Source organism: Curtobacterium sp. 260, from assembly GCF_030803485.1.
Lineage (GTDB): Bacteria > Actinomycetota > Actinomycetes > Actinomycetales > Microbacteriaceae > Curtobacterium.
Genome location: NZ_JAURUY010000006.1, coordinates 57,672 through 114,116, shown reverse-complemented (window position 1 = coordinate 114,116; position 56,445 = coordinate 57,672). Strand labels below are relative to the sequence as shown.

55 protein-coding genes (1 of these 55 cut by a window edge) are annotated in these 56,445 nt (G+C 72.7%); 29 read left to right on the top strand and 26 right to left on the bottom strand.

The genetic code is table 11. The annotated features are described in order from the left end of the window. Positions 1 to 158 precede the first annotated feature (158 nt). Entirely contained in the window at positions 159 to 587 is a 429-nt protein-coding gene (locus J2X59_RS09485) for a hypothetical protein (protein ID WP_209684023.1), read from the top strand. An 87-nt stretch (positions 588 to 674) separates the two neighbouring features. Here J2X59_RS09485 and purF read toward each other — a convergent pair whose 3' ends face one another. Further along, positions 675 to 2,132 carry an amidophosphoribosyltransferase gene (purF, locus tag J2X59_RS09480; protein WP_066652154.1) on the bottom strand — a complete coding sequence of 486 codons (1,458 nt, stop codon included), beginning with the start codon at positions 2,130 to 2,132 and terminating at the stop codon, positions 675 to 677. A 71-nt stretch (positions 2,133 to 2,203) separates the two neighbouring features. Between purF and purM the strand changes: the two genes are divergently transcribed. Beyond that, positions 2,204 to 3,304, top strand: a complete 1,101-nt coding sequence (gene purM, locus J2X59_RS09475; RefSeq protein ID WP_326496501.1) for a phosphoribosylformylglycinamidine cyclo-ligase — start codon at positions 2,204 to 2,206, stop codon at positions 3,302 to 3,304. Between the two features lie 424 nt (positions 3,305 to 3,728). Here purM and J2X59_RS09470 read toward each other — a convergent pair whose 3' ends face one another. The 10 genes from J2X59_RS09470 to J2X59_RS09425 form a co-directional block, all read right to left on the bottom strand. Beyond that, positions 3,729 to 3,950: a DUF3073 domain-containing protein gene (locus tag J2X59_RS09470; protein ID WP_066652157.1), complete on the bottom strand. Its 222-nt coding sequence runs from the start codon at positions 3,948 to 3,950 to the stop codon at positions 3,729 to 3,731. Positions 3,951 to 4,119: 169 nt separating this feature from the next. Then, a complete protein-coding gene (locus J2X59_RS09465; RefSeq protein WP_066652159.1) occupies positions 4,120 to 4,560 on the bottom strand; it encodes a DoxX family protein in 441 nt (146 codons plus the stop codon). 171 nt (positions 4,561 to 4,731) lie between these two features. Beyond that, complete coding sequence (locus tag J2X59_RS09460) at positions 4,732 to 4,998, bottom strand: DUF3072 domain-containing protein (protein WP_066652161.1); 267 nt, start codon at positions 4,996 to 4,998, stop codon at positions 4,732 to 4,734. Positions 4,999 to 5,105: 107 nt separating this feature from the next. Beyond that, the gene (locus J2X59_RS09455; protein WP_326496500.1) at positions 5,106 to 5,861 is read right to left on the bottom strand and encodes a hypothetical protein; all 756 of its coding nucleotides are present in this window, start codon (positions 5,859 to 5,861) and stop codon (positions 5,106 to 5,108) included. A gap of 13 nt (positions 5,862 to 5,874) precedes the next feature. Further along, positions 5,875 to 8,124, bottom strand: a complete 2,250-nt coding sequence (locus J2X59_RS09450; protein ID WP_326496499.1) for an APC family permease — start codon at positions 8,122 to 8,124, stop codon at positions 5,875 to 5,877. Between the two features lie 128 nt (positions 8,125 to 8,252). Next, positions 8,253 to 8,834: a PadR family transcriptional regulator gene (locus J2X59_RS09445; protein ID WP_066652167.1), complete on the bottom strand. Its 582-nt coding sequence runs from the start codon at positions 8,832 to 8,834 to the stop codon at positions 8,253 to 8,255. Beyond that, on the bottom strand, positions 8,831 to 9,676 hold the full coding sequence (locus J2X59_RS09440) for a DUF4097 family beta strand repeat-containing protein (RefSeq protein ID WP_066652169.1): 846 nt from the start codon (positions 9,674 to 9,676) through the stop codon (positions 8,831 to 8,833). The genes J2X59_RS09445 and J2X59_RS09440 overlap by 4 nt, the downstream gene beginning before the upstream one ends. A gap of 132 nt (positions 9,677 to 9,808) precedes the next feature. Then, a complete protein-coding gene (locus J2X59_RS09435) occupies positions 9,809 to 11,116 on the bottom strand; it encodes an ABC transporter substrate-binding protein (protein ID WP_209684011.1) in 1,308 nt (435 codons plus the stop codon). 94 nt (positions 11,117 to 11,210) lie between these two features. Then, complete coding sequence (locus J2X59_RS09430) at positions 11,211 to 12,113, bottom strand: carbohydrate ABC transporter permease (protein ID WP_066652173.1); 903 nt, start codon at positions 12,111 to 12,113, stop codon at positions 11,211 to 11,213. Positions 12,114 to 12,123: 10 nt separating this feature from the next. Then, on the bottom strand, positions 12,124 to 13,080 hold the full coding sequence (locus J2X59_RS09425; RefSeq protein ID WP_326496498.1) for a carbohydrate ABC transporter permease: 957 nt from the start codon (positions 13,078 to 13,080) through the stop codon (positions 12,124 to 12,126). A 139-nt stretch (positions 13,081 to 13,219) separates the two neighbouring features. Between J2X59_RS09425 and J2X59_RS09420 the strand changes: the two genes are divergently transcribed. The 4 genes from J2X59_RS09420 to J2X59_RS09405 are packed head-to-tail and all read left to right on the top strand — an operon-like array spanning position 13,220 to position 17,575. Next, positions 13,220 to 14,440, top strand: a complete 1,221-nt coding sequence (locus J2X59_RS09420; RefSeq protein ID WP_326496497.1) for an ROK family transcriptional regulator — start codon at positions 13,220 to 13,222, stop codon at positions 14,438 to 14,440. Beyond that, positions 14,437 to 15,534, top strand: coding sequence for an ROK family protein (locus J2X59_RS09415; RefSeq protein ID WP_326496496.1), 1,098 nt, complete (start codon positions 14,437 to 14,439; stop codon positions 15,532 to 15,534). The genes J2X59_RS09420 and J2X59_RS09415 overlap by 4 nt, the downstream gene beginning before the upstream one ends. Further along, positions 15,531 to 16,547 carry a Gfo/Idh/MocA family protein gene (locus tag J2X59_RS09410; protein WP_271826259.1) on the top strand — a complete coding sequence of 339 codons (1,017 nt, stop codon included), beginning with the start codon at positions 15,531 to 15,533 and terminating at the stop codon, positions 16,545 to 16,547. The genes J2X59_RS09415 and J2X59_RS09410 overlap by 4 nt, the downstream gene beginning before the upstream one ends. Continuing rightward, entirely contained in the window at positions 16,544 to 17,575 is a 1,032-nt protein-coding gene (locus tag J2X59_RS09405) for a Gfo/Idh/MocA family protein (RefSeq protein ID WP_326496495.1), read from the top strand. The genes J2X59_RS09410 and J2X59_RS09405 overlap by 4 nt, the downstream gene beginning before the upstream one ends. A gap of 91 nt (positions 17,576 to 17,666) precedes the next feature. Here the strand turns inward: J2X59_RS09405 and J2X59_RS09400 are convergent, their stop codons facing one another. Together J2X59_RS09400 and yczE are read right to left on the bottom strand one after the other, a co-directional pair. Further along, positions 17,667 to 18,536: a sugar phosphate isomerase/epimerase family protein gene (locus J2X59_RS09400; RefSeq protein ID WP_326496494.1), complete on the bottom strand. Its 870-nt coding sequence runs from the start codon at positions 18,534 to 18,536 to the stop codon at positions 17,667 to 17,669. Next, the gene (gene yczE / locus J2X59_RS09395) at positions 18,479 to 19,192 is read right to left on the bottom strand and encodes a membrane protein YczE (protein ID WP_326496493.1); all 714 of its coding nucleotides are present in this window, start codon (positions 19,190 to 19,192) and stop codon (positions 18,479 to 18,481) included. Before yczE ends, J2X59_RS09400 begins: the two co-directional genes overlap by 58 nt. Before the next feature lie 61 nt (positions 19,193 to 19,253). Here yczE and yczR point away from each other — a divergent pair, with 61 nt between their 5' ends. Together yczR and J2X59_RS09385 are read left to right on the top strand one after the other, a co-directional pair. After that, positions 19,254 to 20,705, top strand: a complete 1,452-nt coding sequence (yczR, locus tag J2X59_RS09390) for a MocR-like transcription factor YczR (protein ID WP_326496492.1) — start codon at positions 19,254 to 19,256, stop codon at positions 20,703 to 20,705. 85 nt (positions 20,706 to 20,790) lie between these two features. Further along, positions 20,791 to 24,213: an efflux RND transporter permease subunit gene (locus J2X59_RS09385; protein WP_326496491.1), complete on the top strand. Its 3,423-nt coding sequence runs from the start codon at positions 20,791 to 20,793 to the stop codon at positions 24,211 to 24,213. 113 nt (positions 24,214 to 24,326) lie between these two features. Here J2X59_RS09385 and J2X59_RS09380 read toward each other — a convergent pair whose 3' ends face one another. Further along, a complete protein-coding gene (locus J2X59_RS09380) occupies positions 24,327 to 24,581 on the bottom strand; it encodes a hypothetical protein (RefSeq protein ID WP_066652192.1) in 255 nt (84 codons plus the stop codon). An 84-nt stretch (positions 24,582 to 24,665) separates the two neighbouring features. Then, the gene (locus J2X59_RS09375) at positions 24,666 to 25,697 is read right to left on the bottom strand and encodes an alpha/beta hydrolase (protein ID WP_066652193.1); all 1,032 of its coding nucleotides are present in this window, start codon (positions 25,695 to 25,697) and stop codon (positions 24,666 to 24,668) included. Between the two features lie 171 nt (positions 25,698 to 25,868). On the opposite strand from J2X59_RS09375, the gene J2X59_RS09370 reads away from it, so the two are divergent. Together J2X59_RS09370 and J2X59_RS09365 are read left to right on the top strand one after the other, a co-directional pair. Continuing rightward, positions 25,869 to 26,750, top strand: coding sequence for a PPK2 family polyphosphate kinase (locus J2X59_RS09370; protein WP_442781425.1), 882 nt, complete (start codon positions 25,869 to 25,871; stop codon positions 26,748 to 26,750). A gap of 287 nt (positions 26,751 to 27,037) precedes the next feature. Further along, positions 27,038 to 29,206, top strand: a complete 2,169-nt coding sequence (locus tag J2X59_RS09365) for a DEAD/DEAH box helicase (RefSeq protein WP_326496489.1) — start codon at positions 27,038 to 27,040, stop codon at positions 29,204 to 29,206. 145 nt (positions 29,207 to 29,351) lie between these two features. Here J2X59_RS09365 and J2X59_RS09360 read toward each other — a convergent pair whose 3' ends face one another. After that, entirely contained in the window at positions 29,352 to 29,861 is a 510-nt protein-coding gene (locus J2X59_RS09360; RefSeq protein ID WP_326496488.1) for a mycothiol transferase, read from the bottom strand. A gap of 54 nt (positions 29,862 to 29,915) precedes the next feature. Continuing rightward, entirely contained in the window at positions 29,916 to 30,509 is a 594-nt protein-coding gene (locus J2X59_RS09355; RefSeq protein WP_326496487.1) for a MarR family transcriptional regulator, read from the bottom strand. A gap of 247 nt (positions 30,510 to 30,756) precedes the next feature. Between J2X59_RS09355 and J2X59_RS09350 the strand changes: the two genes are divergently transcribed. From J2X59_RS09350 to J2X59_RS09335, 4 genes are all read left to right on the top strand, one after another. After that, positions 30,757 to 31,356: a hypothetical protein gene (locus tag J2X59_RS09350; RefSeq protein WP_326496486.1), complete on the top strand. Its 600-nt coding sequence runs from the start codon at positions 30,757 to 30,759 to the stop codon at positions 31,354 to 31,356. A 43-nt stretch (positions 31,357 to 31,399) separates the two neighbouring features. Next, positions 31,400 to 32,545: a S24/S26 family peptidase gene (locus J2X59_RS09345; RefSeq protein ID WP_326496485.1), complete on the top strand. Its 1,146-nt coding sequence runs from the start codon at positions 31,400 to 31,402 to the stop codon at positions 32,543 to 32,545. Between the two features lie 96 nt (positions 32,546 to 32,641). Beyond that, a complete protein-coding gene (locus tag J2X59_RS09340) occupies positions 32,642 to 33,805 on the top strand; it encodes a metallophosphoesterase family protein (RefSeq protein ID WP_326496484.1) in 1,164 nt (387 codons plus the stop codon). Continuing rightward, positions 33,805 to 36,846 (top strand): SMC family ATPase, encoded by a 3,042-nt coding sequence (locus J2X59_RS09335; RefSeq protein WP_326496483.1) that lies wholly within the window; start codon positions 33,805 to 33,807, stop codon positions 36,844 to 36,846. Before J2X59_RS09340 ends, J2X59_RS09335 begins: the two co-directional genes overlap by 1 nt. Before the next feature lie 83 nt (positions 36,847 to 36,929). On the opposite strand, the gene J2X59_RS09330 is transcribed toward J2X59_RS09335, so the two are convergent. Then, entirely contained in the window at positions 36,930 to 37,106 is a 177-nt protein-coding gene (locus J2X59_RS09330) for a hypothetical protein (protein ID WP_158407726.1), read from the bottom strand. Next, positions 37,103 to 37,909, bottom strand: a complete 807-nt coding sequence (locus J2X59_RS09325; RefSeq protein ID WP_235426468.1) for a class E sortase — start codon at positions 37,907 to 37,909, stop codon at positions 37,103 to 37,105. The genes J2X59_RS09330 and J2X59_RS09325 overlap by 4 nt, the downstream gene beginning before the upstream one ends. 111 nt (positions 37,910 to 38,020) lie before the next feature. Here J2X59_RS09325 and J2X59_RS09320 point away from each other — a divergent pair, with 111 nt between their 5' ends. Then, complete coding sequence (locus tag J2X59_RS09320; RefSeq protein ID WP_326496482.1) at positions 38,021 to 38,479, top strand: GNAT family acetyltransferase; 459 nt, start codon at positions 38,021 to 38,023, stop codon at positions 38,477 to 38,479. 81 nt (positions 38,480 to 38,560) lie between these two features. Here the strand turns inward: J2X59_RS09320 and J2X59_RS09315 are convergent, their stop codons facing one another. After that, entirely contained in the window at positions 38,561 to 39,445 is an 885-nt protein-coding gene (locus tag J2X59_RS09315; protein ID WP_326496481.1) for an EamA family transporter, read from the bottom strand. 35 nt (positions 39,446 to 39,480) lie between these two features. Between J2X59_RS09315 and J2X59_RS09310 the strand changes: the two genes are divergently transcribed. From J2X59_RS09310 to J2X59_RS09285, 6 genes are all read left to right on the top strand, one after another. Beyond that, positions 39,481 to 40,611, top strand: a complete 1,131-nt coding sequence (locus J2X59_RS09310) for a CPBP family intramembrane glutamic endopeptidase (RefSeq protein ID WP_326496480.1) — start codon at positions 39,481 to 39,483, stop codon at positions 40,609 to 40,611. A 9-nt stretch (positions 40,612 to 40,620) separates the two neighbouring features. Beyond that, positions 40,621 to 42,462, top strand: a complete 1,842-nt coding sequence (gene recQ / locus J2X59_RS09305) for a DNA helicase RecQ (RefSeq protein ID WP_326496479.1) — start codon at positions 40,621 to 40,623, stop codon at positions 42,460 to 42,462. A 126-nt stretch (positions 42,463 to 42,588) separates the two neighbouring features. Further along, the gene (locus J2X59_RS09300; protein WP_081985203.1) at positions 42,589 to 43,302 is read left to right on the top strand and encodes a lysophospholipid acyltransferase family protein; all 714 of its coding nucleotides are present in this window, start codon (positions 42,589 to 42,591) and stop codon (positions 43,300 to 43,302) included. 121 nt (positions 43,303 to 43,423) lie between these two features. Beyond that, positions 43,424 to 43,858, top strand: coding sequence for a hypothetical protein (locus J2X59_RS09295; protein WP_326496478.1), 435 nt, complete (start codon positions 43,424 to 43,426; stop codon positions 43,856 to 43,858). A gap of 109 nt (positions 43,859 to 43,967) precedes the next feature. Further along, the gene (locus J2X59_RS09290) at positions 43,968 to 45,074 is read left to right on the top strand and encodes a M23 family metallopeptidase (protein ID WP_326496477.1); all 1,107 of its coding nucleotides are present in this window, start codon (positions 43,968 to 43,970) and stop codon (positions 45,072 to 45,074) included. A gap of 133 nt (positions 45,075 to 45,207) precedes the next feature. Next, positions 45,208 to 46,074 (top strand): NAD(P)-dependent oxidoreductase, encoded by an 867-nt coding sequence (locus J2X59_RS09285; protein WP_326496476.1) that lies wholly within the window; start codon positions 45,208 to 45,210, stop codon positions 46,072 to 46,074. A 13-nt stretch (positions 46,075 to 46,087) separates the two neighbouring features. Here J2X59_RS09285 and J2X59_RS09280 read toward each other — a convergent pair whose 3' ends face one another. Next, entirely contained in the window at positions 46,088 to 46,369 is a 282-nt protein-coding gene (locus J2X59_RS09280) for a hypothetical protein (RefSeq protein WP_326496475.1), read from the bottom strand. Positions 46,370 to 46,378: 9 nt separating this feature from the next. Further along, positions 46,379 to 46,900, bottom strand: a complete 522-nt coding sequence (locus J2X59_RS09275) for a MarR family winged helix-turn-helix transcriptional regulator (RefSeq protein WP_326496474.1) — start codon at positions 46,898 to 46,900, stop codon at positions 46,379 to 46,381. A gap of 146 nt (positions 46,901 to 47,046) precedes the next feature. Here J2X59_RS09275 and J2X59_RS09270 point away from each other — a divergent pair, with 146 nt between their 5' ends. Then, positions 47,047 to 47,940, top strand: a complete 894-nt coding sequence (locus J2X59_RS09270) for an alpha-E domain-containing protein (protein WP_326496473.1) — start codon at positions 47,047 to 47,049, stop codon at positions 47,938 to 47,940. 139 nt (positions 47,941 to 48,079) lie between these two features. On the opposite strand, the gene J2X59_RS09265 is transcribed toward J2X59_RS09270, so the two are convergent. Together J2X59_RS09265 and J2X59_RS09260 are read right to left on the bottom strand one after the other, a co-directional pair. Continuing rightward, positions 48,080 to 49,426: an MFS transporter gene (locus J2X59_RS09265; protein ID WP_066652228.1), complete on the bottom strand. Its 1,347-nt coding sequence runs from the start codon at positions 49,424 to 49,426 to the stop codon at positions 48,080 to 48,082. Beyond that, the gene (locus tag J2X59_RS09260; protein WP_066652230.1) at positions 49,423 to 49,842 is read right to left on the bottom strand and encodes a MarR family winged helix-turn-helix transcriptional regulator; all 420 of its coding nucleotides are present in this window, start codon (positions 49,840 to 49,842) and stop codon (positions 49,423 to 49,425) included. The genes J2X59_RS09265 and J2X59_RS09260 overlap by 4 nt, the downstream gene beginning before the upstream one ends. Before the next feature lie 118 nt (positions 49,843 to 49,960). On the opposite strand from J2X59_RS09260, the gene J2X59_RS09255 reads away from it, so the two are divergent. Then, positions 49,961 to 50,713 carry an SDR family NAD(P)-dependent oxidoreductase gene (locus tag J2X59_RS09255; protein ID WP_326496472.1) on the top strand — a complete coding sequence of 251 codons (753 nt, stop codon included), beginning with the start codon at positions 49,961 to 49,963 and terminating at the stop codon, positions 50,711 to 50,713. 214 nt (positions 50,714 to 50,927) lie between these two features. Here J2X59_RS09255 and J2X59_RS09250 read toward each other — a convergent pair whose 3' ends face one another. Further along, a complete protein-coding gene (locus J2X59_RS09250) occupies positions 50,928 to 51,869 on the bottom strand; it encodes an acetamidase/formamidase family protein (RefSeq protein ID WP_326496471.1) in 942 nt (313 codons plus the stop codon). A gap of 126 nt (positions 51,870 to 51,995) precedes the next feature. Here J2X59_RS09250 and J2X59_RS09245 point away from each other — a divergent pair, with 126 nt between their 5' ends. The 4 genes from J2X59_RS09245 to J2X59_RS09230 all read left to right on the top strand — a co-directional run bounded on the left by J2X59_RS09245 (position 51,996) and on the right by J2X59_RS09230 (position 55,011). After that, the gene (locus J2X59_RS09245; protein WP_326496470.1) at positions 51,996 to 52,865 is read left to right on the top strand and encodes an alpha/beta hydrolase; all 870 of its coding nucleotides are present in this window, start codon (positions 51,996 to 51,998) and stop codon (positions 52,863 to 52,865) included. Positions 52,866 to 52,948: 83 nt separating this feature from the next. Beyond that, on the top strand, positions 52,949 to 53,998 hold the full coding sequence (locus tag J2X59_RS09240) for a lipoate--protein ligase family protein (protein WP_326496469.1): 1,050 nt from the start codon (positions 52,949 to 52,951) through the stop codon (positions 53,996 to 53,998). A 42-nt stretch (positions 53,999 to 54,040) separates the two neighbouring features. Then, the gene (locus tag J2X59_RS09235) at positions 54,041 to 54,562 is read left to right on the top strand and encodes a hypothetical protein (RefSeq protein WP_326496468.1); all 522 of its coding nucleotides are present in this window, start codon (positions 54,041 to 54,043) and stop codon (positions 54,560 to 54,562) included. Between the two features lie 119 nt (positions 54,563 to 54,681). Further along, the gene (locus J2X59_RS09230) at positions 54,682 to 55,011 is read left to right on the top strand and encodes a hypothetical protein (RefSeq protein ID WP_326496467.1); all 330 of its coding nucleotides are present in this window, start codon (positions 54,682 to 54,684) and stop codon (positions 55,009 to 55,011) included. An 18-nt stretch (positions 55,012 to 55,029) separates the two neighbouring features. On the opposite strand, the gene J2X59_RS09225 is transcribed toward J2X59_RS09230, so the two are convergent. Beyond that, complete coding sequence (locus J2X59_RS09225) at positions 55,030 to 55,314, bottom strand: GNAT family N-acetyltransferase (protein WP_209679875.1); 285 nt, start codon at positions 55,312 to 55,314, stop codon at positions 55,030 to 55,032. A gap of 79 nt (positions 55,315 to 55,393) precedes the next feature. Between J2X59_RS09225 and J2X59_RS09220 the strand changes: the two genes are divergently transcribed. Continuing rightward, the gene (locus J2X59_RS09220; protein ID WP_442781424.1) at positions 55,394 to 56,290 is read left to right on the top strand and encodes a DNA-methyltransferase; all 897 of its coding nucleotides are present in this window, start codon (positions 55,394 to 55,396) and stop codon (positions 56,288 to 56,290) included. A 67-nt stretch (positions 56,291 to 56,357) separates the two neighbouring features. Then, positions 56,358 to 56,445, top strand: partial view of a hypothetical protein gene (locus J2X59_RS09215; protein WP_326496466.1) — the 5' end (the start) only. 419 nt of this gene lie beyond the right edge of the window; the window shows 88 of its 507 coding nt (coding positions 1–88); it begins with the start codon at positions 56,358 to 56,360; the stop codon falls past the right edge of the window.

Sequence of the window (56,445 nt, the reverse complement as noted above, 5' to 3'; positions counted from 1 at the left end):
CACGGATCCCGTTCCCGGGCTCCGACATCGTCCTCGACCGGGTGGTCGGTGTCCGACGGACTGCGTTCCGTGGATACCGACCGGTAGGGACATCATGCCCTGGATCGGTCGACGCGCAACAGGCCGACGGACGTCCCACAGTGGGGGACAATGGTCTGGTGAGCGACACCGACCGACCCGAAGACCGCCCGGCAGCGCCGGCCGCGACGCCGGCTCCGAGCGCCGTCAGCTCGGCGGACGAGGTCACCATCCGCCGCGCGCCGAAGTTCGGCGTGTTCATCGTCGGCGGCGCGGTGCTCGGCTTCCTCGCGACCCTGCTGGTCGTGACGCTCACCATGGACATCGACCGCGGCGACCAGCAGGACGCCGACTTCGGCACGCTGGTCGGCTACTTCTCGCTCTGGGGTGTCACGATCGGCGCCTTCGTCGGGGCCGTCGTGGCGATCGTCCTCGACCGCGTGTTCGCCCGCCGCGCCGCCCGCCTGACGGCGGAGCGCGTCGAGGTCGAGCCGGCCGAGGAGACCGTCGACGGCGAGGTCGAGGAGCACGGTGACGCGGGCGGACCCGCGGGACGTACCGACCGCTGACGGTCTGCACCGCACGACGGACGGGAGGCTCCCCACCAGCTGGTGGGGAGCCTCCCGTCCGTTCCGTGGTCGCCGTGGCGACGCGACTCAGCTGAGCTGGTTCGCCTCCACCCACGACAGGTACTCCGGGCTCACCGTGCCGGTGACGTACTCACCGGTGAAGCAGCTCATCTCGAGGTCGGTGACGTCCGAGCCCTCGATGATCGCGTCACGCATGTCCGCGACCTCCTGGTAGATGAGGTGGTCGCTGCCGAGCACGCGGTTGATCTCCGGGATCTTCCGGTCGTGCGCGATCAGCTCGGCGCGGGTCGGCATGTTGATGCCGTACACGTGCGGGTACCGGACCGGGGGAGCGGCGCTCGTGAACGTGACCTCGTTCGCACCGGCTGCTCGTGCCATCTCGACGATCTCGCGGCTCGTGGTGCCGCGGACGATCGAGTCGTCGACGATCAGGATGTTCTTGCCCTTGAACTCGGACGACATCGCGTTGAGCTTCTGGCGCACCGAACGCTTGCGCTCCGCCTGCCCGGGCATGATGAACGTGCGGCCGACGTAGCGGTTCTTGAAGAAGCCCTCGCGGTAGTCGATGCCGAGCTTCTGCGCGACCTGCATGGCCGCGGGTCGGGACGAGTCCGGGATCGGCATGACCACGTCGATGTCCCCGGTCGGGGCGTACTGCGCGATCGTGTCGGCCAGGCGGTTGCCGAGGCGGAGGCGGGCGTCGTACACCGAGATGCCGTTCATGACGGAGTCGGGACGCGCGAGGTAGACGTACTCGAACGAGCACGGCACCAGGCGCGGGTCCTTCGCGCACTGGCGGGCGTGCATCTGGCCGTTCATCTCGATGAACACGGCCTCGCCCGGAGCGATGTCGCGGACGACCTCGTAGCCGCCGGACTCGAGCACGAGGGACTCGCTCGCGACGACCCACTCCGGCTGCCCGGCCTCGTCGAACTTGTGGCCGAGGATCAGCGGTCGGATGCCGTACGGGTCGCGGAACGCCAGCAGGCCGTGCCCGGCGATCGTGGCGATCGTGGCGTAGGAGCCCTCGACGCGCTCGTGCACCCGCTCGACCGCGTCGAACACCTGGCCGGCGTCGAGCTCGCTGCCGCGGACCTGGCCCTGGAGCTCGTGCGCCAGGACGTTGACCAGCAGCTCGGTGTCGCTCGTCGTGTTGAGGTGACGGCGGTCGATGTCGAACAGCTCGCGGGTGAGCTCGCGGGTGTTCGTCAGGTTGCCGTTGTGCACGAGCACGATGCCGTAGGGCGCGTTCACGTAGAACGGCTGGGCCTCTTCCTCGTTGCTCGCGACGCCCTTCGTGGCGTACCGGACGTGTCCGAGCCCCATCGTGCCGAGCAGGGCACGCATGTCGCGGGTGCGGAATGCTTCACGGACGTGCCCACGCGTCTTGTGCATGTGGTGGACGCGACCCTCGACCGTGGCGATGCCCGTCGAGTCCTGGCCCCGGTGCTGCAGGAGCAGCAGGGCGTCGTAGATGGATTGGTTGACGGGCCCCTGCGCAACGAGGCCGACGATGCCGCACATTCGCGGAGTGCTCCAGACCGTAGGATCGGGTGGTACCGAACAAGTCTGCCATGCTCCGCGGAGGACCACGCATGCCGAACCCGTACGCTGCCGCCGGTGTCGACACCGCCGCCGGTGACCTGGCCGTCGAACTCATGAAGTCCGCCGTCTCGGCGACCCACAACCCATCGGTGCTCGGTGGTGTCGGCGGGTTCGCCGGGCTCTACGACGTCTCGTTCCTCAAGGACTACGAGCGTCCGCTGCTCGCGACCTCGACCGACGGCGTCGGCACCAAGGTCGCCATCGCGCAGGCGATCGACAAGCACGACACGATCGGCCAGGACCTCGTCGGCATGGTCGTCGACGACATCGTCGTGGTCGGCGCGAAGCCGCTCTTCATGACGGACTACATCGCCTGCGGCCGGGTCGTGCCGAACCGCATCGCCGACATCGTCGCCGGCATCGCCCGCGGCTGCTCGGCGACCGGGACCGCCCTGGTCGGCGGCGAGACGGCGGAGCACCCGGGGCTGCTCGGGCCGGACGACTACGACGTGGCGGGTGCCGCGACCGGCGTCGTCGAGGCCGGACGTCAGCTCGGCGCGCACCTCGTCGAGGACGGCGACGTCGTCGTGGCGATCGAGTCCTCCGGGCTGCACTCGAACGGGTACTCGCTCGTCCGGCACATCCTCTCCGGCAAGGGCATCGGCTACACCGACCAGCTGCCGGAGTTCGGCGCGGGCGTCTCGGTGGGCGAGGCCCTGCTCGAGCCCACCCGGCTGTACACCGCGCCGCTGCTCGACCTGCTCGACGCCCGACCCGGTGTCGTCCACTCGCTGTCCCACGTCACCGGTGGTGGCATCGCCGCGAACCTGGCGCGCGTGCTGCCCGTCGGCACCTGGGTCGAGGTCGACCGTTCGACGTGGACGCCCCCGGCGGTGTTCCGGGTGCTCGCGGACATGGCGGGGACGCCGGTCGAGGACACCGAGGGCACGTGGAACCTCGGCATCGGGATGTTCGCCGTGGTCGCTGCGGCCTCGGCGTCGGCGGTGCTCGAGGACCTGCGTGCCGCCGGGCTGCCCGCGTGGACGGTCGGCACGGTGTCGACCTCGGCCCGCGAGCTGGACGGGTTCGAGCAGGGCGCCAAGGGCGTCGACGGCGGCGCGGTCCGGCTCGTCGGTTCCTACGCGGGCTGAGCCGCGTCGGCCGCACCCGTCGGCCGCGCGGCGCAGACGCCGTCGGCGGTCGCGCGGCGGTGTGCGGCCGGCCTGGTCGCACGACATGCCGCGCGCGGATCTTCGGGTCGCACGACCTGCCGCTCAAGTTGAAGGTGAGCGGCAAGTCCTGCGACCGGAGCTCACCGCCGCGTCCGGCGGTGCGGTGAGGTCGACCCGTCCGTGCCGGCGCCGACGATGCTGCTCCGGTGCCGGCGTGGCCGTTCCGGTCGCACGACATGCCGGGCGCGGCCGTTCCGGTCGCGCGAACTGCCGCTCAGGTCGAAGGTGAGCGGCAAGTCTTGCGACTAGGCCCGGAGCCCGGAGCCCGGAGCCCGGAGCCCGACGCCCGCGCACACGACGACGCCGCGCGACCCCGGAGGGTGCGCGGCGTCGACGGTCCGGGTCAGGCGGACTTGTCCTGGTCCTGCTGGGGCTCGAACTCGTCCTCGTCGTCGCCCGGTTCCTCACCGTACTGGTCAGCCCAGCGGTCGACGTAGGAGTTCTCGTCCGAGTGTTGCCCGGCGGAGAGCTCTCGCTCGAGCGCACCGTAGTTCGTGTCCGGACTGAAGTACTTCAGCTCCCGGGCGACCTTGGTGTGCTTTGCCTTCTGACGGCCGCGCCCCATGCGTGACCCCCTCGTGATCGGCTCTGGTCCGGTCCTGGCGGGTGCATGGTTGCCACCCGGGGAACCGAACGGTTCGTGGTTTGAAATCTGCCGATCACTCTACCATGTACCCCGTTCCCCACCTGCCCATCGGCGTCCCCCGTCGGCCGGTCGCAGAGGTGACCAGGGCTCACGCCGCGAGCGGCTCCGGCACGCCCCGCTTCCGCCGTGCCGAGCGCAGGACGAGGGCGTCGAGCGAGAACCGCCCGGGCCCGGTCAGGGCGATCGCGAGCGAGGCGACGGCGAGCACGAGCACGTACTCGAAGCCGCCGTCCTGGGCGAAGAACCCCGCGGTCGCGTGGGCGAGCAGGCCCGCGACGACCATGTCGACCGCGAGCAGCAGTCCGACGACCCGTGTCGCGACGCCGACCACGAGCAGGATCCCGCCGACGAGCTCGAGGCCGGCGACGAGGGGCGCCGCGACCTCGGCGAGCGGGACGCCCATGCCCGAGAAGCCCTGCGCGACGCCGGGGATCCCCTGCGCGAACTTCTGGGCGCCGTGCGCGGTGAACACCACGCCGAGGACGATGCGGAGCGCGGTCAGGCCGATGGAGGTCGATGTCGTTCGCATGGCGACGACGCTATGCGGTGACGTGTCATCGACCCGAGGCCCTCGGGGGATTGTCCGCACTCGGCCAGGGGTCACCCAGACGTCGGTCCGCCGAATCGGGGACCGACGCTCAGGAACGACCGACGCCGGTCCACCACAGTGGGGACCGGCGTCGGGCGACAGGGTGTCGCGTCAGGAGTCCGCGCCGCGCCCGGTCTGCTGCTGCAGGCGGTCGATGTGCTCGGACGCCTCGGCCTTGCTGAGGTCCGCGGGGAGCTCCTCGCCGGCCTCGCGGGCGAGGGTGTCGAGGTAGCTGCGCTGCGGTCCGGTCATGGGCTCGTCGCCGGTCACCCACTGCTCCGGGTCCTTGCTCGCGGTCGTCGAGGGGTCGGGACGCTCGCCGCCCAGGGTCTCGCCCTGGTGCGACTCGTCGGGGGTCTGGTCTGCTGCGTCGGTCATGGCGCTGAACCTACGCGCGACGCCGGACACGACACGCAGCGAAGACGTCCCCCAGGGGACGTGCGCCGGCACGCGGACAGGGCTCCCGACCAGGCGGACGGCGGCGCTCAGACCGGCGTCGCCGTGTAGCGCACCAGGTCCGGTCCGACGCCGCTCGTCGCGATCGGCACCTCGGCGCCGCCCTGCTCGATCCAGATCGTCGCCGCCCGCTCGTCGATCCGGACGACCTCGTGCAACGAGCCGTCGATGAGCACCGCCGCCCGCACGGACACCTGCCCGGTGGACGCCCGGGGCGGGAGCCCGACCACGTCGGCGTCGTACGCGGCGTACCGACCGGGGGAGAGGAACGGCGAGACCGGGGTGGTCACGACCTCGAGACCACCCTCGATGGCACGCACGGCGACCAGGCGCACCGCCTGCTCGGTGGGCAGGGGGACGTCGACGACCGGGGCGTCGACCGGGCCGGCCAGTGCACGGAAGGCGGGCCGACCGTCGGGGGCGAGCAGTCCCTCCAGGCCGTCGATCCGCACGCGACCGCGGCCACGCGAGTCGGCGTAGAGCCCCGGCTCGAGCCCGGAGCGGCGTGCCTCGAGCCGCGTGACCACGACGCGGTCCGGTCGGTACCAGTCGCGGAGCGTGGCCGGGTCGACCCAGCCGATGCTGGCGACCCCGCGGGCGAGGTCGGCGCGGTCGTCGGCGGGGCGTTCGTCGAGGGCTCCGAGCGGGTGCTCACCGCGCACGGCGACGAGTCCGGCGTACGGTCCGGCCACCGGTGGTTCGTGGTCGAGCACCTCGACGCGCTTCGACACCTTGCCGCCGTGGCCGTCGAAGGTCGCGAAGGTGCGCAGGTCGGAGATCGTCATGTCGCCGACGATGCTACGACCGGCCGCCGTCACGGCGTGCAGGTGTGGGGACGAGGAGGTGCACCTCGCCCGTGCACTGGGTCGGGTCGACGCCCTCCGCGGGACCGGCGGGACGCGACGCCCGCCGCGGCTGCAGGCCGTCGCGCTGCGCCGGCGACCCCACCGGCTGCAGGCTGTTCCGCTGGACGGACCGGAGCAGACGGTCCTCCTGCGCGTCGTGGTGGGACACGCCCTGCGGCGAGCGGCGGAGGGCCGGCCGGACCGGCTCACCGCGGCGTTCCTGCCCCGGCAGCGGACGGGAGCGTCGGCCGTAGAGCAGTTCCGACGAGTCGAGCAGCCACGGCACCAGGGCTACGGTCACCCCGTGCACCAGCAGGAGCTTCTTGCGGATCCGGCGCCCGCGGTGGTTGTGCAGCAGGGTCTCCCACCAGTGCCCGACGACGAAGACCGGCGTGTAGACGGTGACGACCTCGGACCCGTGCTCGGCCCGGTGCGCCTTGATGTACCGGATGAGCGGCATCGAGATGTCGCGGTAGGGACTCGGCACGACGGTGAGCGGGACCTCGATCCCGTGCTCGACCCACTGCTCCTGCAGCCGGCGGGCCTCGGCGTCGTCGATCGCGACGTGCACCGCCTCGAGTCCGGCGTGCTGTGCAGCGATGGCGTAGTCGATCGCCTTGAGCACCGGCTTCTGGAGTGTGTTGACGAGGACGATCGCGTGGTCGCCGGTCGCGCCGAACTGCGTGTCGACGTCCGCCTCGACCTCGTGCGAGACGTCGCGGTAGTACCGGTTCACGCCGAGCATGAGGACGAACAGCACGGGCATGATCACGAACACGAGCCAGGCGCCGTGCGTGAACTTCGTGATGGTGACGACGACGAGCACGACGAAGGTGGAGGTCGCGCCGATCGCGTTGATCGTCAGCGAGCGCCACACCTGTCCGCGGTCGACGGGCTCGACCGCGCTGCCGTCGCGGTCCGAGCGCAGCAGGCGCAGCCAGTGCCGGACCATGCCGGTCTGGCCGAGCGTGAACGACACGAAGACGCCGATGATGTACAGCTGGATGAGACTCGTGACGTTCGCGCGGTAGACCACGAGCAGCGCGACCGCGACGAGCGCGAGCACGATGACGCCGTTCGAGTAGATGAGGCGGTCGCCGCGGGTCGACAGGGCCTTCGGCGCGTAGGAGTCCCGCGCCAGGATCGAGCCGAGCAGCGGGAAGCCGTTGAAGGCCGTGTTCGCGGCGAGGAGCAGGACCGCGGCCGTCGTCGCCTGGACGACGAAGAACAGCACGCTGCCGCCCCCGAAGGTCGCGGCGGCGATCTGCGCGATGAGCGAGCGCTGCGGTGTGGTCGCGCACGCGGTGAAGCCCTGCAGGTCGCACGCGCGCTCGGCGTAGTGCACGTGCGAGACGAGCGCGAGCGTGATGAGCCCGACGAACAGCGCGATCGCGATCGAGCCCATGAGCACCAGCGTCGTCTGGGCGTTGCGGATCTTCGGTCGGCGGAAGGCCTGCACGCCGTTCGCGATCGCCTCGACACCGGTCAGGGCCGAGCAGCCGGACGCGAACGCGCGCAGGAGGAGCAGCACGAAGGCCGCCTGCGTCGTGTGCTCGACGTTGTCGATCGTGTACGCGGCGGACTCGGCGACGGGGGCGTTGCCGAGGGCGGTGCGGACCAGGCCGGTGACGACCATGACGAACACCGAGCCGACGAACAGGTAGGTCGGCACCGCGAACGCCTTGCTCGACTCGCGGACGCCGCGCAGGTTCACCCCGGCGAGCAGCACGACGAAGGCGACCGCGAGCTCGACGCGGAACGGGTCGAGTCCCGGCAGGGCCGAGATGATGTTGTCCACGCCCGAGGCCACCGACACGGCGACCGTCATGACGTAGTCGACGAGCAGCGCGCTCGCCACGACGAGGCCGGCCTTCTCGCCGAGGTTCCGGTGGGCGACCTCGTAGTCGCCACCGCCGGACGGGTAGGCCTTGACGAGCTGCCGGTAGGACGCGACCACCACGACGAGCAGCAGCACCACCACGGCCGCGACCCACGGGGCGAAGGTCAGGAACGCCATCCCGCCGAGCAGCAGGATCATGAGGAGCTCCTGCGGGGCGTACGCCACGCTCGACAGCGGGTCGCTCGCGAAGATCGGCAGCGCCAGGTGCTTCGGGAGGAGCTGTCCCTCGAGCTTCTCGGAGGGCAGGGGATCGCCGATCAGTCGCGCCTTGAGCGACCGGATCTCGTTCGTCACGAGCGGCAAACCTACTCAGTTGCGCGCCCGAGTCAACACTGTGGGAACGGACAGGCGGCGACGGCCGTGCGCCGGACGCACGCCGACGGGCAGCGGACGGGAGGCGCGGCTCGCCACCACCCGTCCGCCCGCGGCCGTCAGACGGAGCGGCGCAGGGCCTCCAGGCCGTCCCGCAGGCGCGTCACCGTGTCCTCGGTGAGCGTCCCGCGCGTCGCGCGGCGACGCAGGTCCGCCCGGACCTGCTGCCGGAACGCGGCGATCGCCATCTCGACCTCGCGCAGGGCGCGGGCGCCCTCCGTCGGGACGTCGACGGGCTCGTCGGCGGTCTGACCGCGCGGAGCCTGGGCGCTCGCGGCGAGGTCCGCTCGGAGCGAGCGCATGGCCTCGCCGACCGAGGCGCGGACGCCGTCGGCCAGGGACCGCACCGAGTCGGCGACCCCGGACTCGACCGCGGCGAGCTCCTCGGCGCGGGCGTCGAGCTCGGCACGGCCGGCGTCGGTGATCGCGTACACGGTCTTGCGGCCGTCGACGGTCTTGGTGACGAGCCCCTCGGACTCGAGCTTGGCGAGTCGCGGGTACACGGTGCCGGCGCTCGGGACGTACGCGCCGCCGAAGCGCTCGCCGAGGGCCTGGATGAGCTCGTAGCCGTGCATGGGGCGGTCGGCGAGCATGGCGAGCAGTGACAGGCGCAGGTGACCGTGCGCGAAGACGGGGCTCATTCGGACGCCTCCGCGCCGGTCGGGGCGTCCGTCGGAGCGGCCGGGGCGGGCGGGGCGTGCAGGACCGCGACGTCGCCCGAGACCGAGTTGACCTTGAGGTCGAGCCACTGCCCGCTCAGCTCGCCGCCCTGCTTGACGTACGAGCCGCGGACGCCGCGGATCTCGGAGTCGTCGAACTGCAGCTTGCCGGACGCGGTGCTGACGGTGCAGCGGTAGGGGACGCCGTCCTCGAGCCGGACGCTCACCGAACCGGACACGGTGTTGATGCGTGCGGCGTCCGGGGTGCCCTGCAGGTCGAGCACCACGTCGGCGTTCACCCCGTCGGCCGTGAGGCGCGGGATCGCGCCCGTCGCCACGACGTCGCCCGACACGGTGCGGACCGTGAGTGCGCCGTCGAGGTCGCGGACCGTGGTCGCCCCGGAGACGGCGTGCACGGCGAGGTCGCCCGCGAGCCCGTCGACGACGACGTCGCCCGAGACGGTGTTCACCGAGGCGCCGCGGTTCGTGCCGGAGAGCAGCGCCCCCGCGGAGACGACGCCGACCGTGACCCGTGCGTCGCGGGGGACCAGCACGCTGACGTCGGCGGTGGCGCGACCGCGGAACGACCTGAGGAAGCCGAGCGGGTCGTCCCACCGGACCTGCGGGTGGTCGATGGTGAGCGTGTCGCCGTCCAGCTCGATCTTGAGCGGCTTGCCGGACACGCCGTGCACCTCCACCCGGGCGGTCGGTTCGTCGTGGGCCACGACGTCGACCTGCCCACCGGCGAGGCCGACGCGCAGGGCGCGGACGATGCCGGTGTCGATCACCTTGGGCTCCTCGACGAGCCACTTCTCCTGGGCCATGTTGCCTCCTCGAACTCGCGATGTATCGCGTGTATGGAATCACGGTACATCGCGAGTGACCGGTTGTCACCAGGCCAGGATGCAGGACGGCCCCGCTCCCGGTGGGGAGCGGGGCCGTCCTGCGGAGCGGGTCTACTTCGCTGCGTCGTCCAGCGCCGCCTGTGCCTTCTCCGCCGCCGCGTCGAGGGCCTCCTTCGGGCTGGTCTTCAGCAGCATCGCGGACTGCAGCTGCGTCGACAGCGCCGCGCTCACCTCGCCGTACGCGGTGATCGACGGACGCGCCTTGGCGTACTCGAGCTCGTCGGCGAAGGCCTTGAGGCGCGGGTTCTCGTCCAGGTACTGCTTCCACGTCGCGTTGTCCGCCGTGGCCTGGTTCGCGGGGAGCAGGCCGGTCGCGATGTCCCACTTCGCCTGGGTGTCCGGGCTGAGCCACCACTGCAGGAACTTCCACGAGGCGTCCTGCTTCGCGGTCGTCGTCTCGATGATGTACGAGTTGTTCGTGCCGAGGTTCATCGCCGGCTCCTCGATGCCCGGGAGCGGGAAGACGCCGACGTTCTCCTTGCCGAGCGTGCTGTCGATGGTCGACAGGTCGTACGCGCCGGTGATCGCCATCGCGGCCTTCTTCGACGTGAGCGCGGGGACGGCGCCGTTCGTCGAGGTGGTCAGGAGCGACTGCGGGTAGGCCGAGCCGTCCTGCAGCATGTCCGTCCACGCGGTGAGGGCCTTCACGCCCGCGTCGCTGTTGAACTCGACCTTGGTGTTGTCCTCGTTGAGGAAGTCGCCGCCGGCACCCCAGAGCATCGACTGCCAGGTGAAGACCGGCCACTCACCGGTACCGATCGGCAGGTAGGCGCCGTACTGGGTCGTGCCCTTGGTGAGCTTCTTCGCGTCGTCCTGGAACTCCGACCACGTCGTCGGGGTGTCGGTGATGCCCGCGGCCTTGAACATCTCCTTGTTGTAGACGACGGCGTAGTCGCCGATGTCGGTCGGCAGCGTGTACTGCTTGCCGTCGAACTCGCCGGTCGAGAGCATGCCCTCGGTGAAGCTGTCCTTCGTGACGTCACCGCTCGACAGGTGGTCCTCGAGCGGCAGGACCTTGCCGGTCTGGATCACCTCGCCGGTCTGCTGCGGGGTGCTGTCGCCGAGCACCATGTCGGGTCCGGTGTCGTTCTTCAGCGCGTTGATGAGCTTCGCGTCGAACTGGTCGGACGAGGCCGCGTACTGGGGCTGGACGTCGATCTCGTCCTGCGAGGAGTTGTACTCGTCGATGAGCTTCTTCACCTCGGTGGCCTGCGGCCCCGTGTAGTTGTGCCAGACCGTGATCGTGGTCTTGCCGCCGCTGCCGCCGGAGTTGCCGGTGACGGAGCCGCCGGAACACCCGGACAGGGCCAGTGCAGCACCCACGGCGAGGGCCGTGGCGCCGAGCAGTCGCTTGCGCATGAGTCGTCCTTTCTCGGACTTCGGGTGGAGCGAAGGGTGCCCCCGCCTGGGGCGGAGGGTGATGAGGAGGAGTGGAGCGAGGGGCGGTGCGGGATCAGCGGAGTCCGCCGGCCATGGCCGACACGATCTGCTTCTGGAAGATGATGAAGACGATGAAGACCGGCAGGATCGCCAGCGTGGAGCCGGCCATCAGCAGGTTGAAGCTCTGGCTCGCGTTCGCGGACTGCAGCTGCGTGAGGCCGACGGAGACGGTGAAGAACTCCGTCCGCGACGCGACGAGGAACTGGAAGAAGAAGTTGTTCCAGTTGTAGACGAACGACAGGACCGCGAAGGACCCGATCATCGGCGTCGCCATCGGCGTCACGACGGACCACATCCGCCGCCACACCCCGGCACCGTCCACCCGGCTGGCGTCCTCGATCTCGCTCGGGAACGACGTGAAGAACTGCCGGAAGAGGAAGGTGCCGAGGATCGACGGGATGTTCGGGACGATGAGGCCCTGGTAGCTGTTCAGCCAGTGCAGCGACGACAGCAGGGTGATGAGCGGCGTGAACACGACCTCGAACGGCACGAGGAGCGCGGCGAGCAGGACGACGAAGACGATGTTCTTGCCGGGGAACTTCAGGCGCGAGAACGCGAAGCCCGCAGCCAGGCTCGTCACGATCTGCCCGAGGGTGGTCGCGATCGCCACGACCGTCGAGTTGAAGAAGTACAGCCCGAAGGGGGCGACGGTGAAGATGTCGGTGTAGTTCGACAGCTCCCACTGCCGCGGCAGGAAGGTCGGCGGGAAGGCGAGTGCCTCCTCCGAGGACTTGAAGCTCGTCAGCAGCATCCAGAGGAACGGGCCGAAGAACAGCACGACCGCGACGAGCAGGATGACGTGCCGCAGGACGGCGGGTGAGTGCTTGCGGAACAGCACGCCGAACGGGCGGCTGCGGTGCGGACGGGAGGCGCGGTGTGCGTCCGCCGGGAGGGTGCGGGAGGCGATCTGGGTCACGGTGGCGGTCCTAGTTCAGCTCGACGGGATCGCGGCGGTTGATGACCCGCAGCTGGACGACCGCGACGAGGATGCCGACGATGAGCAGGAGCACGGCGGCAGCGCTGGCCGAGCCACCGTGGAAGAACACGAAGCCCTGGTTGTAGATGTAGTAGAGGATCGTCTCGCTCGAGTTGATCGGGCCGCCCTGGGTCAGGACGTAGACCTGCGTGAAGACCTGCAGCGCGCCGATCACGCCGGTGATCGCGAGGAAGCCCGTGGTCGGGGCGACCAGGGGGAGCGAGATCCGGAAGAAGCGGCGGATCGGCCCGGCGCCGTCGAGCGTCGCGGCCTCCATGTAGGACGCCGGGATGTTCGTGAGCGCGGCCGAGTAGATGATCATCGTGTAGCCGACGCCCTGCCAGATCGAGAACACGATCACCGAGACCAGGGCCCACGGCTCGGAGGTCAGGAAGCCGATCGGGGGAGCACCGAGCGCGGTGACCACGCCGTTCACCAGACCACCGAGCGGCGACAGGATGAAGCTGAAGATCAGTGCGCTGCCGACGATCGGGGCGATGTACGGCACGAACAGCAGTGCCCGGTAGACGCCGCGACCGCGGAACGGCTGCGCCAGCAGTGCCGCGAAGAACAGCCCGAGGGCCATCGTGATCGGCACCACGACCACCACGTACAGCGCCGTGTTGCCGGCCGCCCGGACGAACTCGCCGTCCTGGAACAGCCCGGTGAAGTTCGACAGGCCGACGAAGCCGTTCGTCTCGCCGGACGCGGGGTTCCAGTCGGTGAACGAGTAGAAGACGGTCTGCGCCAGTGGGTACAGGTAGAACACCGCCAGCAGCACCGTCGTCGGGGCGATGAGCACGTAGCCCGCTCGGCCCTCGCGTCGTTCCATCCGGCTCGCGTCCGCAGTGGACGACCGTCGACCGGGGACACGCACCCGGGCCGGGTTCTCAACCGCACTCGTCATGCGGACCTCCTCTTGGCTCGTCGTTGAACGCTAGGAATCGGCTGTTTCGAGCAGATTACCGTTCGATCACCAAAAGTAAACAGTCGAATCTGCAACGACTTCGTTCGATAATCGACCGTTTCGTCGCTACAGTGTCGGCATGCACGAGCAGCACTTCCAGGACATGGACCGGAACCCCGGGTCCGTCGGGGACGTCCTCCGACTGATCCGCGTCTCGGACACGACCTCGCGCTCGAGCATCGCCAGGAGCACCGGACTCGCACCGTCCACGGCCTCGGCCCGGGTCGACGCACTGACCGCGCTCGGGCTCGTGCGCGAGAGCGGCGCCGAGGGGTCCCGCGGCGGCCGGCGTGCCCGGCGGCTCGAACTCGTGGCGGACGCCGGCTTCGTCGCCGCGGCCGACCTCGGCGCCCACCACGTGCGCATCGTGCTCACCGACCTGGCTGGCCGGATCGTCGCCGACACCGACGCCCTCGAGCACGGCGCCGCAACGGTGCCCGTCGCCGCCGGCCCGCGGGCGTCGGTCGCCGCGCTGTGGGACCGGTTCGTCGAGCTCGCCCGCGACGCCGGCCTCGACACGACCCGCTTCCGCGGCGCCGCGATCAGCGTCCCCGCGCCCGTGTCGTACCCGGGCGGCAGCATCGCGACCCCGTCGTTCGAGCCGTCGTGGCACGGTGCCGTGCTGCCCGAGCTCTTCGCCGAGCACACCGACGCCCCCGTCCTCGTGGAGAACGACGCGAACCTCATCGCCCTGGCCGAGCGTCCGGGCCCCGACCGCACGGGCACGCTCGTCGCGGTGAAGCTCGGCACCCGCATCGGCTCGGGGGTGCTGCTCGACGGGCGCCTGCACCGCGGGGTGAGCGGTGCCGCCGGCGAGATCAGCCACACCCCGGTCGACGGCGAGGCCGCGATCGGCTGCACCTGCGGCGTGCCGGACTGCCTCGAGTCGGTGGCGTCCGGGGGAGCGATCGTGGCGCGGCTGCGCGCGGGCGGACGGCAGGTCGGCGGGACGAGCGACGTGCTCGCGCTCGCGGCGCAGGGCGACGCGGTCGTCCTCGACGAGCTCCGCCGGGCGGGGGAGCACATCGGCCGCGTGCTCTCCGGCATCGTGAACTTCTGCAACCCGAGCGAGGTCGTGCTGGCGGGGGCGATGTCGGCGTCGTCCGTCCTGGTCGCGACGATCCGCGGGGAGCTCTACCGGTCGTGCCTGCCGATGGTCGCGGACGCCCTCGACGTCCGGGCGAGCTCGTCCCCGCGCGACGCCGGCATCCGCGGGGCGACGGTGCTCGCGATCGACGAGGTGCTCGCACCGGCACGCGTCGACGAACTCGCCCGCGCGGCGACGGAGCGGACGGCATGAGCGCCGCGGGCACGGGCTCGCACGGCGGCCGGGAGGCATCGGGCGCGGTCGTCGCCGTCGACGTCGGCGGCACCACCGTCAAGGGGATGGTCCGGGTCGGTGACGTCGTCCTCGACCGCGCGGTCGTCCCCACCCTGGCGCCGGTCGCGGCGACCGACGCGCACGCGGCGGCCACGGACGCCACCGTGGGCGGTCCGGCGCTCGCCGCCGTCACCGCCGTCGTCGACCGGCTCGCCGCCGCCGCGGCCACCGCCGGGCACCCGCTCGCCGCCATCGGTCTCTGCACGCCCGGGGTCGTCGACGCCGAGACCGGGACGGTGGTCGTCGCGGTCAACCTCGACTGGCACGACCTGCCCCTCGCCGGACTCCTGCGCGACCGGTACGGCGTCCCCGTCGCCGTCGCGCACGACGCCCGCGCTGCCGCGACGGCCGAGATCGCAGCACGCACCGCGGCGGGCCGGGACGTCGCCGAGCTGGTCTTCATCCCGATCGGGACCGGCGTCTCCGCGAGCCTGGTCGTCGACGGGCGCCTGGTGGTCGGAGCAGCCGGAGGTGCCGGCGAGGTCGGACACGTGTGCGTCCGCCCGGGGGGCGAGCCCTGCACGTGCGGGCAGCGCGGGTGCGTCGAGGTGTACGCCTCCGCACGGAACATCCGACGGCGCTACCGCGCGGCCGGCGGCACGATCGACGGCGCGACCGAGGAGATCGTCGCCGCCGTGGACACCGACCCCGTGGCCGCCGCGGTCTGGGCCGACGCGGTCGACGCGCTCGCCGCCGGGATCGCGATCCTGTCCGCCGTGCTCGACCCGGCGGTGGTCGTCGTCGGCGGCGGACTCGGCGAGTCCGGGGAACGCCTGCTCGCCCCGCTGCGCACCGCGGTGGACGCGCGGCTCGGCTGGCGTCCCGCGCCCCGCATCGAGCAGTCCCTCGCGGGCGCCGGTGCCGGCCTGGCGGGAGCAGCCCTGCTCGCCCGCACCGCAGCGCAGTCGACCGCAGCGCAGTCGGCCCCTGCGCCGCCTGCCGCCACCACCGCTGCCCACGGCGCCGAACCCACCACGGACACCGCACCACCACGAACCAGGAGGACCCCATGACCGCTCAGCGACTCCGGATCGGCCTCGTCGGCGCGGGGGTGATCGCCCACGCGCACCTGCCGAACCTGCTCCGGATCGGGGACGTCGTCGTCTTCTCCGAGGTCGGCGCCGAGGACCTCGTCGCAGCACACGGCGGCGAGGTGGTCGACTCGCTCGACGAACTCCTCGCCCGCGTCGACGTGGTGGACGTCGTCGTCCCCACGTACGCCCACGCCGAGGTCGTGCGCGCGGCGCTCGCCGCCGGCAAGGACGTCATCAGCGAGAAGCCGCTCGCCCGCACCGACGCGGACGCCGACGACCTGGTCCGGCTCGCGCACGAGGCCGGTCGCCAGCTCTACCCGGCACACGTGGTCCGCTACTTCCCCGAGTACGTCCGTCTCAAGGCCGCGGTCGAGGCCGGGCAGCTCGGCGAACTGGCCGTCCTGCGGTTCGTCCGCTCGGGTGCGTTCCCGACCCGCTCCGCCTGGTTCGCCGACCCCGAGCTCTCGGGCGGCATCATCATGGACCAGATGATCCACGACCTGGACATCGCACGGTGGATCGCCGGCGACGTCGTCCGGGTCAGCGCGGTGCACGTCCGCAAGGGCACCGTCGACCACCCGGTCGAGGCGGCGCACGTGCTGCTCACCCACGCGTCCGGGGCGATCAGCCACGTCGCGGGCATCTGGGGGCCGGCGCACCTGCCGTTCGTCACCGAGTTCTCGGCGACCGGCACCCTCGGGTCCCTGTCGCACGACTCCCGCGCCGAGCGGAACTACACGGCGGAGCTCCTCGACGAAGCCGGGGTCGGCGGCGACCTGCCCGAGCTCGACCCCGCCGAGGACCCGTACTTCCTCGAGATCCGCGAGTACCTCGGGGCCTTCCGTGGCGGCGCGGTGCCCCGCGTGTCCGCCGAGGACGGCGCCACCGCGGTCCGCATCGTCAACGCCGCGCTGCGGTCGGTCGCGACGGGGCAGCCCGTCGACCTCGAGCCCGCGCCGGCGGCCGGGACGCACGAGGGGGCGACGGCGTGACCGCCCTGCGCATCGGCGTGCTGTCCTTCGCGCACACGCACGCCCTGTCCTACCTGTCCGCGCTGCAGGCGATGCCGGACGTCGAGGTCGTCGGCACCGACCCGGACGGCACCTCGACGGGCACCGACCTGGTCGACCTGCGCGGTCGTGCACTCGCGGATGCCCTCGGGGTCGCGTACGTCGACACCGTCGAGGAGCTGCTGGCGAGCGGGGTCGACGCCGTGGTGGTCACGAGCGAGAACGCCCGGCACCGTGCCCTGGTCGAACAGGCCGCCGCCGCCGGGGCCCACGTGCTGTGCGAGAAGCCGCTCGCCACGACCTGGGAGGACGGGCTCGCGATGGGCGCCGCCGCGGAGGCCGCCGGCGTGCTGCTCATGGTCGCCTTCCCGGTCCGCTTCGCGAGCACCTTCGCCCGGCTCGCCGCGACGAAGCGGTCCGGCCGCCTCGGCGAGGTGTTCTCGGTCCGCGGTGCCAACAACGGCATGCTGCCGCTGACCCGCTCGTGGTTCACGGAACCCGGACTGTCCGGCGGCGGCGCGATCGTCGACCACGTCGTGCACATCGCGGACCTGCTCGACGAGCTCCTGGACGGCACGCCGGCCGAGACCGTCACGGCGGTCACGAACCGGGTGCTGCACGCGTCGCGCGCGCAGGCCGAGACCGCCGGTCTGGTCACCATCACCTACGCCGACGGCACGATCGCGGCGATCGACTGCTCGTGGAGCCGTCCGGACACCTCGCCGACGTGGGGTGGGCTGGCCCTCACCGTCGTCGGGACCGAGGGATCGGTGGACGTCGACTTCTTCCGGCCCAGCGTCCGCGGGCTCGACGCCGCGAGCGGCCGGTCGGTCGTCCTGCCCTACGGGCCGGACTTCGACGCCGCGATGCTCGACACGTTCGTCGCCGCGGTGCGCTCCGGCGAGCAGCCCCAGCCCGACGCGGCCGTGGGACTGCGGACCCTGGCGATCGTGCTGGCAGCGCAGGAGTCGGCCGCGAGCGGCGAGACGGTGCGGGTGCGGTCCGTCTGACCCGACCCGCCGACGGCCTGGAGGCGCGGTGCCGGCCGGTGCCGCGCCTCCAGGCCGTCAGCGGGTGCGGCCCGACCGCCGGGCGGTCGCGTCAGGAGCCACCGGCCGCCGCCCACAGGCGGCGTGCGTTCGCGAGTCCGCGCTCGACCGCGTCGACGTCGTCCTCGAGTCCCTCGAACTCGATCGACACCGGCCCGTCGAACCCGCTGGCGACGATCCGCTCGACGATCCGTCCGAGCGGCAGGTCGCCGTGCCCGACCACCGTGCCGAGGACGGCGCGACCGGCCAGCGTGGTGAGCCACCCGTCCGCCGCCGGCGGGGTCTCGCGCACCAGGAAGTCCTTGAGGTGCACGACCGCTGCGACCGGCAGCACCCGCTGCACCGCGCGCAGCGGGTCGTCGTCGAGGCAGACGAAGTTGCCGACGTCGAGCAGCGCGCGGAAGCCCGGGTGGTCGACCTCGTGCACCAGTCGCAGGATCCGCTCGCTGTCGTTGAAGGCGAAGCCGTGGTTCTCGACCATCGTCGTGATGCCGAGCGTCGCGGCGTGCTCGGCGACCGCGCGGCAGACCGGCACCACCTGCGCGAGCACCCGCTCGAACTCCGCGTGGTCGGCGTCCCGCCAGGCCCAGGGGACGACGTCGTGGCGGAGGTGCGTGATGCCGAGCCGGTGTGCGACGTCGAGGTGCTCGTGGACGCGGGCGACCTCGGCGTCGACGGTCGCCGGGTCCGAGAAGTCCGCACCGATCACGTGGTTCGCGAGCTCGATCCCGCGGGCGGCGGCGTGCTCGCGCAACCGGTCGACGAGCTCGGGCTGCCGGGGGAGGTCGTCGCCGAACCCACCCGCGGCGATCTCGAGGTGCTCGCCACCGGCGTCCGCGACCCGGTCGACGACGTCGAGGATCGTCAGTGCACCGCGCTGGAGCGAGCGGGCGTAGCTGTAGGAGGACACTCCGAGTCGCATGGCGCGACCCTAGCCGCAGTCGGTGCGCCGCCACCAGGGGTGCTGCCCTGGCGTTGCGGGGACCACGGCAGGCGGCGGAAGAGCGGCATGAGCGGCTGCACCATCGGGCCGATCGCGAACGCCGCGACCACCGTGCCGACCCCGACGTCGCCGCCGAGGAGCCACCCCACCACGACGACGGTGACCTCGATGAGCGTGCGGGCGAGCCACAGCGGCCAACCGAACCGCTCGTGCACGCCGACCATCAGGCCGTCCCGGGCGCCGGTGCCGAGCCCGGCGCCGATGTAGCAGGCCGTCGCGACGGCGAGCAGCGCGAGCCCCGCGGCGAACAGCAGGATCCGGGGGACCATCCCGTCGGGCTCCGGCACGAGCCAGAGCACCAGGTCTGCCGACGGACCGATCGCCAGCACGTTGCAGAGCGTGCCGATGCCGGGCTTCTGGCGGAGCGGGATCCAGAGCAGCAGGATGACGACGCTCGACGCCACGGTGATGACGCCGAACGACCAGGGCAGCACGTTCTCCAGGCCCTGCGTCAGGACCGTCCACGATCCGACGCCGACCACGGCGCGGACCTGCAGTGCGGTCGAGGCGCCGTAGAGGAAGAGCCCGACGGCGAGCTGGACGGAGCGGAGCACGAGGGCGGTGGAGCGGCGCATGCACCGATGCTCCCGCCGGATTGGCCTGGCCGTCGAGAGCCAATCGGGCTAGCGTGGCCCCGTGCCCCCGGTCTCCCTCAGTGCCCGCGCCGCCGCCCTCCTGCTGGCCGACTGGCGCGACGGCACCGACGCCCCCGCCTACGAGGCCCTGTCCGACGCCGTCCGCGTGCTCGTCATCGACGGCCGGGTGCCGCTGGGCGTCCGGTTGCCCGCCGAACGCGGGCTCGCCGAGGCCCTCGGCGTCTCCCGGACGACCGTCGCGAACGCCTACGCCCGGCTGCGGGACGACGGGTTCGTGGTGTCGCTGCGCGGGTCCGGCAGCGTCGTGCACCTGCCGCGCGACCTGGCCGGTCGGCCCGACCCCGAGCGACTCGGCGGCGTGGTGCCCGGGGACCTGCTCGACCTGCGGAAGGCCGCCCTGCACGCCGCACCCGAGGTCGCCGACGCCGTCGAGCGGGCGGTCCGGTCCGTGCCCGCCGCGCTCGCCGGCATCGGCTACGACACCGTCGGTGACCCCGGGCTCCGCGCAGCGATCGCGGACCGGTACACCGAGCGCGGGTTGCCCACCGACCCCTCGCAGGTGGTCGTCACGATCGGTGCCCAGCACGCGATCGCACTGCTCGCCCGCGTGCTCGTGCGCCGCGGCGACACCGTGCTCGTCGAGTCGCCGACGTACCCGCACGCGCACGAGGCCTTCCGCGAGGCCGGTGCCCGACTCGTCGGCGTGCCCGTCGACGCCCGCGCCGGCTGGGACGCGGCAGCGCTCGAGACGACCCTGCGCCGGACGGCCCCGGCGGTCGCCTACGTCATGCCCGAGCTCCACAACCCGACCGGGGCGACCATGACGGCCGACACCCGGCGGCTGCTGCTCGACGTCGCCGCGACGACCGGCACGACCGTGGTCGCCGACGAGACGATGGGGGAGCTCCGCATCGACGGGGACCCCGCGCCGCCGCTCGCCGCGGCCGACCCGTCGGGCGCCTCGGTCGTGATGATCGGCTCCGCCGCCAAGGTCTTCTGGGGCGGCCTGCGCATCGGTTGGGTCCGGGCCGCACCGGAGCTCCTCCAGCGCCTGCTGCTCGCCCGCCCGACGGGCGACCTCGGCACGCCGGTCCTCGACCAGCTCGTCGCGCGCGAGCTCGTGCCGCGCACGGCGGCCGTCCTGGAGGGGCGGCGCACCTTCCTGCGCGCCGGTCGCGACGAGCTCGTGGCCGGCCTGCGCGCCCGGCTGCCCGAGTGGGACGTCCCGTCGCCGGCAGGCGGGTTGACGACGTGGGTCGGGCTCGGCCGTCCGGTGTCGAGCGCACTCGTCCTGGCCGCGCGGGCCGAGGGGGTGCTCCTGGCGTCGGGTGGGGTGTTCGGCCCCGACGGCGGGTTCGAGCGGTTCCTCCGGGTGCCCTGGACGATGGCCGCCGCGGACCGGGAGCGCCTGGTCGACGTGCTCGGGGGCGCGTGGTCGCGGATCGGTGGCGAGGCAGCAGGCGCCCGGGGATCGCTCGCCGCGGTGGTCTGAACGCCCGGTCGTCCACTGGTGCACGTTCGTCCACGGACCTGCGCCGGGCGGTCTGGTTCGCAGGTGGAACTGCGAGGATCGGCACGTGCACCTCCTCTCGGTCTTCAGCCTCCGGAACCGCGCCCTCATCGCGCTCGTCACGATCGTCGTCGCGGTGTTCGGCGGCGTCGCGCTGACGAACCTCAAGCAGGAGCTCATCCCGAGCGTCCAGTTCCCCCAGGTGGCGATCGTCAGCGCCTACCCCGGTGCGACGCCGGAGGTCGTGTCGAACGACGTCTCGACGAAGATCGAGCAGGCCATCCAGGTCGTGCCGAACCTCGAGTCGACGAGTGCGACCTCCTCGACCGGGCAGAGCGTGGTGTCCGCCTCGTTCGACTACGGGTCGAACCTGGCCAGCGCCGAGGACAAGATCCAGACCGCGGTGAACGCCCTGTCGCTACCGGACACCGTGCAGACCCAGATCGTCACCGGGTCCTTCGACGACCTGCCCGTCCTGCAGCTCGCCGTCACGGCCTCGGGCAACCAGGAGCAACTCGTCGACCGGCTGAACGCCACGGCGGTGCCCGACCTCGAGAAGCTCGACGGCGTGCGGCAGGCCGACGTCTTCGGCAACCCCGGCCGCCGCATCGTGATCACCCCGGACGAGGACGAGCTCGCGGCACGGGGGCTCACGACGCAGTCGATCTCGGACGCCCTCGACGACAACGGCACGCTGATCCCCGGTGGCACGATCACGCAGGACGGCACGACCCTCTCGGTGCAGACCGGGCAGCGCATCGCGTCGCTCGACGACATCCGCGGGCTGCCCCTGACGGCCTCGAGCGGGTCCGGGTCGTCCGGCTCGTCGACCGGTGGATCGTCCACGGGCGGTGCTGCGACGGACTCCGGCAGTGCCGTGGGCGCTCCCGGCAGCACCGGCACGGCCACCGGCTCCGCGGGTTCTGGGGACGGCACCGCGGGCGGGACGGCCGCGGGCCAGGGCCAGACCGGTGCGACCGGCACCGGGACGACCGCGACCGGCGGTGCGGGCGGGAGCACCGCCTCCACGCCGACCTCGCTCGGTGACGTCGCGACGGTGCAGATCGAGGAATCGCCGCGCACCTCGATCAGCCGCGTCGACGGCAAGACCGCGCTGACCATCGCGATCACGAAGACGCAGGAGGCGAACACCGTCGACGTCTCCGAGACGGTGAAGGCCGCACTGCCCGGCATCGAGGCGAAGGTCACCGGCGACCCGCAGTTCACCGTGGTGTTCGATCAGGCGCCCTACATCCAGCAGTCCATCGACTCCCTGGCGGAGGAGGGCCTGCTCGGCCTCGGGTTCGCGGTCGTCGTCATCCTGGTGTTCCTGCTGTCGTGGCGGTCGACGCTGGTGACCGCGATCTCGATCCCGACCTCGGTGCTGCTCGCCGCGATCGGCATGCAGGCCGCCGGCTACACCCTCAACATCATCACGCTCGCCGCGCTCACCATCGCGATCGGCCGCGTGGTCGACGACTCGATCGTCGTCATCGAGAACATCAAGCGGCACCTGCAACCCGGCGTCGACCGCGGGCGGGCGGTGCTCGACGCCGTGCGCGAGGTCGCCGGGGCGGTCACCGCCTCGACGCTCACGACCGTCGCGGTCTTCCTGCCGGTCGCGTTCGTCGCCGAGCTCGTCGGCGAGCTGTTCCGGCCCTTCGCGCTCACGGTCACGATGGCGTTGCTCGCGTCGCTGTTCGTGTCGCTGACGATCGTGCCCGTGCTCGCGTACTGGTGGCTCCGGGCGCCGAAGACGCACCGGCACGCAGCGGTGCCGACCACCGGATCGACCGAGACCGGGTCGACCGAGACCGTGGCGACGGGCTCGTCGGCACCGGTGTCGGCTGCGTCCGGGGCGGCTGGACCGACGTCGACCGGGACGCTGACCTCGGCCGACGACCTGCACGATGCCGGGACGTCCGACCGGCTGCGTCGCGGGTACCTGCCCGTCCTCCGCTGGGCGGTCGGCCGCCCGGCGCTCGTCCTCGTGCTCGCCCTGGTCGTCCTCGGCGGCACCGCAGCGGCCGTGCCCTTCGTCAAGACGAACTACCTCGGCGACTCCGGGCAGAACACCTTCACCGTGACGCAGGACCTCGAGCCGGGCACCAGTCTCGACGAGCAGTCGGACGCCGCGCGCAAGGTCGAGCGGGTGCTGCAGGACGTCTCCGGCGTCGAGACCGTGCAGACCACGATCGGGTCGAGCGGCCAGTCCATCCAGGCCGCCTTCGGCGGCGGTGCATCTGCCTCCGTGCAGTACAACGTCACGACCGACGCCGGGGTGGACCAGACGACGATCCAGTCCGAGGCCCGCGACCGCATCGAGCGGATCGACGGCGTCGGCGAGGTCAGCCTGTCGAGCGCCGGTGGCGGCTTCGGCGGGTCGAGCGACATCGAGGTGGACGTCACCGCGCCGACCCAGGCCGAGCTGCAGACCGCGGCGGAGAAGGTCCTCACCGAGATGCGCGGCGTCGACGGCACCACCGCGGCGTCGAGCAACCTGTCCGCCGCCGAGCCGTACCTGGCCGTCCGGGTCGACCGGACGAAGGCCGCCGAGCGCGGGCTCACCGAGACCCAGGTCGGCGGGATCGTCGCCGCTGCGGTCTCGCCGCGGGACACCGGCAGCGTCGAGATCGACGACGCCACCCTCGACGTGTACATCGCCGACCCGGAGCCGCCGACCACCATCGACGCGCTGAAGTCGCTCTCGATCCCGACCGCGAGCGGCGAGGTCCCGCTGACCGACGTCGCGACGGTCGAGCAGTCCGACGGTCCGACCACCATCACCACGTCGAACGCCGTCCGCACGGCGACCATCACGGTCACACCGGACTCGACGAACCTCGGACAGGCGGTGCAGAACGTCACGACGGCCGTCGATGCCCTCGACCTGCCGAAGGGTGCGTCGGCGACGATCGGCGGTGTGGCGTCGAGCCAGTCGTCGGCGTTCAGCCAGCTGCTGCTCGCCGTGCTCGTCGCGATCCTGATCGTCTACGTGATCATGGTCGCGACCTTCCGGAGCCTGCTGCAGCCGATCCTCCTGCTGCTCTCGGTGCCGTTCGCCGCGACCGGTGCGCTGCTCCTGCAGATCGTCACGGGCATCCCGCTCGGGGTCGCGTCGCTCATCGGCCTGCTCATGCTCGTCGGCATCGTCGTCACGAACGCGATCGTGCTCATCGACCTCGTCAACCAGTACCGCCGCCGGGGGCTCCGCGTCCGCGAGGCACTGATCGAGGGAGCGACCCGCCGCCTCCGGCCGATCCTCATGACGGCGCTCGCGACGATCTTCGCGCTGCTGCCGATGGCGGTCGGGCTCACGGGGAAGTCGGGCTTCATCTCGCAGCCGCTCGCCCTGGTGGTGATCGGCGGTCTGGTGTCCTCGACGCTGTTGACCCTCGTCGTGCTGCCGGCGCTGTACTCGGTGGTGGAGGGCTTCCGGGAACGCCGGGCCGACCGGCGGGCGGACCGGGAGGCGGCAGCAGAGCACTGACACCGGGCGCCGGGCGCCGGGCGCGGGACCGCGGGTGCCGGACCGCGGGCGCCGGGCCCCGACGACGGACGCCGGGGACGGGACGCCCGAGGTCCGGGTGCTCGAGACCTGCGTCAGTCGCGGGTGCCGGACTCCTCGGCGTCGACCTGCCGGAACCACGACACGAGCACGCAGGTCAGGGTCACGAGGAACACGACGGCGGCACCCTGGGCGGCGATCGCCATGTGCCCGGTGGCCGCCGAGTATCCGCCGAAGGCCACGGCGGCGGCGAACGACAGCCCGAGCAGCAGCTCCGCGTACGTCCGGACGGAGGTCCGGGTGGGCCACTCGGTGACGGGGCGCGCGGGACGGCTCGTGGTGTCGGTCACCCCTCGAGTGTGCGCGGACGCCCCATCCCCCCGCACACCCGAGTCCGGGTGCCACCCGCACGGGGCACGGCCCGGCCGGACCCGTCAGCGGAGGCGGTCGCGGAGGAACGCCACCACCCGCTCGCTCATCGCCCGGTCGAGCTGGGCGATCGAGTGCGCCGTCCCCTCGACCGCGACGAACGTCACGGGGACGTCGTGCTCGCGCAGGGTGGCGACGAACTCCTGCGACTCCCACAGCGGGATGAACTCGTCGGTGGAGTGCCCCACGAAGAACGGAGCGGTCTCGTCGGTGACGTGGTACCCCGGCGAGGCCGCCCGTGCCGCCGGGCACGTCGTGTAGTCCCGGCAACCGAGGTAGAGCAGCTGCTTCCGCTGGAACGACGCCGACACCCCGTCCGGCTCGGTCGACCGCGTCGTGAGGTCGGTCGGACCGCTGAGGTCGACGACAGCGCGGATGCGGTCCCCGGCGGCCCACGCGGCCGACTCGTGGTCGGTCACCGCGAGCATCGCCACGAGGTTGCCTCCCGCGCTGCCGCCGAAGAGCCCGACGCGGTCCGGGTCGATGTCGTAGGTCCCCAGCGTCGCGGGTCGGAACACCCAGTCGAGCGCTCGGCGGACGTCGTCGAGCCCCGCCGGGAACGGGTCCGTCGGTGCGAGGCGGTAGTCCACGTTCACGGTGACGAAGCCCTCGGACGCCAGGTACTGGCACACCGCCCGGTAGGCGGCGGTCGCCTTGTCACCGTGCGACCAGCTGCCCCCGTGGACGAGCATCACGGCCGGTCGGCCGCCGGCAGCACGGGTGTCCCGTGCGTCCGCGCGCGCAGTGGCGTCACCGGCCGGCGTCGCTGGCGTCGACGTCGGGGCCGTCGGGGTCGCCGTGGTGTCCGGTGCGCTGTCGGGCGGCAGGCACACGTCGAGGCGCTGCAGCGGTTCCCGACCGTAGGGCACGTCGGCGACGACCTCGATCCCGGGGTAGCGCAGCGACAGCGGGTAGATCACGGGGTCGGCTGTGACGACGTCGTCCCGGTCGCCGGCCGGTGTGCCGCTGCACGACCCGAGCACGGCCGTCGCCACGAGCGCGGTGAGGAGCGCGAGCAGGGTGCGGCCGGTCTTCATCGACGTCCACGCTAATCCCGCCCGCTCGGCACTGCGTCCGCCGTCCGGACGAGCAGACTCCTCCCCGCGGCCGAGCCGGGCACACCTGGTCGGACCGGGCATACCTGGTCGGACAGATCGACCAGGTACGCCCGATCTCGCCAGGTACGCCGGGATCCGCCGGGTGCCAGGATGGGCACGAGACCCGCAGGAGGACCCGTGAGCCGTCGCAAGGCCTGGAACACCGACCCCGAACCGCTGCTCCGCGTCGAGGAGGGCTTCCGCCTCGACCGCGTCGACCCCGACGGCACACCGGGCTTCCCCGGCCGCAAGATCGACGGGCTCGAGGCCCTCGCCGCCGGTGCCGACCGCCTCGCCGCCCTGCAGGAACGCCTGCACGCCGCGAGCACCGCCGGCGACCAGCGTCGTGTGCTCCTCGTGCTGCAGGCGATGGACACCGCGGGCAAGGGCGGCATCGTCTCGCACGTCGTCGGCGCGGTCGATCCGAACGGCGTCCACTACGCGGGCTTCGGGGTGCCCACCGCCGAGGAGCGCGAACACGACTTCCTCTGGCGCATCGAACGGCAGCTCCCCGCGGCCGGGCAGCTCGGTGTGTTCGACCGATCCCACTACGAGGACGTCCTCGTCCAGAAGGTGCGCGCGTTCGCTCCGCCCGAGGAGATCGAGCGTCGGTACGGCGCGATCGTCGACTTCGAGGACCGTCTGGTCGAGCAGGGCACGACGATCGTCAAGGTCATGCTGCACATCTCGAAGGACGAGCAGCGCGAGCGCCTCGGCGACCGGCTGGACCGCCCCGACAAGCACTGGAAGTTCAACCCGGGCGACATCGACGAGCGTCTGCTGTGGGACGAGTACCAGCAGGCGTACCAGACGGTGTTCGAGCGCACCTCGACGGCCCGGGCGCCCTGGTACGTCGTCCCCGCGAACCGCAAGTGGTACGCCCGACTCGCCGTGCAGCAGCTCCTGCTCCGCGCGCTCGAGGACCTCCAGCTCACCTGGCCCGCCGCCGACTTCGACGTGGCCGAGCAGCGACGGCGGCTCGCGGAGTCCTGATCCCGCTCACGGTCTGGAGGCCCGGAACCCCTCCGCCCCGCGGCCGACGGCCCGCGCGCGGCCGGTAGCCGGTCGATCGGGGCTGGCCAGGCGGGCTCGTGTCACGTAGACTCGCTCGGTCGGCCTTCGGCACCGCGGCATGTGACCGCGGGTCTCGTTTGGGTGTGTGTGCGCTCGAGGGCTGGATTCACGTCGATCCGCGACGGGAAGAACCCCCTCCCCGCTGAAGAGCCCCCGCCGATGTCGCTGCCGGGCGCTGTGGGACGTCTGCACCCCGGAAAGTAGCAATGGCCCCGTACGACAAGGGCGCGCGTCAGCGTGCCGACGACCGAGTCCGCCACGCGAACGGCACGCCCGCCGCTCGCAGCAGCAAGCACCGCGGGTACCGCGCCGCCGACCCGGCCCAGCCGCGGCAGAAGCAGCGCTGGGACGCCGAGGAGCGTCGCGGCCGCGCATCGCAGGGCGAGCGCCCGGCTCGCCCGAACTGGGAGCCGCGCGACGGCGGCCAGCGCCGTGACGACCGCGGCGGACGCGGGTTCGACCGTGACCGTGGTGGTCGCGGTCACGATCGCGACGACCGTGCTCCGCGTCGGTTCGACCGTGACGACCGTGCCCCTCGTCGTGACGACGACCGTGGTGCTCGTCGGTTCGACCGCGACGACCGTGCTCCGCGCCGGTTCGACCGCGACGACCGCGCTCCCCGTCGTGATGACGACCGTGCCCCGCGTCGGTTCGACCGTGACGACCGTGCCCCGCGCCGGTTCGACCGCGACGACCGCGCTCCCCGTCGCGATGACGACCGTGGTGCTCGTCGGTTCGACCGTGACGACCGTGCCCCGCGTCGGTTCGATCGTGACGACCGTGCGCCCCGTCGTGATGACGACCGTGCCCCGCGTCGGTTCGATCGTGACGACCGTGCCCCCCGTCGCGATGACGACCGTGGTGCTCGTCGGTTCGACCGTGACGACCGTGCCCCGCGCCGGTTCGACCGCGACGACCGCGCTCCCCATCGTGACGACGACCGTGGTGCCCGACGCCCCGACCGCGACGACCGTCCGCAGCGCCGGTCGTTCGACCGTGCCCCGCGTCGCTTCGACCGTGACGACCGTGCCCCGCGTCGGTTCGACCGCGACGACCGCCCGCAGCGCCGCTCCTCCGACGACGACCGCGCGCCCCGCCGCGACCGCGACGACTCGCGCCCGGCCTACGTCCCCGCGGACGACGTCAAGCTCGAGAAGCTCCAGGCCGAGGCGACCGTCGCGGCCGACGTCGAGGGCGTGACCTTCGCCGACCTCGGCATCGGCGGCAACATCTCCCGCGCCCTGGCCGAGATGGGCGCCACGGCCCCGTTCCCGATCCAGGCGGCGACGATCCCCGACGTGCTGTCCGGCAAGGACGTCCTCGGCCGTGGCCGCACCGGTTCCGGCAAGACGATCGCGTTCGGTGCACCCCTGGTCGAGAAGCTCATGGAGCACGGCGGCGGGACGAAGCGCAAGATGGGCCGCGCCCCGCGTGCGCTCATCCTCGCCCCGACGCGCGAGCTCGCCCTGCAGATCGACCGCACGGTGCAGCCGATCGCCCGTTCGGTGGGCCTCTTCACGACGCAGATCTACGGCGGTGTGCCCTACGGCCGCCAGGAGGGTGCCCTCGAGCGCGGCGTCGACATCATCGTCGGCACGCCCGGCCGGGTGCAGGACCTCATGAACAAGGGGAAGCTCGACCTCAGCGAGGTCGTCGTCTCCGTGCTCGACGAGGCCGACCACATGTGCGACCTCGGGTTCCTCGAGCCGGTGCGCGAGATCCTCTCCGCGACCGCCGAGGTCACCCCGCAGGGCAACCGCGCCCAGAAGCTCCTGTTCAGCGCCACGCTCGACGCCCAGGTGGCGTCGCTCGTGTCCGAGTTCCTGCACGAGCCGAGCGTCCACGAGGTCGCCGGCGAGGACCAGGCGTCCTCGACCATCGACCACCGCGTGCTGGTCGTCGAGCAGCGCCAGAAGGACCAGGTGCTCGAGGAGCTCGTCGCCGGCGACGGCAAGACGATCGTCTTCGCCCGCACCCGGGCCTACGCCGAGCGCCTGGCCGACCAGTTCGAGGACGCCGGCATCCGGGCGACCTCGCTCCACGGTGACCTCAACCAGTCGCGCCGCACGCGCAACCTGCAGCTGCTCACGAGCGGCCGGGTGAACGTCCTCGTCGCGACGGACGTCGCGGCGCGCGGCATCCACGTCGACGACGTGTCGCTCGTCGTGCAGGCGGACGCCCCGGACGACTACAAGGCGTACATGCACCGCTCCGGCCGCACCGGCCGTGCCGGCAAGGAGGGCACCGTCGTCACGCTCGTCCCGCGTGGCCGCGTCCGGAAGATCGAGGGCATCCTCGAGAACGCCGAGATCGAGGCGGACCTCGTGCAGGCCGCCCCCGGCGACGGCATCGTCGCGGAGCTCGCGGCGCGCTAGACGCGACCACCTCCACGGACGGGAGGCACGGAGCCAGCTGGCACCGTGCCTCCCGTCCGTCCGTCCCGCAGGACGCAACGTCGGCGGTCCCGCGCAGCGCGACGACGCTGCGAGCGACCGCCGACGTTGCGTTCCGCGGAAGGGGTCAGCGGCTGAAGAAGAGCAGGCCGCGCACGTAGCCGGCCTGGCCGGCGTGCTGCGTGCAGTCGTCGAGGATGCTGACGAGCCGTGCGCCGCGGGTCACCGGCGGGTCCCAGGCGTCGTCGACGACGGCGTCGAGGTCCTCCGGCGCCAGCGTCGCGACGTACGCGACCGTCCGCTCGTGGACCGCGCGGAGGTAGCCGTTCAACAGGTCCGCCGAGGCGCGCACGCGACCGACGTCGTCGCGCGACATCCCGTACCCGAGCGCGTCGGCCGGGAACGGCAGGTCGAACCGCTCGACCCACCCGTCCGCGGTCCAGACCTGCTCGGAGCCGGCGAGGTCGGCGACCTGCGCGTCCTGCCCGCGAGCGATGTGCCAGGCGAGCCACGCGAGGGTGTTCGCGCCGGCGGCCGGGCGAGCGGCGAGCTGGTCCGCGGACAGACCGTCGAGCGCACGCTCGACCGTCTCGGGGACGCGGGAGAACGCTTCGGTGAGGAGTTCGGCAGGGGTCATGCGGCCGACGCTACGCGGGGGGTGCGGGCCCTGCTCCAGGGCTCCGGTCCGCGCTCAGCGGACGGTGGCCGCGCGGTGCCGCCGGTCGAGCGCTGCGCCGATGTCCTCGAGGGCAGCGGCGACGCCGTTCCGCTCGGTGGCGGGGACGGCCTCGCTGAAGGCCGAGGCGTACGCGGCGCTGACGGCCCGTGCGACGGCTGCGCCCGACGGCGTCAGGTGCACGAGGATGCTCCGCCGGTCGCCCGGGTTCGGGCGTCGTTCGAGGTGCCCGTGGCGCTCGAGCCGGTCGAGCAGTGAGGTCATCGCACCGGTGCTCAGCTCGAGGACGTCGCCGGCCTGCTTCGGTGTCGTCGCCTGCCCTTCCGACGCCGCGAGGTGCACCAGGAACCGCGTGTCGGTGATGCCGAGGCCCTGCGCGGCGCTCTCGTGCGCGAGGACCCGAGCGTGCCGGACCTGCAAGACCCGGAAGGCCGCGATCATCCGTGCGAGCCCGGCGTCGTCCGCGGCCGTGCCGACACGGTGTGCCGGTGCCGGGTCGCCGATCGCGAGGTCGCTCTCGAGGTCGATCTCGACGTCGGGGGAGACCGGGGCCGGGGGGAGGCCGGTCGTGACGGTCAGGGGAGGCAGGGCGGGGGAGGTGTCCGTCACGGGGTGGCTCTTCTCGGGTGGTGATCGCGGCGGCGATCGACGGGACGCGGGCGGACCCGGGTCAGAGGTCCATGCAACAAGTATCTCAACGATTGAGGCACCCCCCAACAATGGGGTCATTGCTTCTCTTGTCATCAACACGTTCGACAAGTAGCTTGATCGTCGTAGTACACAGGCACCGTAGCGCGACCAACCACCGCGGGTCCGGAGCCACCACCGATCAGAATCTCTCCTCCGGAGGACAACCATGTCCCGTGTGTCCCCTCGCGCCGCCCGTCTCGCCGCCTGGATCGCCGTGCCCGCCGCCCTCGTCGCCTCGGGCGTCGTCGTGTCGACCGCCTCGTACTCGGCCTTCTCGGCCACCACCACGAACCCCACCAGCAACTGGACCGCCGGCACCGTCGCGCTGTCGGACGACGACGCGAACACCGCGCTCTTCACCGCTGCGAACCTCAAGCCCGGCTCGACCGACAGCAAGTGCATCACCGTGACCTCCACCGGGTCGCTGCCGTCGACCGTGAAGCTCTACGCGACCTCGCCGTCGACCTCGAGCGTGCTCGCGCAGAACACCACGATCAAGATCGAGCAGGGCACCGGCGGCGGCTTCTCGTCGTGCTCGGGCTTCACCCCCGCGGCGACCGGCGGGACCCTCTTCGAGAACACGCTCCCGACTCTCGGGACGCAGGCGACGAACTTCGCCTCGGGCCTCGGCGCGTGGACCACGACCGGTGCTGCCAGCGAGACCCGGGTCTACAGGGTCACGTACACCGTCTCCGCGAACACCCCGAACGCGGCGCAGGGCACCAACGCCCAGATCGGTCTCACCTGGGAGGCCCAGAACAACTAGCAGGGCACCTCGCCCGTCACCACGCCCCCGGTCGAAGGCAGTCATGGTCAGCATCGCAGTGCACGGTGGTCACACCCCGCACGACGTGCTCCACGACGTCGTCGACTGGGGGCGTGTCGTCGTCGCGACCGCGGCCCGGGCCGTCGTCGCGACGCTCCTCGGGCTCGCGCTGTGGTCGGCCGCCCCGGCGCTCCTCGGCTGGCACCCCACCACCGTGATGACCGGGTCGATGGCACCGCGCCTCGCGCCGGGCGACGTCGTGGTGTCGCGACCGGTCGCCCCGGCGGAGATCCGGCCCGGGCAGATCCTGCTCGCGGACGACCCCGACCAGCCGGGACACCTGCGGATGCACCGGTTCGTCGAACCCGGCCCGGACGGCACCGTCGTCACGAAGGGCGACGCGAACCCGCAGGCGGACTCGACGCCGATCGAGCGTTCCGCCGTGCACGGGGTCGGCTTCCTGCGGGTGCCGTCCGTCGCCACCCCGGTGCTCTGGGTCCGCGAGGGCCGCTGGGTCGAGGTCGGCACCGTCGCCCTCGCGCTCGTCGCGGTGCTCCTGCTCTGCACGGTCGACGCTCCGCTCCGTCGACGCGGTCCGCGGCACCGCGGCGACGGTGGGCACGCGGGTGACGGCGGGACCGCGGGCCACGGCCGGCAGGCACGGCTCGCCTCCGCCGGGCAGGTCCCCCGCGGTGCCCACGCACCGGCGCACCGGACCCGACGGACGAGCCGCAGCAGCGGGGTGGTGCGCCGCGGCGTCGTCGCTGGGCTCGCCGTCATCGTCACCGGTGCGGCTGCCGTGACAGCCGGGCCCGCGCAGGCCGCGCCCTTCGGCCGGACCACCGGCACCCTGGTCGGACTGACCGCCGGCGCCACCGCGAAGGCGACCGCCCTGACGTGCCGGAACGCCAACGGTTCGGTGGTGATCGGGTGGTCGTACAGCGGGGACGTGCCCCGGTCCTTCTCCGTCCTCGACACGACCGACGGCACGGTGCTCGCGACGACGACCAGCGGGACGGCCTCCGCCCAGACGGTGCAGCTCAGCGGACTGCTCGGACTCGGGGTGAACCACGTCGTGAAGGTGCAGACGAACGACCTGGGCTCGTGGACGGCGACCTCCACCGAATCGGTGCCGGTCAAGTTGGTGACGATCGCGGGCATCGGGACCGGGACGAGCTGCGGGCCCTGAGCCCGCGACTCCTGCACACCACCGCGCGGTGTTCCCCACGCCACAGCCGGAGCGCGGTGCCCCGGTGATGTCCCCGGCCGCCGCTACCGTGGCGGCATGCGGATCCTCCACACCGGCGACTGGCACCTCGGCCGCACGCTGCTCGGTGCGGACCTGCTCGGACACCAGTCGACGTTCGCGGACTTCCTCGTCGAGACCGTCCGCGACCGCGCGGTCGACCTGGTCGTCATCGCCGGCGACGTCTACGACCGTGCGATCCCACCGGTCGACGCCGTCCGGCTGCTCTCGCGGACGCTCGAACGTCTGGCCGAGACGGCGACGGTCGTGCTGACCCCGGGCAACCACGACTCCGCCGCTCGGCTCGGCTTCGGCGCGGGGGTCATGCACCACCGCGTGCGGATCCTGGCGGAGCCGACGGGCATCGGCACGCCGGTGCTGCTCGACGACGAGCACGGCCCGGTCGCCGTGTACGGGATCCCGTACCTGCACCCCGACCTGACGCGCTACGCCCTCGCGGGCGTGCCGGACGAGCCCCTCGCCCGGTCCCACCAGGCGGTCGTCGGCGCAGCCACCGCACGGATCCGAGCAGACCTCGCCGAGCGCCCGGGCACCCGCAGCGTCGTCGTCGCGCACGCCTTCGTCGGCGGGGCTGCTCCGAGCGACAGCGAGCAGGACATCCGGGTCGGCGGGGTCGACCAGGTCGCTGCCTCGGTGTTCGACGGCATCGACTACGTCGCGCTCGGACACCTGCACGGACCGCAGCGCGTGGGCGCGGAGGACCGCATCCGGTACGCCGGGTCGCCGCTCGCGTTCTCGTTCGGGGAACGGCAGCAGCGCAAGAGCGTCACCCTCGTCGAACTGGCGGCCGACGGTGGGGTCTCGGCGGAGCTGGTACCCGCTCCCGTGCCCCGGCGCCTGGTCGACGTCCGGACGAGCATGGAGGCGATCGAGTCCGGCGCGTACCGCGGGGACGCCGACGCCTGGGTCCGCGTGGCGGTCACCGACAGCGTCCACCCCGAGCGGCTGTACGCCCGGGTGAAGGATCACTTCCCGCACGCGCTGGCGATCACGCACGAGCCCGCCGACCGCCCCGACCGGCAGGCGGCGCGGGCGGTCACGGCGACCTCCGACCCGGTCGAGGTCGCGGCCGACTTCGTCGCGTTCGCCACCGGCGCGACGCCGGGCGACGACGACCGCGCGGTCCTGACCGAGGCGTACGAGGCAGCGGTCCTCGCGATGCACGACGACCGGGGGCGCTGATGTACCTGCACCGACTCGAACTCCGGGCGATCGGGCCCTACCCCGAACTCGTGTCCATCGACTTCGCGGCGCTCGCCGCCTCCGGGGTCTTCCTGCTCGAGGGCCCGACCGGCTCCGGCAAGTCGACCATCATCGACGCCGTGGTGTTCGCCCTGTACGGCGGGCTCGCGGGCGAGGGATCGACGCACGACCGCCTGCACAGCCAGCACGCCGACCCCGGGGTGGAACCCTTCGTGGAGCTCGTGTTCGAGACCGGTGCCGGCGTGTACCGGGTGCGGCGGACGCCGCAGTACGACCGGCCGAAGCAGCGCGGCGCAGGGACGGTGCGACAGCAGGCGTCGGCGCAGCTCTTCCGGCTCGCACACCCCGGTGACGTCGTCGGTGAGCCGATGTCCTCGCGGATCCCGGAGATCGGGCTCGAGGTCGCTCGGGTCGTCGGACTCGACCGTGCGCAGTTCCTGCAGACGGTCGTGCTCCCGCAGGGCGAGTTCGCTCGTTTCCTCCGGGCACCGGGCGAGGACCGCCGGAAGCTCCTGCAGTCGCTCTTCGGCACCCAGGTCTACGACCGCACGGCGGACGAGCTCGCCGCCCGCCGCCGCGAGGTCCAGGCCGAGGTGGAGTCCGCCGACGCCCGGGTGCGGGACGCGCTGAGCCGCTTCGCCCAGGCCGCCGGTGTCGTCGACGCCGACGAGGCATCGGTGCCCGGGACCCTCGACGCGCTGCGCACCGTGGCCGAGGCGACCGCAGCAGATCGCACCGAGGCGGTCGCGGCGGCGGAACGCGCCCGGGTGCACGAGCACGACGTGGCCGCGCGACTGCAGGCCAGGGCACGACGCGCCGCGCTCCTCGATCGTCGCCGCGCCCTCGACGCCGCCGCACCCCGGGTCGAGGCCGCCCGCGCCCGGCTCGCGCTCGCCGAACGAGCCGGCCGGGTCACGACGCCGGCACAGGGGCTCGACGCCGCCCGCTCCCGTGCTGACGAGCACCGTCGCCGAGCGCACGACCTCCGTGCACGCCTCGGTGTCCCGTCGGACGTCGACACCGCCGCACGCCGCACCGACCTGGCCACCTGCGTCGCGGCGGTCCGGCACCTCGTCGCGGTCGAGGCCACGCTCGACGACCGCCGACGAGCCCGCACGGACGCCGCCGAACGGGCCACACTGCTCGTCCGACGGGTGGCCGAGCTCGACCGTGCGCTCGAGGCGCGTCCCGCCGGTCGGGCCGCGCTCGTCGAGGAAGCCCGGACCGCGGCCGCCGCCGCGGGCGACGCCGAGGCCGCCCGAGCCGAGGTCGAGCGCCTCCGGCAGCTGCGCGCAGACCTCGACGCCCGTGACGCCGCAGCCGCCGCCGTGCACCGGGCGGAGCAGGTGGTGGCCGACCGTCGCGTCCGCGCCGAAGCGCTCCTGCGGACCGAGCAGGCCCTGCGTACCCGCCGCATCGCCGGACTGGCCGGCGAACTCGGCGCGGCACTCGTCCCGGGCGACCCCTGTCCCGTGTGCGGCGCGCTCGAGCACCCGGACGTCGCCCTCCCGCAGGACGACCACCCGGACGCAGCCGCCGTCGACGAAGCCGCCGACGCATCACGTGCCGCGGACGGCGCCCTCGCCGAGGCGGCGTCCGCGCTCGCCGTCGAGCGTGCCGCCCTCGAACGACTGCGCGTCGCCGTCGGGGAGACGGACGCCGACGCCCTGGCGACCCGAGCCGCGGTCGCCGAGGCCCGCGTGCAGGCAGCCCACGCGGCGGCGGTCCGCGTGGCCGAGGTCGAGGGGCAGCGGACGGCGTACGACGACGAGACCCGGGCCCTCGAGCGCGAGCACAACACCGTGCAGGCCGACCACGCCGTCCTGGTGGCGACGAGCGGGGCAGAGGGATCGCGGCTCGACCAGGACGCCGCTGCCGTGACGGACGCCCGACAGCGCGCAGCGACCCTCGCCGCGGGCTCCTGGGACGTGTCCACCGACACCGACGGCCGCATCGGTGCGACGTCGGACGACCGCTCCCTCGCGCAGCTGGTCCGGCAGCTCGACGACCTCGTCGCACGAGCCGACGAGGTCGCGGTCGCCGAGTCGCAGGCCACGACGGCGGCACAGGCCGTGCGCGAGCGGTCCGCCGAGGTCGACCTGGCGCTGACCGAGCAGGGCTTCGACACGCTCGACGCCGCCCGGGCGGCACTGCTCCAGCCGGATGCGTCGGCCGCACTGCACGCCGAGGTCGTCGCCGCCGAGCGGGAGCGTGCCGTCGTCGACGCCGGGCTCGTCGAACCGGCGGTGGTGGCGGCCGCCGACGACGAGGGCTCCGTCGACGCCGGGGCCACCGTCGCCCTCGACCTGGACGCCGCCCGCACCGCGACCGTCGCCGCTGCCGAGCGTGCCGACGAGGCCACCCGCACGGCGGTGTCGGCCTCCGACCGGTCGGAGGCCGCAGCCCGCTGTGCCGCCGAGGTCGCCCGTGCCGTCCGTGCTCGCGACGACATGTCAGCGCGCAGCCGCGCCGTGGTCCGCCTGGCCGACGTCGCGAACGGTGTCACCGCCGTGAACCCGAGCGGGATCACCCTCGGCACCTACGTGCTCATGCGGCGCTTCGAGGACGTCGTCGCCGCGGCCAACGACCGGCTGCGGGGCATGCTCGGAGGGCGGTTCACCCTCCAGACGTCCGACGAGCGCGAGGCCGGGTCACGAGCCCGCCGGACCGGCCTCGCGCTGGCCGTCCACGACCACACCACCGACACCCGGCGCGCTCCGGGGAGCCTGTCCGGCGGCGAGACCTTCACGGTGTCGCTCTGCCTGGCACTCGGGCTCGCGGACGTCGTGCAGGCCGAGGCCGGCGGGGTCTCGCTCGGCACCCTGTTCGTCGACGAGGGGTTCGGCACGCTGGACCCGGAGACGCTGGACGACGTCATCGGGCAGCTCGCACGCCTCACCGCCGGCGGACGGCAGGTCGGCATCGTGAGCCACGTCGAGGAGCTCAAGCAGCGCATCCCCGAGCGCATCGCCGTGCGGCGCACCGCCGAGGGCGGCTCGCGGGTCACGACCACGGTCTGACGATCCGCGCGGGCAGCGGACCACAGACGTCGGACCGCAGACCGCCGCTGCGGACCCCGCGGGCAGTCGACGACGGGCCGCGGTCAGGGCGACGGCGGCGCGTCCACCGTGCCGTCGGGCGGCGGCAGGATGTCGGCGGCGATCCACGGGAAGACCCACGTGAACAGCGCGTACACGATCACCGCGAGCAGCACGAGCAGCTCGAGGACCTTCAGGGCAGCAGGGCCGGGCAGGATCCGCCAGACGAACGGGAAGATCACTTCGGCGTCTCCGAGAGTTCCTTGGGGGTGCCCTCCGAGACGGGCATCCAGTAGTCGAGCTTGGCGTGGGTCACGTAGCGCTCCTTGGCGGACCACATGGGGTGGCACGCGGTCAGGGTGAGCCAGCGGTCCTCGGCCGAGGGCGTGACACCCGGCTGGTTCGGCACCGGCGCGATCGTCTCGATCTTGTCCGGCGTGACGATCTGCGAGTCGGTGACCTTGTAGACGTACCAGACGTCGAAGTCCTTCTCCTCGTCGGTCACCCGGACGACGATCGCGTCGTCGGTCTTGAGCTCCGCGATCTGGTTGAGCGGCTTGCCGTACGTCACGCGGTGCCCGGCGACGGCGAAGTTGCCCTCGGCGCCCGGCATCGCGGTGTCCTGGTAGTGCCCGAGCCCGATCGTGTTGAGCACGCGCTCGCGGTCGGTGCCCTCACCGATCGGACGGAGGTAGTCGGCGCCGAAGCGGGGGATCTGCATCGTGCCGAACACGCTCGTGACCTCCGGGGGTTCGGCGAGCACGGGCGCCTCGCCCCGGTGCTCCGAGCCCTCGACCTTCGGCGCCGCGCGCTGCCCGAGGTCGTCGACGAGCTTCGTCTGCTCGTTCACGGCGACGACGTCCGTCCACCACGCGGTCCACACCACGTAGAGGCCCGTGCCGGCACCGGCGATGATCAGGAGCTCGGCCAGCAGCGAGACGAGCGCCCCGCCGACGGTCTGACGGCGTCGAGGGCGTCGTGGCGGCCGCGTGGCCTCGTCCTCGCGCGCCGAGCGGCGCGTCGGGGCGGTGTCGTGTGCGGTCACGGTGCTCCTGATCCGGATGGGGTGGTCGGACAGGTCTATCAGACCACGCCGACGAACAGGTGACGAGTCCTCGCACCTGTGGATGCCCACGGGTCCCGCTAGCGTGGACGGATGACCCCGGTGTTCCGACCGTTCCGCCCCGACGACACCGAGACGGTCGTCGCCCTGTGGGAAGCCTGTGGGTTGCTGCGTCCGTGGAACGACCCGCGTCGTGACATCGCGCGGAAGGTCGCCGAGCAGCCCGAGCTCTTCCTGGTCGCCGAGCAGCCCGACCAGCCCGAGCAGCCCGAGCACGACGACGAGCGCACGGTCGTCGGCGTCGGCATGGCTGGGTACGACGGGCACCGCGGCTGGGTGAACTACCTGGCCGTCCGTCCCGACCTGCAGGGCTCCGGGCTCGGCCGCGCCTTCATGGCCGAGTTCGAACGGCTGCTCACCGAGCGCGGGTGCCCGAAGGTCAACGTGCAGGTGCGCGAGGGGAACGAGCAGGTCCTCGGGTTCTACGCCTCGCTCGGGTACGCCCCGGACCGCGCGGTCTCGCTCGGCAAGCGCCTCGTCGCCGACGACTGACTCCGACGCCCGACGCCCGACGCCCGACGCCCGACGCCCGACGCCCGACGCCCGACGCCCGACTCCGACGCCCGCCGCCCGCTAGGCCAGCGCCAGTCCGACCGCGGCCGCGAACGCGAGCACGATCCCGGTCCACTGCACCGCGGTCAGCCGTTCGCGCAGCACGACGCCCGCGAGCACCACCGTGCCGATCGGGTACAGCGCGTTGAGGACGCTCACCACCGGGAGCGTGGCGTCGCCCGAACCGACGTGCAGCGCCGCCTGGATGCAGGCGTTCGCGAGGGCGTCGAGCACCCCGCACGCCACCACGGCGACCACCGTCGGCCGTGACCAGCGCGGCCAGCGGAACGGAGACCGCCACCGCACCGGCCCCGACCGCGCCGCCACCACGACCGCCACGGCGCCGAGCAGCACCGCCTGCACCACCCGCCCGACCAGGAGCGTCGCGACCCCGGCGTCCCCGGGTGCCGCGTCGTACGCGAGCACGATCCCGCCGAACCCGCACCCCGCCACCGCAGCCGTGGCCACTCCGACCGCGGTCACCCGCGCACCCGAGGAGTCCCGCACCGCCGCGACCAGCACGACCGCGAGCACCGCGACCACGAGCGCGACCGACGCCGCGAACGACAGCACCGTCCCGCCCAGCAGCGCGACGACGACCGGGGTGAGCGCGGCGAACACCGCCGTCAGGGGCGACAGCACGCTCATCGGGCCGACGGCCAGCGCCCGGTACAGCAGCAGCACCGCCACGGACCCGGAGACCCCCGCGGCCGTCCCCGCGACGACCGCGCCGGTCGAGAACGTCGCGCCCACGAGCGGCACCCCGGCACCGAGCGGGACCAGCCCGACCGCCGCCGCGGCGGCCGCGACGACCACGGCCCGGACCCGGCGTGCGGCGAGGCCGCCGAGGAAGTCGGCCGCCCCGTAGACGACCGCACCGGTCAGGCCGAGCAGGACGGAGAGCACGGCTCCCATCCTGCCCGTGCCGGTAGCCTGCGCGGGTGAGCGTTCCCTACCACCGCCTGCCCCGTGTCGATGCCCGTTGGCGCTGGTGGCGTCCGCTGGTCGCGCTCGCGTTCCTCGTCGGGTACTACGTCGTGACGCAGATCGTCCTCGCGGTGGCGTACTTCGTGCCGATCGGTGCGACGCAGGGCGCCGAGGGGCTGATCGGGTTCCAGGACGACCTGACGAGCGGCGCCCTCGACCCCACGGACCCGCTCATCCTGTCGCTGACCCTGCTGTCGCTCGTGGTGCTGCTGCCCGGCATCCTGCTCGCGGTGAAGATCGCCCGGATCGGCCCGGCGGGCATCCTGTCGTCGACGCGCTTCCGGGTGCGCTGGCGGTGGACGCTGTGGTGCCTGCTCCCCACGCTCGTCATCGCGATCCCGATGTTCCTGCTGCAGACGTGGGGGATGTTCTCGTTCGACGGCGGCTTCGGCTGGGACCACGACGCCATCGGGCAGTCGACGGTCTCGCCCGCCACCCTGACCTTCACGATCGTGATGGTCCTGGTGCTCGTGCCCTTCCAGGGTGCAGCGGAGGAGTACGTCTTCCGCGGCTTCCTGATCCAGACCATCGCATCGTGGATCCCGGTCCGGATCGTCGGCGTCGTCGTCGCCGTCGCGGTGTCGACGGTCGTGTTCGCCGCGGGGCACATCCCGAACGGCTACAACGTGTGGGGCATCCTCGACGTCGGCTCGTTCGGGCTGATCGCCGCGATCATCGTGCTGCGGACCGGCGGCATGGAGGCCACCGTCCTGCAGCACGCCTTCAACAACATCATGATCTTCGTGCTGCAGGCCCCCGGCTGGTCGAAGGTCGACCTCGACGCCTCGGACGGCACCGCGGGTGGCTTCCTGGTCACGCTCGCGACCTCGCTCGCCTTCTGGGGCATGATCGAGCTCCTCGCGTGGTGGCGGGGGCTCGACCGTCGCTTCCCGGGACACGAGGCGCCCCGCTTCCGCGGTCCGGCTCCGGTCTGGGCGGCCGGTCGGCAGTGGACCCTGCCGGGAGGCACGGGCTGGGCAGCCGCACCGGCCCGCGGTCCCGAGACGGACCGGGACACGTCGGCGGCCGGCCCGGACGACGCGGTGCCTGTGGACGAGACGGTGGGTGTCGCCCCGCGCTCGTAGGCTGGGTGCATGAGCACGACGACCACGACCTCGCCGTCGCGGGCTGCCGCGCTCGACGTCCTGCACCGCGTGTGGGGGTACGACGCCTTCCGCGGCGAGCAGGCCGCGATCATCGACCAGGTCGTCTCCGGCGGCGACGCGCTCGTGCTCATGCCGACCGGTGGCGGCAAGTCGCTCTGCTACCAGGTGCCCGCGCTCGTCCGTGACGGCGTCGGCGTGGTCGTCTCGCCGCTCATCGCCCTCATGCAGGACCAGGTCGACGCCCTCGCCGCCAACGGTGTCCGCGCCGCGTTCCTCAACTCCACCCAGGGCCCCGACGAGCGCGCCCGGGTCGAACGGGCGGTCGTCTCCGGCGAGGTCGACATGCTCTACCTCGCGCCCGAGCGCCTGCGACTCGAGTCGACCCGATCCCTGCTCGACCGCGCACGCATCGCCCTGTTCGCCATCGACGAGGCACACTGCGTGGCCCAGTGGGGCCACGACTTCCGCCCCGACTACCTCGAGCTCAGCGTGCTGCACGAACGCTGGCCGACGGTGCCGCGCGTCGCCCTCACCGCGACCGCGACGCCGCAGACCCACCGCGAGATCTCCGGCCGCCTCGGGCTCGACGACGCCGCGCACTTCGTGGCCGACTTCGACCGGCCGAACATCCAGTACCGCATCGAGCCGAAGACCGGTGCGCTGCAGCAGCTGCTGACGTTCATCCGCACCGAGCACAGCGGTGACGCCGGGATCGTCTACTGCCTGTCCCGCAACTCGGTCGAGCGCACCGCGGCCGCCCTCGCCGACCAGGGGATCCCGGCGCTGCCGTACCACGCCGGCCTCGACGCGAAGGTCCGTGAGCGCAACCAGTCGACGTTCCTCCGCGAGGACGGCATCGTCATGGTCGCGACGATCGCCTTCGGCATGGGCATCGACAAGCCCGACGTGCGGTTCGTGGCGCACCTCGACCTGCCGAAGTCGGTCGAGGGGTACTACCAGGAGACCGGACGTGCGGGTCGTGACGGGCTGCCCTCGACGGCGTGGCTCGCCTACGGGTTGAACGACGTCGTGCAGCAGCGCCGGATGATCGACCAGTCCGAGGGCGACGCGGCGCACCGGCGGCAGCTCAGCGCCCACCTCGACGCCATGCTCGCGCTGTGCGAGACGATCGAGTGCCGCCGGGTGCGGTTGCTGGCGTACTTCGGGCAGGAGTCCACGGCCTGCGGGAACTGCGACACCTGCATCGCACCGCCCGAGCCGTGGGACGGCACCGTGCCCGCGCAGAAGTTCCTGTCGACCGTGGTCCGGCTGGAGCGTGAGCGCGGCCAGCGGTACGGCGTCGCGCACCTCGTGGACATCCTGGTCGGCAAGCAGTCGCCCCGCGTGCAGGAGCTGCGGCACGACTCCCTCGCGACCTTCGGCATCGGCAACGACCTGGGCGAGGGGGAGTGGCGTGCGGTCGCCCGGCAGCTCCTGGCGCAGGGCTACGCGGCGGTGTCGGGCGACGGCTTCGGCACGGTCGTCCTCAGCCCCGCGAGCGCCGAGGTCCTGAGCGGTCGCACGCGCGTGCTGATGCGTCGCGACCCGGTGAAGGCTCCGCGGGGTCAACGGGTGCGACGTCAGGCGGTCACCGACGTGCCGCAGGAGGCCCTCGGCCTGTTCGAGGCGCTGCGTGCCTGGCGTGCGGCGCAGGCCCGGGAGCAGGGGGTCCCCGCCTACGTGGTGTTCAACGACGCGACACTGCGGGGGATCGCTGCGGTGAAGCCGGCGGACGAGGACGCCCTCAGCGAGATCTCCGGCATCGGCGGCGCGAAGCTCGAGCGGTACGGGCGCGCGGTCCTCGACGTGGTCGCAGCGCACGCGGACTGAGCCGCCGGCGGTTGCCGCGCAGACGCATTCCGCAGACGGAATGTGGCCCGCGCGACGCTCACTACACTCGGAACCTCCCACGACGAGGAGGCCCGGTTGCCCGGTACGACGAAGTTCGCCACCACGATGAGCCGTGCGGTGGTGACCCCGCTCGCGCGCCTGGTCTGGCGACCGCGCATCGTTGGACGGAAGAACGTACCGAAGCACGGGCCGGTCATCCTGGCGAGCAACCACCGGTCCTTCATCGACTCCCCGGCGATCACCCTCATGGCGCCGCGCAAGGTGTCGTTCCTGGCCAAGCAGGAGTACTTCACCGGGACCGGTCTGCGCGGTGCGGTCTCGCGCGCGTTCTTCGGCGGGATCGGTGCCATCGGGGTCGAACGCGGAGCGGGAGCCGCGGCGCAGCACGCCCTCGACCTCGGGCTCGAGCGGCTCGAGGCCGGCGAGGCCTTCGCCATCTACCCCGAGGGCACCCGGTCCCTCGACGGTCGGCTCTACAAGGGTCGGACCGGCGTGGCCTGGCTGGCGCTGACGAGCGGGGCGCCGGTGGTGCCGGTCGCGCTCACCGGCACCGAGGACGTGCAGCCCGTCGGCTCCCGGCTGCCGCGGCTCGCCCGCGTCACCATCGAGTTCGGTGCACCGATGGACCTGTCCCACTTCGGCGAGGCGTCGTCCGGCCGTGCACGGCGCCACGCGACCGACGCCGTGATGGACGCGATCCAGGCGTTGAGCGGCCAGGAACCCGCGAACGCCTACAACAACCCGCCGTCGACGATCGTCGAGCGGGTCAAGCAGGTGCTGCGGCGCGACGACCCGACGCAGGCGGTCGAGCCGGACTGACCCGGAACGCGCTATTGCACATTCGGAATATCAGTGGTTGAATCGTCCTCGTGCTCGAGGCACGAGCGCAGTCGGACCGCCCAGGACGGCCCGATCCACCACTGACCGGAAGGCAAGCAGCATGTCCTCCACGCCCCTCTTCGACTCGATCTCGCGTCGGGCTTCCCGCGCCGCGACCACGGCGCCGGAGCAGGCCCAGCCCGCGGTGACCCTTCCGGTGGTACCGGCACCGGCACCGGCACCGGTCCCGACGGCGACGCCCGCTCCGGCAGCAGCGGTCTCCACCGCCGCACGCACCCGGGTCGTCCCCGCACCCACCTCGCCGCTGACGGCTCCCGTGTCCCCGATGCGGTCCGCCCTGGTGCCGGCTGCCCTCGTCGCCGCGATCGACGAGATCCCGCAGCGGGTCGGGACCGCGCTCCCGAGCGAGGTCGCCGTCACGCCCGACCAGCTCGCCCTGGTCGAAGCGGTGACCGATGCGATCACCCGCGCGGTCGTCGACGCCGTCGTCGGGGAGCTCGAGCGCATCACGCGCGACGGCGTCGTCCGCGGCTGAACCGACCGGCACCGCCACCGATGACGGACGACGTCCGAGCGTCCCGACACACCCGATCCCGACACACCCCATCCCGACCGACCCGATCCGATCTCCCGACACGATGACGATGACCACGACCGACAGCGCCCCCGGTTCGGCACCGACGGCCTCGATCCGCCCCCGCGGAGCGGCCCGCCGAGCGGCGAACGACGCCGCTGCCCGGTCCGTCCGTGTCGGCCACCAGACCACCGAGGCGGCGGTCCCCCCTGCCGCCGCCTCGGTGTCCACCACCACCACCACCATCGACGGCGCTCGGTCCGGAGCAGCCCAGCCGAGTCGTCGTGACCTCCGCACCCCTCGCCGGTCCGCCGATCGTCCCGGCAGGCTCGGCAAGCTCGGCAAGTACAACAAACACGGCCTGCGCGTACCCGACCTGCGCGTGCCCGACCTGCGCATGTCCGGGCGACCCGGGCGTGACCTGCACGTCCCCGAGCTCCGCAGGGGTGTCGCTGTCGGTCGGCCTCAGCGTCCCGCGGCGCTGCCACCGGCCCGGTCGGGGTCGTCCTCGCGACTCCTCCCGGTGACGGCGTCCGCCCTCGCCGCCTGCCTGGTCGTCTCCGTGGCGACCCCGGCCGCCGCACTCGACGACCCCGTCGGGTTCGGTCTCGGCGCCGCACCCGCGCCTGCGCACCAGGTCGCCCCGGCGCCGGAGCAGCACTACCGCGTCGCGTCCGGCGTCACCGTCACCGTCGTCCGCGACGGCTTCGACGTGCAGGCGACCCGGGCGGGTCGCGATCGACACGGCCGCGTCCGGATCACGACGGGCTCGGACGTGGTCCGTCCCGTCGCGGGGACGATCCCGACCGCCGGAGGCTTCGGTGGTCGGCAGGTCGCCGGGTGCGGTGCGTGCTCGACGGACCACCACGGGCTCGACTTCGCCGCGGCATCCGGAACGCCCGTCGTCGCCTCGATGCCCGGACGGGTCGTGTCCGCCGGGCCGCTCGGCGGGTACGGCAACCAGGTGCTCCTCGCACATCCGGACGGCACGCAGACGCGGTACGGGCACCTGTCCCGCATCGACGTCCTGCCCGGGCAGACGCTGTCGGCCGGCGAACAGCTCGGCGCCGTGGGCAGCACCGGGGTCTCCACCGGCCCGCACCTGCACTTCGAGGTCGTCGTCGGCGGGACGCCGATCGATCCGGCTCCGTGGCTCGCCGCTCGCGGCCTGCTCTGAACGGGTCGCACACGCGACGGGTGTCGGCATCCGCACGCCGACCGGGTCAGGCTGGTCGGGCCAGGCTGGTCGGGCCGCGCAGGCGTAGCGTTGAGAGCGACGTCGGCAGGGTGCCGGACGCAGGACGGAGACAGTGGTGCGCGTGACGGTGCTGGGTACGGGGACGATGGGTGCAGGGGTCGCGGGATCGCTGCTACGCGAGGGCCACCGGGTGACCGTGTGGAACCGCAGCGCCGACAAGGCGCGCCCGCTCGGCGACGCCGGCGCCACCGTGGCGACGGACGCTGCCGCGGCGGTCAACGACGCCGAGGTCGTCCTGCTGACGCTCTTCGACACCGATGCGGTCGTCGACGTCCTCGAGACCGCTGCCGGGGACGCTCCCGCGGATGCCCTGTGGGTGCAGGCCTCGACCATCGGCGTCGTGGGGACCGAGACCGTGGTGCAGTTGGCCGAGAAGTACGGCATCACCCTCGTCGAGGCGATGATGCTCGGCACGAAGGCCCCTGCGGAGCAGGGCAAGCTCACCATGCTCGCCGCCGGCCCGTCGGACGTGCTCGACCGTGTGGATCCGGTGCTCGACGCCATCGGGGCGAAGACCGTCCGCTCGGGGGAGCGGGTCGGCGACGGCACGGCCCTGAAGCTCGCGGCCAACGCCTGGGTCGCGTCGATCACCGCCGCGACCGGCCAGTCGCTCGCGATCGCCCGTGCGCTCGGACTCGACCCGCAGCTGTTCCTCGACGCGATCGACGGCACCGCGAGCGACTCGCCCTACGCGCACACGAAGGGTGCAGCGATGATCGGCGGTGACCTCGCGCCGCAGTTCGCCCTCGACGGCCTGCGGAAGGACATCGGGCTGATCGGCGACGCGGCACGGACCGCGGGGGTGTCGACGACCCTCCTCGACGCGCTCGACCGGGTCTACGCCGACGCCAGTGCAGCCGGGCACGGCGCCGACGACATCGCTGCGGTGGGCACCGCCTTCGCCGACGACCAGCGGTAGGCCGCCCGCCGGGTCAGTCTCGGCGCAACCAGCGCAGCCAGCGCAGCCAGCGCAGCACGGCACCGTGGAGTCGTCCGACGGCCTCGTCGTTCATCGTGTTCGCCAGGTCGAAGGCCTCCCGCGCGGGGTCGGCGCCGTTCCGGATGCGCCGGAGTGCGGCGTCGGCCCGGGCGCGCGCGTCGAGCTCGGCGAGCGGCATGTCGTCCTCGGGGTCGCGCGCGTGCTCGCGGCCCGGCTCCTGCGACCGCGGACCGAGCGGTGGGACCCCGACGGGTTCGTCCGGTGCGCTGGGCATGGGACGAGGCTACGCGGAGCGCTCCGCGTCGGCCGCGTCCTCGTCGTGGTCGACGACCCGGGCCATCTCCTCGAGGAACGCGACGATGACCGACATGTCCGTCTGGGGCAGGTGCTCGGCGACCTCGATCGCGCGGGTGTCGAGCTGGTCGATCACCCGCAGCACCTGCCGCATCGACCCGCCGGACGCGGTGAGGATGACCCCACGGCGGTCGTGGGGGTCGGGGTGTCGTTCGACGTGACCGCTGCGGACGAGTCGGTCCACGAGTGCCGACGTCGACGCCGGCGTGATCTCGAGTCGGTCGGCGAGTTCCTTCGCGTTGACGGAGCGTCCTTCGGACTCGGCGTCCAGCAGGACCCGGAGCGCGAGCAGTGCGTTCTCGCCGATGCCGAGTGCCTCGCGCGCCCGGCGCTGGGCAGCGCTCTCGGCACTCCGGTACCTGCGGAGCGCGTTCAGTACGTCCACCGCGTCGACCCTGGATCCTGACCCGTACCAGAAGCCCGTGGTGGTGTTCGTCACCTCGGTCGTCATACGGACAATGCTAGACGCTCTAGTTAGGTTGTCTAGCGAGTGTCTCCTGGGAGCGCGTCTGCCGGATGGCTCGCAACACCCGTGACGCGGTCCCGAAACACCGCCGCAATGCCCGCTCGGTAGCTTCGCCGCATGCAGGAGCCGACGTGCTGAGCCGACTCGCGGGGAGCGTGTTCCACGTCGGGAGCGCGGTGGAGCGCGCCGACGTGGTCGCGAGGATGCTCGACGTCTACGTCGTCCGGCCCGACGCGGGTGTGGTCGAGGAGGAGTCCACGGTCGGCTCCGTGCTGCACCGCGTCGTGGGTGCACGCGCGCCCGCACGACGCCGTGAGCGTGCGGCCGTCGTCGAGTCGCTCGCCCTCGACCGGCACGAACCCGCCTCGGTCGCACACGCGGTCGGCGTGGCACGGGACCACGCCCGTCGCGCGCGCGAGGTCGTGTCCACCGAGCTCTGGGACTGCCTCGACGTCACCCGGTCGCGCATGCCGCGCAAGGTCGCCGTCGACCGGGCGCACGAGTTCCTCGCGTGGGTGCGGGAACGGAGCGCGCTGGCCGTCGGCGTCGTCGAGGGTGACGTCAGCCGCGACGAGGTGTGGGAGTTCTTCACCCTGGGCAGGTCCCTGCTGCGGTGCGGCCTCACGGCGCGGTTGCTGGCGTCGTCGCTCGTCGATGCGGGGTCGGCGGCGTCGTGGACCACCGCGCTGCGGGCGTGCGGTGCCGGCGAGGCCTTCCGGCGGGGGCGCGACCACCACGGCGTCGATCCGCGGGACGCCGCCGGGTTCCTCCTCCACGAGTCGCACAGTCCGCGGTCGCTCGCGTTCCTCGCGGCGCGCGCCGACGACTGCCTCGCGGACGTCGCGCCCGCCTGCGTGGGGGACCAGGTCGCCGCGTTCCGGGTCGCGCGTTCGGCGCTCGGACGCGTGGAGGTCGGTGCTCCGGGCCGGATCCGAGCCGCCGCCGAGGGACTCGCCGCCGCGGTCGACGCCGTCGTCGCGGCGCTCGAGGACCGCGTCTTCACGGTCGCGACCCCCGCGCGCTGAGCTGCGGTCGTCGGGCGGGGCAGAGGGCCGGACGGGAGGGCCGTGGCGGGCTGGCACCGTGCCTCCCGGCCGGCATCCTGTCGCGGTGCGCGCGTGGCGGGGGTGGCCCGTGCCTCCTGGCCGGCGACGGTCCCGACGCTCAGACCGAGCTGGACCGGTCCGCCACCGCCTCGTCGCGCTCCAGGTCGCGCCGCAGCGCGGCACGCGACGCCCGCGTGCCGACCACCGGCACCGCATGCGTGACCGCGAGGTGCAGTCGGGCATCGGCGTCGTACCGCAGCCGCAGGTGTTCCCAGCGGACGAGCCAGACCAGGGCGATCGCGAGCGCGACGAAGCCCGACGCGGCTCCCACCACGATCGCCCAGCGTGGCCCCCACGCATCGGCGACGGCGCCCACCACCGGGGCGCCGATCGGTGTGCCCCCGGCGAAGATCGCCATGTACAGCGCCATCACGCGACCGCGCATCGCGGGCTTCGTGGTGGTCTGCACGAGCGCGTTGGCCGTGGTCATGAAGGTGAGCGAGGCCAGGCCGACGAAGACGAGCACGACCGCGAAGGTCCAGTACGTCGGGGCGAGGGCCGCCGCCGTGCACGCCAGGCCGAAGCCGGCCGAGGCGACGACGAGGGTCCGCATCCGCGGGCGGTCCCGCCGGGCGGAGAGGAGCGCGCCGGCGACCGAACCGATCGCCATGACGGAGTTCAGCAGGCCGAACTCGCCGGCACCCTTGCCGAACTCGACCCGCGCCATGGTCGAGGTGAAGATGGGGAAGTTCACGCCGAAGGTCCCCACGACGAAGATCATGCAGAGCACCACGATGATGTCCGGACGGGTCCGCACGTAGGTGAAGCCGGCGAGGATCTGCCCCTTCCCGCGCTTCGCGCGCACGCGTTCGGCGAGCTGGGCGGGGTCGACGAAGCGGAGCGCGACGAGGACGGCCAGGAACGAGCCGGCGTTGATGACGAACACCCAGCCGGACCCGATCGCGGCGATGAGCACGCCCGCGACCGCGGGCCCGATGAGCCGGGCGGCGTTGAAGGACGCCGAGTTGAGCGCGACGGCGTTCGAGACGTGCTCGCCCTGCACGACGTCGGAGACGAACGCCTGACGGATCGGGGTGTCGAACGCGGCGACGATGCCGAGCGCCAGGGCGAAGCCGTACAGGGACCACAGGGTCGCCGTGTCGGTGAGGACCATGATCCCGAGGCCGAGCCCGAGGGCGCCCATGAGTCCCTGCGTCAGCATGAGCATCCGCCGCCGGTCGAAGCGGTCCGCGGCCAGGCCGGTCAGCGGGAGCAGGAGCAGCTGCGGACCGAACTGCAGCGCCATCGTGATGCCGACCGCGATCGCGTCGTTGTCGGACAGCTTCGTCAGGACGATCCAGTCCTGGGCGGTGCGCTGCATCCAGGTGCCGACGTTGGAGACCAGGGCCCCGGCGAACCAGATGCGGTAGTTGCGGGTGGACAGGGAGCGGAACAGGGCGGTCACTGCTGGGCAAGCCTCCTCATGATCTCGGTGGCCTCGGCGAGGGTGCGGCGCTCGGTGGCGGTCAGGGTCGTGAGGCGCGGGGAGAGCCAGTCGTCGCGGCGGCGCCGGGTCTCCTCGACGAAGGTCGCTCCGGCCGGGGTCGCGGCGAGCAGGACCTTGCGGCGGTCGTCGCCGTGGTCGACCTTCGACACGAGGCCACGGTCCACGAGCACCGCGATCGACTTCGTCATGCTCGGCGGTGTGACGCCGTCCTGCCGGCTGAGCTCGGCGAGGGTCATGGCGCCCTCGCGGTGCAGTCGCGCGAGGGCCGAGAACTGGCCGTCCGTCATGCTCGCGTCGACCTTCTGCGCGCGCAGCGTCCGGGACAACCGGGCCACCGCGACGCGGAGGTCGGTGGCGAGTGAGGTATCGGGCACGACCGTTAGCCTACCTCATTAGTTCAGCGAACGAACTGGTCTGCGCGAGGTGTACGCTCTGTGTGCAACACGTGTTGTTTTGTGCACGATCGACGGAACGTCGAGGAAGAAGGAGAACATGTCCGAGTTCGAGGGCAGGGTCGCCGTCGTCACCGGTGGCGGCAGCGGCATCGGGGCTGCGATCGCGAAGGAGCTCGCGGCCGCGGGCGCGCGGGTCGTCGTCACCGACATCAAGGCCGAGGCCGCGCAGCGGGTCGTGGCCGAGATCGAGGACGCCGGGGGCACCGCGAGTGCGTTCGAGGCGAACTCCGCGGTCGTGGGCGACAACGAGCGGATGGTCCAGCACGCGGTCGACACCTACGGCGCGCTCCACCTCGCGGTGAACAACGCCGGCATCGGTGCCGCTCCCCAGCCCATCGGCGAGTACGACGTCGAGGCGTGGGACCGGGTCCGCGCGGTCGACCTCGACGGCGTCTTCTACGGGCTCCGCTACGAGATCCCGGCGATCCTGGCTGCCGGTGGTGGCGCGATCGTGAACATGGCGTCGGTGCTGGGGTCGGTCGGCATCGCGCACAACGCCGCGTACGTGGCCTCGAAGCACGCGCTCGTCGGGCTGACCAAGGTCGCGGCGCTCGAGTACACGGCGCAGGGCGTCCGGACGAACGCGGTCGGTCCCGGGTTCATCGACACCCCGCTCGTCCGGTCGTCGCTCTCCGCCGAGGAGCTCGCGGCGCTCGAGGGTGAGCACGCGGCGAAGCGGCTCGGCACCGATGCCGAGGTCGCAGCGCTCGTGCTGTTCCTGCTGAGCGACAAGGCCTCGTTCATCAGCGGCAGCTACCACCTGGTCGACGGCGGGTACTCCGCGCACTGACCCCGGACACGGAGTGCCGTTCCGCGCGTGGGAGGACGAACCGCGCATCGGGAGCAGGAACTTCCTGCCTCCGACGCGCGGTTCGGCATCCCAGGTCGGGGGCGATGGGCTCGAAGCGGCGGACGGGAGGCGGGGGGGGGGGGGGGGGGGGGGGGGCCCCCCCCCCCCGCCGCCTCCCGTCCGCGCCCGTCCGCGCCCGGGCCGCGTCGGGCGCTCAGCCTGCGTCGGGGGCGAGGATCGCGTCGTGGGGGAGCAGCGCGTGCACGCCCCAGGTCCGGTTCGCGACCTGGGTCACACGCATGCTCACCGCGACGCTCGCCATCGCCAGTGCCTGCCCGCGGGTGATCCCGTGCAGCCCGACGATCCAGTCGACCATCCGGTCGAGCGCCGTCGTCGTCGCCGTGTTGAGGTCGGCGTCGAACCCGAACGTGATGCGGCCGGCAGGGGTGTCGGCGTGGACGCCCTCGACCGGGGCGTGGTCGAGCAGGGACAGCGTCATCGTGGTCGTCATGCCGCACTCGACCGCGGTGCCGGAGACCTCGCCGTCGCCCTGTGCGGCGTGCCCGTCCCCGACGGAGAGCAGCGCGTCCGGCACGGTGACGGGTAGGTACAGCGTCGCGCCGGCGACCAGTTCGCGGCAGTCGATGTTGCCCCCGCCGAGCGGACGCGGCGGGATCGTCGAGTGCTCCCCGGTGGGCTCCGGCGGCAGACCGACCACGCCGAGGAACGGCGCGGTCCGGACGCCCAGCCCGAGCTGGTTCCGCGCCGTGCCGGCGTCCGCGGCGACGTCCCAGAGCAGCGGCCCGCGCGACGCCGCGCCGACGAGTCCGAGCGCCCGGTTGACCGGGGTGTCGACGCCGCCGGACCCGGTGTAGCCCCAGTCGTCCGGCACCAGCGCATCGAAGCGCACGGCGAGCACCTGTCCGGGTCGCGCTCCCGTGACCGCGATCGGTCCGACCAAGCAGTGCCCGCGTCGCGGATCGAGGAGCGTCGGTGCGTCCGCCCCCGGCGCGGCCAGCCGTTCGGTGTAGCCGGCGGCGCTCAGCGTCCGGGCGGTCACGGTGTCGCCGTCCTCGACGCGGAGCACGGGCTCGCGTTCCGCGGTGAGGACGTCGACAGCGGTGTCGGGCGAGGCATCGATGCGGTGGGAGGTCACCGGTCGATCCTCCCAGGCGTGCGGCGTTCCTGGTGGACCTGGGCGGGCTCCGAGCCGGCTGCGTGGACGCCGGACGGACACGCCACGGACCGCCTGCGCCGCCCCCACGTCTGCGAGGATCGACCCGTGCCCACCTTCTCCGCCGCTCGAGGGGACTCCTCGTTCACCGACGCGCACGGCGTCGAGATCGTCTACTCGACCTGGCGCGCCGCCAGGCCGAAGGGCATCGTGCAGATCGCGCACGGTGTCGGGGAGCACGGGCTCCGGTACGAGCCGCTGGCGCAGGACCTCGTCCGAGCCGGCTGGACCGTGCACGCGAACGACCACCGCGGGCACGGCCGGACCGGTCTGGCGCAGTGGGACGGGGACCACACGCGGCTCGGGCGGCTCGGCCCGGGAGGGCTGCGCGCGGCGATCGCGGCCGTGGAGCAGATGAGCGACGTCGCCCGCGAGCAGGACCCCGGCGTCCCGCTCGTGCTCGTCGGGCACTCGTGGGGGTCGCTCATGGCACAGCGGATCGTGAACACCTCATCGGAGCGGTACGACGGGGTCGTGCTCTCCGCCACGGCGTACCGCCTGCCCGGGTGGATGAACAGCGGCGACCTGAACGCCCGGCACGCGGGCTCCGGACCGACGAAGTTCGAGTGGATCACGCGCGACCGGGCCGTCATCGACGCGATCGCCGCCGACCCGCTCGCGGTCGAGGCCGACGTGATCAAGCTCTTCGGTGTCCGTGACGCCGCGCGGCTGCTCGGCGTGCCACGCCGAGGCATCCCGCACGACCTGCCGATCCTGCTGCAGGTCGGATCGGACGACACCCTCGGAGGACCCCGTTCCGTGGAGCGGCTCGCCCAGGCGTACCGCCGTCGCGGTCGGCTGTCCGACGTCCAGGTCCACGTCTACGACGGGGCGCGGCACGAGGTCTACAACGAGACGAACCGCGACGAGGTGGTCGCCGACCTGATCGCGTGGCTCGACCGCCACGTGGCACGCTGACGCGACGGGGTGCCGGACGGGAGGCGCGTGGCGGCGGTGCCCCGCGCCTCCCGTCCGGCCGGTGGCGGGCGTAGGCTCGCCCTGTGCACGGTGAGTACAAGGTCCCCGGAGGCAAGCTGGTCGTCGTCGACCTCGAGGTCGTCGACGGGAGCATCCAGGAGTTCCGGCTGGCGGGTGACTTCTTCCTCGAGCCGGACGACGCGCTGCCGTTGATCGACCAGGCCGTGGACGGCCTGCCCGCGACCACCGACGCGGCCGGCATCGCCGCCGCGGTCCGCACGGCGCTGCCCGAGGGGGCGGTGCTGCTCGGCTTCACACCGGAGTCGGTGGGGGTCGCCGTCCGTCGCGCGCTCTCGCGGGCGTCGACGTGGCAGGAGTACGACTGGGAGATCGTGCACGAGGGGCCGATCAGCCCGAACGAGCACCTCGCGCTCGACCAGGTCCTGACCGAGGAGGTCGGTGCCGGACGTCGCGGTCCGACCCTGCGCATCTGGGAGTGGGACCAGCCCGCGGTCGTGATCGGGTCGTTCCAGTCCTTGAAGAACGAGGTCGACCCGGCCGGTGCCGCGAAGTACGGCGTCGAGGTCGTCCGCCGCATCTCCGGCGGCGGCGCCATGTTCATGGACGCCGGCGCGATCATCTCGTACTCGTTGTACGTGCCGACCGACCTCGTGCAGGGCATGACCTTCGCCGACTCGTACGCCTACCTGGACGAGTGGGTGATCGAGGCGCTGAAGTCCCTCGGGATCGACGCGTACTACCAGCCCCTCAACGACATCTCCTCGACCAAGGGCAAGATCGGTGGCGCGGCGCAGAAGCGGCTCGGCACCGGCGCCCTGCTGCACCACGCCACGATGAGCTACGACATGGACGGCCAGAAGATGGTCGAGGTGCTCCGCATCGGTCGCGAGAAGATGAGCGACAAGGGGACGACCTCGGCCGCCAAGCGTGTCGACCCGCTGCGTTCGCAGACCGGTCTGACCCGAGCCGAGATCATCGACCGGCTGATCGGAACCTTCACGAAGCTCTACGGGGCGCACGAGGGCCACGTGACCGAGGCGGAGCGGGCCCGCGCGCGGGAGCTGGTCGAGACGAAGTTCGCGACGCGGGAGTGGCTCGAGCGGGTGCCCTGACCGAGCAGTGACGCCCACCGGAGCGCCCTCTATGCTCGGCGCATGCCTCGTCCGAGCCGTCTCCTGTCCGCCACGGTCGCAGGACTCGTGGTCCTCGGGGTCGCGACGGCCTGCTCGTCCGCACCTGTCTCCGGACTGCTGTCCGACGATGCCGACGCGACACGGGCAGCAGGACTCGACCGGTGGGGCGACGCGATGAACGCGGCGCTGCTCGACGGGGACCGCGGCTTCGGGTCGTCGAACGGAATCGACCGCGGCGCGGCCGGGACGGAGACGCCCGCCGGCGACTGGGACCTCCTCGTCGCCTGCAACGGCGTCGACGGCAAGCGCCTGCGGGTGTCCGTGGGACCCGACGGCCGTCACGAGGTCCTGCGCACCGACGTTCCGTGCGGCCTGGTCACGAGGGTGCCGGTCACGGTGCCGCGCGGCGGCGGGCTGACGGTCGAGGTGGAGCCGCAGTCGGACGCGAGCGATGCCGTCCGGCACGGCGACGTCGTCTCGTACTGGTACGTCTCCATCGTGCACCGCGGCTTCGAGCCGGAGGCGACGGTCGTCGTCGACTGATCCGCACGACGGACACCGGTGGGGAAGCACGCGAGCAGTCCGCCGGCGCGGCGGACCGATCGCCAGGATCATCCGCGCGGCGGAGGCCCTGGCCGGTCGACTGACGTAGCGTCGGGACCGTGAACTGGTTGATCCTCCTGGGGGCGGTGGCCGTGGCGGCCGTCGTGATGTGGGTCGCCGATCGCGTGGGGTGGATCGACCTGTCGAACAAGGCCACACGCAGCGGCGGATCCGGCGGTGTCGGCGCGATGATGGACGAGGTGTTCGCCCCGACCCGTCACGAGACGCAGGCCGAGTACGAGCGGCAGTCGCGCCTCCCGGAGGAGGTCCCGACGCCCGCCGACGACGACCACGACCTGCTCAGCGGCACCGTCCTCATCCGTGTGCCGTCGGTCGGACACGGCGGACGGCACGAGGCGCGACCCGGCACGCTCGACCGCACCTACTGAGCGCGAGCACCTGCCGCGCTAGCGCGTGGTGAGCTCCTGGTAGTCCGGGTGCCGCTCGATCCACGCCTTGACGTAGGTGCAGAGCGGGACGACCCGCAGGGACCCCTCGCGGACGTCGTCGAGCGCGTGCTGGACGAGGATCGACGCGTGGCCACCGCCGCGGTGCGCGGGGTCGACCTCGGTGTGGGTGAAGCGGATCTCGTCGCCGTCGACCTCGTACGCCGCGAAGCCGATGACCTCGCCGTCCTCGACCAGGGAGTACTGCTGCGCGTCGGTGTCGTTGCGGACCTCGGGTGATGCCATGCAGGGGACCGTACGCCGTCGGACGTGGTGGGGGCTGGGTGCGGTCGGGCGTCGGTCCGCACTGCGGGAGGATGGTCCGGTGCGCAGCATCGACGACTCGAGCCCCGACCTCGTCGTGCTGGGCGACAACCTCGACGTCCTGCCGACACTGCCCGACGCGTCGTTCACGGTCGTCTACCTCGATCCGCCCTTCAACACCGGACGGAAGCAGCGGCGCCACGCGGTGACCGCCGAGCGCCGGACCGCCGGCGACGCCGGGACGATCACGGGCTTCCGTGGTCGGACGTACGAGCGGATCCGCGGCGACCTGATGCGCTTCGACGATCGCTTCGAGGACTACTGGGCGTTCCTCGAGCCACGCCTGCTCGAGGCCTGGCGGCTGCTCACCGACGACGGCACGCTGTACCTGCACCTCGACTACCGCGAGGCCCACTACGCCAAGGTGCTGCTCGACGCGCTCTTCGGCCGCGACGCGTTCCTCAACGAGATCATCTGGGCGTACGACTTCGGCGCGAAGTCCCGCACGCGCTGGCCGACCAAGCACGACACGATCCTGGTCTACGTGAAGGACCCGGAGCGCTACTGGTTCGACTCCGAGACGGTCGACCGCGAGCCGTACATGGCGCCGGGACTCGTCACGCCGGAGAAGCGCGAGCGCGGGAAGCTGCCGACGGACGTGTGGTGGCACACCATCGTGTCGCCGACCGGCAGCGAGAAGACCGGCTACCCGACGCAGAAGCCCGAGGGCGTCCTGCGCCGCATGGTGCAGGCGTCGTCGCGCGAGGGGGACTGGGTGCTCGACTTCTTCGCGGGGAGCGGCACGCTCGGTGCGGTCGCTCGTGACCTGGGCCGGCGGTTCGTGCTCGTGGACGACAACCCGGTGGCGGTCGACGTGATGCGGCGCCGGTTGCCGCACGCAGCGGTCGAGTCGGCGGTCGGTTCGGCGGTCGTGCCTCCCGTCGCACAGGAGGGCTGAGCGCCTGCCGCCCGGAGCGGCCAGGATGGATCGGGGCGGACGCGTTGCGCCCGGGGAGACGGGGGCGATGGCGGCGAAGAGGGTCCGCACGGCTGCGGACGGACTGATGGTGGGTGCACTCGCCCTCACGGCCGGGTGCACGGGCGGGACGGGTT

Coding starts and splice junctions, on each gene's coding strand:
- J2X59_RS09335 (WP_326496483.1), top strand. CDS start 33,805: ATGTACCTGCACCGACTCGAACTCCGGGCGATCGGGCCCTACCCCGAA.
- yczE (WP_326496493.1), bottom strand. CDS start 19,192: ATGCGCCGCTCCACCGCCCTCGTGCTCCGCTCCGTCCAGCTCGCCGTC.
- J2X59_RS09400 (WP_326496494.1), bottom strand. CDS start 18,536: ATGCGACTCGGAGTGTCCTCCTACAGCTACGCCCGCTCGCTCCAGCGC.
- recQ (WP_326496479.1), top strand. CDS start 40,621: ATGAGCACGACGACCACGACCTCGCCGTCGCGGGCTGCCGCGCTCGAC.
- J2X59_RS09340 (WP_326496484.1), top strand. CDS start 32,642: ATGCGGATCCTCCACACCGGCGACTGGCACCTCGGCCGCACGCTGCTC.
- J2X59_RS09455 (WP_326496500.1), bottom strand. CDS start 5,861: ATGACGATCTCCGACCTGCGCACCTTCGCGACCTTCGACGGCCACGGC.
- J2X59_RS09280 (WP_326496475.1), bottom strand. CDS start 46,369: ATGCCCAGCGCACCGGACGAACCCGTCGGGGTCCCACCGCTCGGTCCG.
- J2X59_RS09410 (WP_271826259.1), top strand. CDS start 15,531: ATGACCGCTCAGCGACTCCGGATCGGCCTCGTCGGCGCGGGGGTGATC.
- J2X59_RS09470 (WP_066652157.1), bottom strand. CDS start 3,950: ATGGGGCGCGGCCGTCAGAAGGCAAAGCACACCAAGGTCGCCCGGGAG.
- J2X59_RS09290 (WP_326496477.1), top strand. CDS start 43,968: ATGACCACGACCGACAGCGCCCCCGGTTCGGCACCGACGGCCTCGATC.
- J2X59_RS09415 (WP_326496496.1), top strand. CDS start 14,437: ATGAGCGCCGCGGGCACGGGCTCGCACGGCGGCCGGGAGGCATCGGGC.
- J2X59_RS09345 (WP_326496485.1), top strand. CDS start 31,400: ATGGTCAGCATCGCAGTGCACGGTGGTCACACCCCGCACGACGTGCTC.
- J2X59_RS09440 (WP_066652169.1), bottom strand. CDS start 9,676: ATGGCCCAGGAGAAGTGGCTCGTCGAGGAGCCCAAGGTGATCGACACC.
- J2X59_RS09235 (WP_326496468.1), top strand. CDS start 54,041: ATGCCTCGTCCGAGCCGTCTCCTGTCCGCCACGGTCGCAGGACTCGTG.
- J2X59_RS09425 (WP_326496498.1), bottom strand. CDS start 13,080: ATGACGAGTGCGGTTGAGAACCCGGCCCGGGTGCGTGTCCCCGGTCGA.
- J2X59_RS09435 (WP_209684011.1), bottom strand. CDS start 11,116: ATGCGCAAGCGACTGCTCGGCGCCACGGCCCTCGCCGTGGGTGCTGCA.
- J2X59_RS09295 (WP_326496478.1), top strand. CDS start 43,424: ATGTCCTCCACGCCCCTCTTCGACTCGATCTCGCGTCGGGCTTCCCGC.
- purF (WP_066652154.1), bottom strand. CDS start 2,132: ATGTGCGGCATCGTCGGCCTCGTTGCGCAGGGGCCCGTCAACCAATCC.
- J2X59_RS09365 (WP_326496489.1), top strand. CDS start 27,038: ATGGCCCCGTACGACAAGGGCGCGCGTCAGCGTGCCGACGACCGAGTC.
- J2X59_RS09465 (WP_066652159.1), bottom strand. CDS start 4,560: ATGCGAACGACATCGACCTCCATCGGCCTGACCGCGCTCCGCATCGTC.
- J2X59_RS09370 (WP_442781425.1), top strand. CDS start 25,869: ATGGGCACGAGACCCGCAGGAGGACCCGTGAGCCGTCGCAAGGCCTGG.
- J2X59_RS09360 (WP_326496488.1), bottom strand. CDS start 29,861: ATGACCCCTGCCGAACTCCTCACCGAAGCGTTCTCCCGCGTCCCCGAG.
- J2X59_RS09320 (WP_326496482.1), top strand. CDS start 38,021: ATGACCCCGGTGTTCCGACCGTTCCGCCCCGACGACACCGAGACGGTC.
- J2X59_RS09375 (WP_066652193.1), bottom strand. CDS start 25,697: ATGAAGACCGGCCGCACCCTGCTCGCGCTCCTCACCGCGCTCGTGGCG.
- J2X59_RS09255 (WP_326496472.1), top strand. CDS start 49,961: ATGTCCGAGTTCGAGGGCAGGGTCGCCGTCGTCACCGGTGGCGGCAGC.
- J2X59_RS09460 (WP_066652161.1), bottom strand. CDS start 4,998: ATGACCGACGCAGCAGACCAGACCCCCGACGAGTCGCACCAGGGCGAG.
- purM (WP_326496501.1), top strand. CDS start 2,204: ATGCCGAACCCGTACGCTGCCGCCGGTGTCGACACCGCCGCCGGTGAC.
- J2X59_RS09445 (WP_066652167.1), bottom strand. CDS start 8,834: ATGAGCCCCGTCTTCGCGCACGGTCACCTGCGCCTGTCACTGCTCGCC.
- J2X59_RS09300 (WP_081985203.1), top strand. CDS start 42,589: ATGAGCCGTGCGGTGGTGACCCCGCTCGCGCGCCTGGTCTGGCGACCG.
- J2X59_RS09420 (WP_326496497.1), top strand. CDS start 13,220: ATGCACGAGCAGCACTTCCAGGACATGGACCGGAACCCCGGGTCCGTC.
- J2X59_RS09225 (WP_209679875.1), bottom strand. CDS start 55,314: ATGGCATCACCCGAGGTCCGCAACGACACCGACGCGCAGCAGTACTCC.
- J2X59_RS09275 (WP_326496474.1), bottom strand. CDS start 46,900: ATGACGACCGAGGTGACGAACACCACCACGGGCTTCTGGTACGGGTCA.
- J2X59_RS09350 (WP_326496486.1), top strand. CDS start 30,757: ATGTCCCGTGTGTCCCCTCGCGCCGCCCGTCTCGCCGCCTGGATCGCC.